We start from the raw sequence: 54,612 nt of genomic DNA on the forward strand, positions 1-54,612 counted from the left end.
CCAGGGGTGCCCACCGGGCGCGCGCTGATCGCCGTCAACCCGTCGGGCGAGAACTCCATCATCGTCAGCCCCGGCGCCAACTCCCGTCTCACCGCGGCCGACTGCCGGAGCGCCGCCGACGTGCTGAGCCGCGCCGAGGTCACCGTCCTCCAGCAGGAAGTCCCCGACGAGGCCAACCATGCCGCCGCCGAGCTGGCCGGGGGCATCGTCGTGTACAACCCCGCCCCCGCCGTCACCGGAGCCCTTCCGCCCCGCCACGTCGACGTGCTGGTCCCCAACCGCACCGAACTGGCGGCCCTCGCCGGCACCCCGGAGCCGAGGACGATCGACGAGGTCGCCGCCGCCGCGGGGAAACTGAGAGGCGCGGGCGCGGTCATCGTCACCCTCGGCGGGGACGGCGTGCTGCTCCTGGAGGGCACCTCGCGACTGCACATCCCGGCCTTCACGGTCGAGCCGGTGGACACCACGGCGGCCGGTGACTGCTTCTGCGGCGCGCTCGCCGTCGGACTGGCCGAGGGCCGCACCCTGGAACAGGCCGCCCGCTGGGCCTGCGCCGCAGCGGCACTCAGCACCACCCGCGCCGGTGCCCAGCCGTCGCTGCCCCGCCACGACGAGGTAGAGGCATTCCTCCAGCGCTGAGGCCCCGCCCCGTCGGCTGCCGCCCTGTCCCGTCGGCTGCCGCCCTGTCCCGTCGGCTGCCGCCCCGCCCCGTCGGCTGCCGCCCCGCCCCGTCGGCTGCCGCCCCGCCTGGCCGGCCGGCGCCGGCCCCGGGTATCGGCGTGAGCCGTTCCGGCACCCGCAGCCAGTGCACCGGATCGCCCGGAAAGTCGTATCGCCGCAGCAGCGGGCCCGGCACCGGGTTCGCACCGGTCGGCCCGGCCGTGCTCGCCACACCCGTCAGGCAGCACGGATGCTGCCTGACGGGCCCGCACGGCGGGGTCGGCGGCGTTTGGGTCCCCTCGGAATGGGGGGATTCGCTCCCGGCGGCGGCACTGTGCCGTTGCCGCACGAGCCGAAGGGCGGCCGGCCCCGCCGGCACGGTCGGGGCGATGGCCTGGGACCGGATGCATCCCCGGCTCACCCAGCGCGGCCCCCGGCCGAAGCACGCGGAGGAGCGATTGCCCATCCCGCACGGGACTTTGGTGCGGCCGAAGGCCGAGCGTCCGCCGGGCGACCGCGATCCGGAACCGGTCCGGCCGTGGTGCTCTTCGCGAGGAGGTGGTTCGTCCGCAGCGGACGGCAAAAGGCAAAGGCAAGGAGGTCACCCACTCCTTGCCACTTTCAACATATAGCGCACCGGGGGCTTGCGGCAAGACCCCGGTCGTGCCGCAGAATCACCGGCCGAAGCCAGAACCTGCGGAAACAAACGGGGGTTGTGATGATCGACGTGATCGTAGTGGGCGGCGGACCGACCGGCTTGATGCTGGCCGGCGAGTTGCGGCTGCACGGCGTGCACGTGGTGGTGCTGGAGAAGCTGACCGAGCCGACCGAGCAGTCCCGCGGGCAGGGCCTGCACGCGCGCAGCGTCGAGATGATGGACCAGCGCGGCCTGCTGGACCGGTTCCTGGCGGTCAGTGAGAAGTTCCAGGTCGGTGGTCTCTTCGGCGGCATCGCCAAGCCGTGGCCGGACCGGTTGGACACGGCTCACCAGTACGGCCTCGCCACCCCGCAGCCGGTCACCGAGCGGCTGCTCAACGAGCGTGCCCTCGAACTCGGTGCCGAGATCCGGCGCGGCTGCGAAGTGGTCGGGCTGAGCCAGGACGAGGACGGGGTGACCGTCGAGTCGGCGGACGGCACGCACCTGCGCTCGCGCTACCTCGTCGGCTGTGACGGCGGCCGCAGCACGGTGCGCAGGCGGCTCGGCGTCGGTTTCCCCGGCGAGCCCGCCAAGGTCGAGACACTGCTGGGTGAGATGGGGGTGACCGAGGATCCGGCGACGGTCGCCGCCGTCGTCGAGGAAGTCCGCAAGACCCAGCTGCGGTTCGGCGCCATCCCCCTCGGGGACGGGGTGTACCGCCTCGTCGTGCCCGCCGAAGGGGTGGCCGAGGACCGCACGGTCCCGCCGACCCTCGAGGAGTTCAAGCAGCAGCTGCGGGCCTTCGCGGGTACCGACTTCGGCGCGCACTCGCCGCGCTGGCTCTCCCGGTTCGGCGACGCCACCCGGCAGGCCGAGCGCTACCGGGTCGGCCGGGTCCTGCTGGCCGGCGACGCGGCGCACATCCACCCGCCGACCGGCGGACAGGGGCTCAACCTCGGTATCCAGGACGCGTTCAACCTCGGCTGGAAACTGGCCGCCGCGGTGGGCGGCTGGGCGCCGGAGGGGCTGCTGGACAGCTACCACGCCGAACGGCACCCGGTGGGCGCCCGTGTGCTGGACAACACCCGCGCGCAGATCACGCTGCTGGGAACCGATCCGGGCGCGACCGCGCTGCGGGAGCTGTTCTCGAAGCTGATGGACTTCGAGGAGGTGAACCGGTACGTGACCGGGATGATCACCGCGGTCGGGGTCCGCTACGACTTCGGCGAGGGCCACGAACTGCTCGGCCGGCGGCTGCGGGACGTGGCGCTGAAGCAGGGGCGCCTCTACGAGCTGATGCACGGCGGCCGCGGGCTGCTGCTCGACCAGACCGGCCGGCTCTCGGTGGCGGGTTGGACGGACCGGGTCGACCACGTCGTCGACGTCAGCGAGGAACTGGACGTGCCCGCGGTGCTGCTGCGACCGGACGGCCACGTGGCCTGGGCCGGTGAAGATCAGCAGGATCTGCTCAGCCGGCTGCCGAAGTGGTTCGGCGCCGCCGCCGGCTGATCATGCGGTCGGGGCGCGAAGGGGGACCGGGCCGGGCTCACCCACCACGCCGGTGGGCCGAACATCGGAGCCGGCCGCGCACGCACTGTGAGAAAGGCCACCTGAGCTGGGATTTCTTTGACATTAGAGACTCTTATGACAGATAAAGGTGATGCTTTGGCCATCTATTCACGCGGCGTGACATCTGCGGCGTGATACCGACGAACGCTGCGTGAATGAGCCCTGACATGTCCCCCTCCGTCTCCGATCAGCCCGCCGCCGCTCCGGCGGGGGAGTGGCAGGCCTGGCGCGCGGAGCGTCATCGGGCCCTCACCTCGCCGACCGGGAACCTCGCCCTCGTCGAGACCCGCTGGTTGCCGGCCGGTGAGCGCCCCGACACCGAAGCCGCCCGCGCCGACCGGCCGCACACGGTGACCGCGACCACGCTCCAGCGCACCGACCTCGTCACCGGCGAGCCCGAGCACGGCCTGCGGTTCTGGGACGCCGACTCGCCCGCAGTCCGCCACTTCGACCGGGTCGACGTCTTCCCCTACGACCCGTCCTGGGTGCTCGAGGCCACCTACACGCCCGTGCCCGGCGCCCGGCGGGTCCCCTTCGAGCACATCCGGGACAACGGCGGCACCCGTGACCTCGTCGTCCCCGGCGACATACGCCTCACCGTCGACGGCCGCGCCTACACCCTCAGCGCCTTCGACGACGACGGCTCCCTGCTGCTCGTCTTCGGCGACCCCACCAACGGTGACACCACCTACGGAGCCGGCCGCTTCCTCTTCGTCCGGCGCACCGGGGACGACCACCGCGTCCTGCTCGACTTCAACCGCGCCTTCGTGCCGCCCTGCGGATTCTCCGACCAGTACAACTGTCCGATGCCGCCGCGGCAGAACCGCTTCCACCTGCCCATCGAGGCCGGCGAGAAGCTCCCCGTCTTCCGCGGCGGCTTCCCCGCACAGCACTGATCACCCCACCGCTTCCCGCACCGCAGCACGAGAGAGCCCCTCACCCATGAGCATCAACAAGACGTTCCTGTACGGCACCGCCACCGCGGCCGCCCTCGCCCTGACCCTCACCGCCTGCGGCGGCTCCGGCTCGGGCGGCAGCGCCTCGGGCGGCGCCTGGGACAAGAACGCCACCGTCAACATCGGCTCCCTCTACGAGCCGCAGAACCTCGACAACACCGCCGGCGGCGGCCAGGGCGTGACCGAGGCCCTCAACGGCAACGTCTACGAAGGGCTGTTCAAGCTCACCGACGACGGCAAGGTCGAGAAGCTGCTCGCCGAGGACTACAAGGTCGGCGACGACGGGCTCACCTACACCTTCACCCTGCGCGACGGCGTGAAGTTCCACAGCGGCAAGGAGCTGACCAGCCAGGACGTCAAGTACAGCCTGGAGAAGGTCATCGCGGACGACTCCCAGTCCGCCCGCAAGAGCAACCTCGAGGTCATCAAGGACATCGCCACTCCCGACGCGCGGACGGTCGAGGTCACGCTGTCGAAGAAGTCGATCTCCTTCGTCTACAACCTCTCCTACGTCTGGATCATCAACTCCCAGGCCAAGAACCTGAAGACGACCGAGGACGGCACCGGCCCCTACACGCTGGGCAAGTGGACCCGCGGCTCCGCCCTCAGCCTGGACCGGTTCCCCGGCTACTGGGGCGACGCCGCCGCCAACAAGCGGGTCGTCTTCCACTACTACAAGGACGCGACCGCGCTGAACAACGCGCTGCTGACCAGCGCCGTCGACGTGGTCACCAGCGAGCAGTCGCCCGACGCCCTCGACCAGTTCAAGAACAACCCCGACTACAAGGTCACCGACGGCAACTCCACCACCAAGCTGCTGCTCGCCTTCAACGACAAGGCCAAGCCCTTCACCGACGTCAAGGTGCGCCAGGCCGTCTCCGCCGCCATCGACGACAAGAAGCTGCTGCAGTCCGTCTGGGGCGAATACGGCAAGCTCATCGGCTCGATGGTGCCGCCCTCCGACCCCTGGTACGAGGACCTCACCAAGGTCAACGCCTACGACCCGGCCCGCGCCAAGAAGCTGCTCGCCGAGGCCGGCTACGACAAGGGCTTCAGCTTCACCCTCGACACCCCGAACTACGACCCGCACCCCACCGCCGCGACCTTCATCAAGTCCCAGCTCGCCAAGGTCGGCGTCAACGTGAAGATCAACACGATCACGCCGGACGAGTGGTACACGAAGGTCTACAAGAACCACGACTTCACGGCCACGCTCCAGGAGCACGTCAACGACCGCGACCTGGTCTGGTACGGCAACCCCGACTTCTACTGGGGCTACGACGACAAGCAGGTCACGCAGTGGGTCCAGCAGGCCGAAGAGGCCTCCACCACCGCCGAGCAGACCGAACTGCTGAAGAAGGTGAACCGCAAGACCGCCGAGGACGCGGCCAGTGACTGGCTCTACCTCTACCCGCAGATCGTCGTCGCGAGCAGCAAGCTGTCCGGCTACCCCGTCAACGGACTCAACTCGCAGTTCCACGCCTACGACATCAAGAAGAAGGGCTGATGGCCCGCTATCTCCTGCGCCGCCTCGCCTTCCTCCTGGTGTCGCTGGCCCTGGCGAGCGTGGTCCTGTTCGTCCTGCTGCGCATGCTGCCCGGCGACCCGGCCAACGCGCTCACCGCGGTGGGCGCGAGCCCGGAACAGATCGCCGCGGCACGGCAGTCCATCGGATCGGACAAGCCGCTGCCCGAGCAGTTCACCCACTGGCTCGGGCAGCTGGCGAGCGGTGACCTGGGCACCTCCTTCATCAGCTCGCTGCCCGTCGGACCCGAGGTCACCTCCCGGCTGAACGTCACCGTGCCGCTGACGCTCGCCGCGTTCGTCCTCGCCGCCCTCATCGCCGTACCCGCCGGGTTCGTTGCCGCACACAAACGGCACACCTGGTACGGCGCGCTGCTCAGCGGCGTGTCCCAACTGGGCATCGCCGTCCCGGTGTTCTGGCTCGGCATGATCCTCATCGCCGTCTTCGCGCTGAACGCCGGCTGGCTCCCGGCCGGCGGCTTCCCTCCGGACGGCTGGTCGGAGCCGGCCGAGGCGATCCGCGCACTCGTCCTGCCGGTCGTCACCATCGCCCTGGTGATGAGCGCGTCCCTGATCCGCTACGTCCGCTCCGCCACCCTCGACGTCCTCGGCAGCGACTACCTGCGCACCGCCCGCGCCCTGGGGGCCTCGTTCGGGCGGGCGATGTGGCGGCACGGCCTGCGCAACGCCTCCGTACCGGTCATCTCCATTCTCGGCATCGAACTGGCCTCGACGCTGCTCGGCGCGGTCGTCGTGGAGTCGGTGTACGCGCTGCCGGGCCTCGGCTCCCTGCTCGCCACCGGCATCGCCCAGCACGACTACCCGGTCGTCCAGGGCGTGCTGTTCGTCTCCACCCTGGCCGTGCTGCTCATCGGCTTCGTCGCCGACCTGGCCCAGCGGATCATCGACCCGCGGCTGCGTGGCCGACTCTCGGGAGGTGCCCGATGAACCGGGCAGACGTGCTCGGGCCCGTCCGGCCGGAGAAGACGCCGGCGAGCGGACGCCGGTCCCGGCGCTCCGCCACCCTCGTCACCGGCTGCGTCCTGGCCGGCCTCATCGCGCTGCTCGCGCTGGTCTCCCTGTTCTGGCTGCCCTACCCCGCCGACGACACCTCCGGCGGACGGCTGGCCGGCCCCGGGGACGGACATCTGCTGGGCACCGACAAACTCGGGCGCGACCTGTTCACCCAGGTGATGACCGGCTCGCGGATCGCCGTCGAGGCGGGCCTGGGGTCGGTGCTCATCGCCGCCGCGATCGGCGTCACCCTCGGCGTGCTCGCCGCGTTCGCCCAGGGCTGGCTCGACGACACGCTCGCGGCGTTCCTCGACATCCTGATCGCCTTCCCGACGCTGCTGCTCGCGATGCTCATCGTCGCCGCCCGCTCGGCGACCCTCGGCTCGGCCGTCCTCGCGATCGGCCTGGCGCAGAGCGCGGTCGTCGCCCGGCTGGTGCGCGTCCTCGTCAAGCGGGTGCTGGCGCAGGACTACATCACCGCCGCCCGCACCTCCGGCACCTCCTGGCCCCGGACCGTGGTCGGCCACGTGCTGCCCAACATCTGGCCCACCCTCGTGGTCAACCTCGCCCTCCAGTTCGGGCTCGCCGTACTGGCCGAGGCCGGACTGTCCTACCTGGGGCTCGGCGCGCCCCCGCCGAACGCCTCGTGGGGCCGGATGCTCCAGGAGGCCCAGGCCACCTTCACCACCGCCCCGGCGGGCGCGCTCGCCCCCGGCATCCTCCTCGTCCTGCTCGTCATCGGTGTCAACCTCATCGCCGACGGCCTGCGCGACACCCTCGACCCGGCCACCCGCGGCAGGCGCGCATGACCCTCCTCGACGTCCGCGGGCTGACCGTCCGCACCAGCGACGGCCGCACCCTGGTCGACGACGTGTCCTTCACCGTGGCCGGCGGCGAACGCCTCGGCCTCATCGGCGAGTCCGGCTCCGGCAAGTCCCTGACCACGCTCGCCGTGCTCGGCCTGCTGCCCGACGGCATGACTGCCACCGGCAGCGTCGAGCTCGCGGGCACCCAGATCATCGGCGCCCCCGAGAAGCGGCTCACCACCGTCCGCGGCCGGGACGCGGCCGTCGTCTTCCAGGAGCCGCTCACCGCGCTCGACCCGCTGATGCGCGTGGGCCGCCAGATCGCCGAACCCCTCGGCAGGCGCACGGGCCTCAAGGGCAAGGACCTGCGGCGCGCCGTGGCCCACGCGCTCGCACAGGTACGGCTGCCCGACTCCGAGCGCATCGCCCGCGCGTTCCCGCACGAGATCTCCGGCGGGCAGCGCCAGCGCGTGGCCCTCGCCATGGCCCTGGCCTGCGAACCGAAACTGCTCATCGCGGACGAGCCGACCACCGCCCTGGACGTGTCCGTGCAGGCCGAGATGCTCGAACTCATCGACACGCTGGTCCGTGAGCGCGAGATGGCCGTGCTGTTCGTCAGCCACGACCTCGCCGTGGTGGCCAAGGTGACCGACCGCGCCCTGGTGCTGAAGGACGGGCGGGCCGTGGAGGAAGGCGCGGTCCACACCATCGTCGGCGCACCCCGCGAGGAGTACACCAAGGCCCTCGTGGCCAGTGCCCGGCGACTTCAGTCCGCCCTGGACCTGAGGAGCGCGCGATGACCCCCGTACTGGAACTGTCCGACGTCGCGCTGCGCTACCGGGGCAGCACGCACAACGTGGTCGAGGACGTCTCCCTCGCGGTCGAGGCCGGACACAGTCTCGCCCTGGTCGGCGAGTCGGGAGCGGGCAAGACCACGCTGCTGCGGCTGCTGCTGGGCCTCGCCCGCCCCACTGCCGGCCGGGTCCGCTTCGACGGCGCGGAGCTGTCCCCGCGGGACCGGGAGCAGATGCGCCGTTTCCGGCGCAGCGTCCAGTGCGTCTTCCAGGACCCCTACTCCTCGCTCGACCCGCGCCGCCGCGTGGGCGCCACCGTGGCGGAACCGCTGCTCTCCCTCGGCATCGACCGCCGCGCCACGGCCGGACCGAAGGTGGCCGCGGCCCTGGAGCGGGTCGGCCTGCCGGCCGATGCGGCGGAACGCTATCCGCACGAGTTCTCCGGCGGACAGCGCCAGCGGATCGCCATCGCCCGCGCCACCGTCTGCTCACCGCGGGTCCTGCTGGCCGACGAACCCGTCAGCGCGCTCGACGTCACCACCCGGGTGAAGGTGGTCGACCTGCTGGCCGAGCTCAAGCAGGAGCAGGGGCTGACGCTCGTGATGGTCTCCCACGACCTGTCGGTCGTGGCATCCCTGTGCGAGCGCACCGCCGTCCTGGAACGCGGCCGTGTGGTCGAACACGGCGACACCGCCCAGGTACTGGGCCGGCCCGCGCATCCGTACACCCGCCGTCTGATCGACAGCGTGCCGCGGCTGCCGGCCTGAACCGCCGGCAGCGCCTACCAGGCCACCGGCAGCTCCAGGGGGAACCGCCTGATCGTCTCCGTGTCCCACCGCAACTCCTCCGGCGGCACCGCGAGCCGCAGCCCGGGAAAGCGCTCCACGAGCCGCCCGACGGCCACTTCGAGCTCCGCCATGGCCAAGGGCATCGCAATGCAGCGGTGCCCGCCCCAGCCGAACGTCATGTGCGGGCGGTTCGGCCGGTCGGGGTCGATGGCGTGCGGGTCCGAGTAGCGCTCCGGGTCACGGTTGGCGGTCAGGTACGACACATGGACGAAGTCGCCCGCCGGGATCCGTACACCGGCCAGTTCCACGTCCTCGAGAGCCACCCGGGGAATTCCCACTCCCTTGCGGAACGGGATGTGGCGGAGCAACTCGTGCAGGACGTCGGTCAGCGTCCCGGGCCGGCTCCTGAGGCGCTCCATCAGCTCGGGGCGGGTCAGGAGCAGGTACACGATGTCGCTGATCTCGCAGGTCGCCGTGTCCTGGCCGCTGAGCGCCAGCGTGAGCGCCATGACCGCCAGTTCCCTGTCGTCGAGCTGTTCCTCACCGTCCCGCGCCGCGGCCATCGCGCTGATGAGGTCCACGCCGGGTGAGTTCCGGCGCTGTTCGACGAGTTTGGCGAAGTAGGCCGTCAGATCGGCCTTGGCGCTCGCGGAGGCATTCTTGTTGTCCGCGCCCACGACGAGCAGTTGGCGCACGGACTCCTGGAGGCGGGGCCATTCCTCCCGTTCGACGCCGAGGAGGTCCAGCACGGTGTGCTGGGGAAGCGGGTCGGACAGGTGCCGGACCAGGTCCGCCGGCGGACCCTCCTGCTCCATCTCGTCCAGCAGCTGGTCCGCGAGCCGGACGATCCGGTGCCGCATGCCCTCGACCTGCTGCTGGGTGAAGGCCTGCGAGGCCAGGTGGCGGACGCGGCTGCTGTGCGGCGGGTCCATCACATTGATCGATTCGGGCGACACGATGGGCTCGGGCGTCATCCGGGGGTAGTCGTGGCCGATGATGCCCGCCCGGCTGAACCGGTGGTCGGTGGTCACCTGCTTGACGGCGTCGAAGCCGGTGACCAGCCAGGCGTCGGCGTCGCCGTAGCGGAGCCGGATCCGTGCGGGGGACTCGCGGCGCATCAGGTCCGCGAGCGCGGGGTCGAACTCCAGGGCTTCGTTGAAGTCGAACGGACATCTGACCGCCTCGTCCTCACCGGCCATCAGTTGGCTCCTCCGAGCATGGGTACGACGTTGGTGGTGTCCACGGCCCGGCGAAGGGCGTGTGCGAGCCTCACGGCATCGCCGACGGCCCAGTAGTGGACGAAGAACAGGCGCGGTTCGTCCGTCAGGTTGTGGTGGTGCAGCTCGACGAGTTCGATGCCACCGCGCCGCAGGGCCGTGAGGGCGGGCTGGACCTCCTTGGCGATCATCACCAGGTCACCACTGATCGCGGCCCTTCCGCCGCCGAGCGGCTGGAAGTTGACGGCGCTGGTGGCGCCCAGCCCCGGAGGCAGGATCACAGAGCCGTCGATCACGGTCTCACGGCGGACATAGGTGCACTTGTAGATATCCTCGTCGGCGAAGCCCTTGACGCCCATCGCGGCGTCGATCGCGGCGGTGTCCAGGTCGACGCGCGGCGAGGACGTGACGGGTACGGGGGGTGGGGTGCCGGTGGAGTCGAGCGCGGCACGCAGACCGCGGGCGACGGCGACGGGGTCGTGGCCGTGGGCGTGCAGATGAACCCACCAGATGTCCGGCTCGTGGGCGAGCAGGTGCTTGTGGAGGGCGGTCTGCATGATCCCACGCGCCTGCAGAATGTCGATGAAGCGCTGCAGTTCGCGCTCTGTGACCACGGCGTCGCCCATCAGGAACGTGCTGTGATCGGCGTACCGGACGAAGGACACGTGCGTGCCCAGGGCGAGTGCGGGGTGGATCCGGATGCCGTGGGAGTGGACCGTGAGGTCTCGGCGCGGAAAGCCCGTGTGGTACATGAACCGCCTCATGTCACCGGGCCGGCCGAGAGCCTTGCCCACGTCCTTCCAGTCCGCCAGTTTGGTCATCACCGGCTCGACGAGAGCGCGGGTTTCCGGCCCGGTGGACAGGGCGCGGGCACCGGCCGGCACCCCGGTGAGCGCGGGCGCCAGGGCCGCCGCGGCCAGTACGCGGCGCCGGGACGCGGTGAATCGAAAACGGGTCTCGTGCTGTCGTTGATCAGCCATACCATGTGCCTCCTGGCGCGATGGAATCACGGAAGATCGCACGGACCCGTGACCCGCTCCGTCGCGCCCAGCCAGGTGGGCTAACGGGTCCTTCCCATCGCCAGGGTCCGAGTGGATCAAGGCGATACGGAGCTCGCGGCATCAAGGGACACGAAGCCGTAGCCCGCCAACTCGATGCGCTCACCGGTTTCGTCGCCACCCCCATCACCGCCCGGCGCGGCCTCCTCGCGCGGCTGCACTACCTCACCCGCAGCGCCCGCGCCCGCCAGGCGGCGCGCGAGGCCGGCCTGACGGTCACCGACCGCACCATCACGGCATGGCTCGAAGGCAGGCGCGGCCCCTCGAAGGCGAACCTGCAGAAGATCGAGACCGCGTACCGGACCGTGCGCCGGCACAACATCGCCCGGTACCTGCTGGCCCGCCTGAACCGTGCGGGGCGTGGCACCCGTGTGGAGTTCCACCCGCTCAACCAGTCCCAAGTCCCGCGACCGCGCCAGCGCGTACTGCAGTACCGGACGCTCAACGTCCGCCACTGGGACCGCATCATCGAGGCCTGGGCCAAGGACGACGACGCGGCCCTGGACGACGCCTGGATCAGCGATGCGGTGGTGGACCTCGGCTCGGAGTGGGGCCAGTACGAGTACGTCACCAGTATCGGTTTCGCCGCCTGAATCACGTCGGCCCGCGGCGGTCATCCGGATGGGCGGGTGGGGGTGGCTGTTCATGGGGTGTTTTCGGTGTGCGGGTTCGGGGTTGGAGCGGTCTGTGTTTCGGCGGTGGGCAGGGGGACGCCGGTGGCGGATGGGCGGAGAGGGCTACTGGTGTCGCTGGGGGTGAGCAGTGGGGTGCTGTCCTGCTGGTGTTGGCTGTGGCAGCGCCCTGTCTGGCCGTGGGTGGGGCCGTAGGTGCGGCCTGCCAGGTGGAACGTTTCGTCGGCGGTTTGTGTGGCTTGGTGGAGGGGGTGGGGCATGTTGTGCGCGGTGAGCTGGACGTCGACGCTGCCGATGTGTCCGGTGGCGGTCTGGGCTTGTCCGGTGCGGTGGATGGGCGCGTTGGGTGGCGCGCCGATGGCGGTGAGCCAGTAGTCCCAGTCGCTGGGGGCGAGGACGTGGATGTGTACGTTGACGCGTTCGTGGTCGCTGGTGATGTGGGTGAGTTCGAGACGGCCGGCGTTGGCGGCTTGGAGTTGGGCTGCCACGGCGGTCACCCGGGCCTGCGCTTCGTCCCGGTGGTCCACGGCCTGGTCCGAGTGGGCTGTGTCCTGGCCCCGGTTGTCGGTGCTCGTGTTGTGGGCGGCGGCTGGTCTGATGGTGGGGATCAGCTCGGTGACGGGTAGGAGGGCCGGCTGGGGCGTGTCAGGGCCGGTGGGAGGCGGGGGGATTGCGCCGTAGAGGGGCGGAGCGGGGGCTTTCGGGCCGGCACTGGCGTCGGTGATGCCGGTGGCCGCTTGGGGTGTCCGGGGCGGGTTGCCCTGGGCCTCGTCCTGTTCCTGCGGCCGTTTGAAGGCTTGGGTGCCGCCGGTTTGGACGAGGTGTCCTTGTGCTTTGAGGTCGGCGATGAACGTTCTGGCCAGTTGGGCGAGGCGTTGGGTGAGTTCGTGTTCGATCTCGGCGTCGGCGTCGGTGTGGATGGGGTCTCGTTCGGTGGGGTGCTGGGGGGTGGTCATGTGTCTACCTCGGTGTAGGCCTTGCGGAGGGGGTCGAGGGCGCGCCGTTGGAGGGTTCTGACGGCGGCGTCGGTGGTGCCCATGGTGGGGGTCCGGGCCGGTGTGTGAGGTGGTGTCAGCTGAGCCCGTGCCGGCGCGGGAGGGGGGCGGTTGGTGGCCGGGGGCGGGTTGGGGCGTGGTGCTGTGGGGTGTGGGGGTCGTCGTAGACGAGGGTGTCGAGGCGGACTCCGTAGGCGTCGTGCAGGGTCCAGAGGGTGGCCAGGCTGGGCTGTTTCGTGCCGGCCGCGAGGCGGTGCAGGGTCGATCTGCTGATGCCGGTGCGCCGGGCCATGTCGGCGACGCTTTCGTCACCGAGTTCTCTGGCCTTGGCCAGGAGCGTGGCCATGTGGAGACGGAGCATGGGCGGAAGACCCCCTCAGCGACGTGCATCGGTGCGGCTGACTCACACGCACGCAGGTATGGAAGTTGCCGGGATGGAGTGGCGCAAGGGCATTTTGATTCGCACACAGGAACGAGATCGGTGCGGTGGCCTGCGTAAATGCTGATCTAGGGCGTTGACCTGCACAGGTGCACGCATGCAACTGGCGTGGGACTACGTGCGTGCGCGCTACTCTCCGGACATGCGGAGTATGGAGGATCCCGGCCAGGGGAGTCGGGCGAGGCGGCAGGCTCAGGCGCGGCGGGTCGCCGCGTATCTGACCGCGATGGCGACCGCGGCCGGGTACGACGTGCGCCGGCGCAAGGGCGGCCGGGCGCAGTTGGCGGCTGTGACCGGTCTGAGCCTGACCACGATCAGCCGGACGCTGGAGGGCAGAACCCTGCCGCTGCCCTCGCAGTTGGCGAGGTGGGCGACGGTCTTCAACCTTGATCATCGGGTGATGCTGGTGGAGAGCGGCCTGATTCCCGAACAGCGCGAACCCCACGGGGCAGGCCGCAGGGCGACGGCGGCAGCGCTCTCCCCGGAGGAGGCGATGAATGCGTGGGGGATCACCGATCCCATCATCCGCAGGACACTGAACGGGAGCATCGTCCACGCGATCAGACTCCAGGAGGAGATCGACGCGGCCGACGACGGTGAGGCCGTGGCCCGGGGGTGACCACAGGGGGAGCACTGGGCTGGGTGAAGCGGCTCGGGGAGCCGCCAGAGCGGATCGGCGAGGTCCACTACGAGCCGCAGCCTGGGCATCGTCCGCCCGCTCACCTCTGGGCCTGGCCGCCGCCGCCCACGGTGAGAAGGCAGGGGCAGGCGGCGCCGGTTCCCGGTTGTGGGATGCCGCCGGGTTCGGTCAGGGTCGGGTTGCCACGGTGCCGGCGCTGCGCGCGAGATGTGAGCCGGTTGCCCATCGGGAGGGGCGCGGCAGAGCTGTGGTCCCTGGCCGAATGCGTCGTACGGGGACCGGGCGGCTGGATGGGCGCGCCGCGCGCCGGCCTGTTTGCGTTCGGTGAGATCTTTTCGGATCCGGGGCCAGTGGTGTCAACGTGTTCACGGCTGTGGGGGAGGGTGAGGGATATCCTCCTGCCGTGCCAGGATCGGCGGATTGGAAATGGCGCGCTGGTGAGAGGAGCAGCAGGTGCTCGTCGTACGAGGAACGTCCGTGACCGCTGTCGTCCGTGGCAGTACCGGTGAGCCGGTGATTCTGCTTCCCGGCCACGAGCGCCAGCCCGTATCCCAGGCAGCGTTGGCCGATCTTTTCAAGGCTGCCGCTGCCGTTCTCAGCGCGGCCGAACTGCAGACGGTCAGCAGGGCCATTTACAGTTTGGGAAAGGACCAGGCGGGTTCCTGTGTTTCGATTGGTGGAACCGTTTTGACGGTCTATAGACTGACCGTCGGCTGAATACCGGCTACGGACGGCGCGATCTCTCCGCGACGTGGGTTTTCGGCTTGTTCTTTCCTCGGGTGAAAGACGTGCCGCCCGCCGTCGGTGGATACGACGGCGGGCGGCATGGGTTTTATGGTGGGGGACTAGCGGCGCCCGTAGGGGTAGCAGTCCCAGCGGTGCGAGTGGTGGCGCCAGTTGCGGTCGCAGTCCCAGTCCCGGTCCCACCGGGCGTGCTGGCCGCAGTACCGGTGCCGGTTGCTGTCATGACGCCAGTAGTCACGGCCGTCGTAGTGGTGTCGTCGCAGGTCACCGTCGTGACGGTAGTCGTAGGGGCTGTGGTGGCGGTCTCGGTCGGACGCGTGGACGGCCGACGTCGCGGAGGCCGGCCTGTGGAGGGGGGCCGCGATGGCCTGTGCTGAGGCAGGCACCACGACGGCTCCGGCGGTCAGCAGGGCGACTGCCACTGACCTGGCAATGGTCTTCACGTACTCTCCTTTCGGACGGCAGGAATTCGATCGGTTTCCTGCCGCTGCATCCGAAGCTACCGCGAATTTCCGTAGCCACCGCGGAAGCCGATGTGCGGCCAAGCGTGACGAGGGCAACCGGGCAGGATTCGAAATCGGCAGCTCAGCGGTCTTGCCGGCCGCGTGCGAAGCGGCGGATTCCCGCTCGTCCGAAACACCCGTCCAGACGAATTTCCGTGGCGTGGCGGGATTGGCCGCCCGGATCGTTCACGGGAGTTGAAATCAATGACTCTCCCAGGTGAATTACCGGCTCCGGAATGCCCCGTGTTCACCGGAGTTGTAAAGGCCGGTCACATGCCCCGCCGCCTGTTGCTGTGCTACTCACGGGGCGTGATGAACCGTCATGTATCCGCCCCGGCTTTTACGGAGTTATTTTCCCAGGGGGGCCGGCGGGAGTGGATGAGGGTGCAGGCGGCTGTTGGCCGAGGTGGGAGCCAGTGGCCGGGGGCGGCCTCATGTCGTCGGTGGTGTTGTTGGCCGTCGCCGAACGACTGCGCTCCGGCTCGTGCCGGAACGCCACCTGTATCGCCTTGCGCGGAGTCGGCCGGGTGTTCCGCGGCGTGCGGCTGCTGCACTGCCTCACGGACGTGCCGCGGACGGTTCGGCCGTGGTCAGGGCGTTCACGGCGAGCCCGGCACGCAGGTGGTCGCCCGGCACCACCAGGCCGGCCGGGCGGCGCGGGGCGAGTTCGATGCGTCGGGGGAGGGAGGGCCGGCGCTGTTGGCCCGGTGGTGATGCGGAAGTGAACGGCAGTGCGTTTGTGAACGCATGTCGCATATAGGTGGTTTGCGTTTCTCCCTCCGCTTCGGCTACCGTCCAGCACCTCCGGACGAAGTGTCCGGAGACTTTGGACGGCGGGATTGGTCCGCGGCTGCTGGTTCCCCCACCGGTGGTTGTGCCGTATCTGGCCTGTCGCAGGCGGGTTTTCCGCATGACCCGGCTGCTGGAGGCAGATTCCCGCCGTCCGGAGTCCCTGTGGCGCGGCCGGCAGAGGAGTCCGCTGACTCTTTGCCGGCCGGCACGCGCCGACAGGGTGCGAAAGGAGGCCGGACGGCGGCTGAACGACACATCTCCAGCCGTGCCTGACCGGCATTCGTTTGGCTCAACAACCCTTCACCAAGGATGAAAGGTGTCCTCAATGAACATGGACCAGCTTGAGGCCGAGACCGCGGAACTGCTGCCCGGGCGGGAGGCCCTGGGGAAGTTCTCGTTCAACTTCACCAAGATGACCAGCATCACGAAGAAGGTCGCGCACGTGGACGCGCACAACGAGTCGGCCGCGCTGAACCAGTGCTCGCCGTACGCGGTCGCCCAGTCCGAGGCCGCTCAGGTCATCAGCGTCCGGCAGTAACACGCGAGACGCTGCGGGGCCAGGTCGGCGGACTTGGCCCTGCACCCGCTCCACCCCCGGGCGTCCCCCACGGGCGTGCCTGCCTTCCTCCCTCTTGTCCGTGACCACGCGTCAGCCCCTGCCGTGGCGCACCGTGCGGTGCTGCCGCGCAAGCGCTCGCCGGCAGCACCAGGACCGGTGACCGGATGCCGTTCGCGGCGGGCACGGCCGCCGGGTCACGCCGGGGTGCTCGGCGCCGCGCTCTGTCCTCCTGGCCACTCGGCCACCGCAAGGCGCCGTTGCCGGGACCGAACGGCACACTCCCTCGGCTTCCGTCCCCGATCCACCCCCTTTGCCACCATGTCAGATGCGTCCTGGAGAAGAGCATGACGGCGTCCGAAGAACGCAGCGGCTTCAGCACGCTGAACGTTCAGGTTCCGCACCCCGGGCCGGGATGCACGCCGCAGGGTCCGCCCGCCGGCGGCGCGCCGGACTCCCTCACCTACCCGGCGCCCACCCTGCCGGCCGGCCCTCCGACGCCGCCCGGCGCGGTGCCCGTGGTCCGCCTGACCAGCGGTCTGCAGACACTGGGGGAGTACCAGGGGTCGGGTTTCACCGAGCGCACCTACCTGGTCCGCCGGGGCGACGGACAGGTCATCCGGCTCTCCCGCCTGCTGTATTTGGTGGTGAGCTCCGTGGACGGGGTACGCGACGCCGAAGCGATCTCCCACCGGGTGAGCGGGCGTCACGGAGCCGAGGTCAGCACGGACAACGTCGTCCACCTGGTGGAGCACAAACTGACTCCCCTCGGGATCACCGCGCCTGTGAACGGTCACCCGGAAGAGCTCTCCCCTCCTCGCACGGACCTGCTCCTGGCCCTCAAGGGCCACAAAGTGATCTTCCCCGAGACGCAGGTGGCCCGGATCGCTGCCGCGCTGGCCTGGCTGCACCGGCCCCTGGTGGTGGTGTCGGCCCTGGTGAGCGCCGCGGTGATGGAGGTCTGGCTCTTCGGCGTCCACGGAGCCATCACGCCCGTGCTGCAGGTGCTCGAGCAGCCTCTGTGGATGCTCATCGTGTTCGCGCTGACCGTCGCCTCCCTGGTCTTCCACGAGTTCGGGCATGCGTCGGCCTGCCGGTACAGCGGGGCCGTACCCGGAAAGATCGGATGCGGCATCTTTTTGATCTGGCCGTCGATGTACACGGACGTCACCGACGTGTACCGGCTCGGCAGGTCCGGTCGCCTGCGGACCGGACTGGGCGGCGTGTATTTCAACGTCCTGTTCATGCTGGTCCTCACCGCGGGCTACCTTCTCACCGGCCAGTCCTTCTTCCTCGCCGCGGTGTACCTGGCGCACTTCGAGGTCCTCGAACAACTGATGCCGGCGGTGCGGCTCGACGGCTACTACATCCTGGGCGACCTGGCCGGTGTCCCGGACCTGTACGGCAAGGTCAAGCCCATCCTGCTCGGCATGCTGCCCGGACGAAAAAGCGCCGCTGCGAGTGCGGCCGGCCTCAAACGCTCGGCCCGCATCATCGTGACGGTATGGGTGGTGACCATGATCCCCCTGCTGCTGGCCGAGGTGGCGTACGTCCTGTGGAACCTGCCCCGCCTGCTGGCCACCGCACTGCGCAGCCTTGCGGCCCAGTGCGTGGGAACCTACGGGGCGTTCACCGACGGGCATCCGGCGGCCGGGCTGGTCGGAGTCATCGGCACCCTCATGCTGCTGTGCCCGATGGCCGGAGGCGCCTATCTGGCCGGCCGGCTCACAGTCCGCCTGCTGCGTGCCGCGAGAAAAGCGACCGAAGGAAGACCGGCGAGGCGCCTGGGCCTGGCCGCCGTCGCCGTCGCCGGCTGCGCCGTCCTGGCCACCGCCTGGGTGCAGGGACGTACGCCCCGGCCGCTTCCCGAAGCCGCTCCCGTCGCCCCCGCCCTCCAACCCGGCGTCCCCACCACCCGGCCCCCGCACCCCACCCCCGCCGACTCCCCACCAACCGGCCCACCGACCGGCCCACCGACCGGCCCACCGACCGGCCCACCGACCGGCCCTCCGGCCGGCACTCCGTCGGCGGGGAAACGATTCACGCACCCCCGCACTCCGTCCCCGGCATCCGGCCGGCCCGCCCCAGCCGTCACGGCGCCCGCCACCCCGGCAGCCGACCCGGCGCCGTCCGCCGGCCGACGCGCCGCCCCCACGCCCCGCACCGGACCCACCCCAACTGCCCCCACCGACCCCGCCCCCACCACACCGGCCCCGCGCCCTTCCCCCAGCCGGACGGCCTCCGCGCCCCCCTCGCCCTCACCGTCCAAGCCCGTCACGGCCACCCCCTCGCCCCCGGCGACAACACCCCCGAGCCCCAGCCCGTCCTGAGGGCCCCGCACGCCCCGACGACCCGAGGAGAAGAACCATGCACCACCGCAAGCCGCGTACCCGCCGTGTCACCAGGGCGGCCGCCGGCCTGGGTGCCGCCGCCGCGGCCGCACTGGCCGTGACGGCCGGCAGCGCCTCGGCAGGCGCCGCTGCCGGCGCCTCCCGCCTGTCCCAGCGGGTCGCCGTCGCCGTCGACCTGGCACACAGCCGCGCCGACCGGATCCACATCAACCAGTCCGACGCGTCCTTCGCCATCCACGAATACGGTCCGTCCGTCGCCGTGACGGCGAACAACCGGGCCACCGCGGAATCGGCGGGCTGCTCGCTGGAGGCCCCCTGCCGTTCGGTCGCCCTGTCCTACCAGATCGTCACCACAGCCGGCGCCAACGCCCGTCTGATCCACGCCACCAACCTCAGCCGGGCGGTCAACGAACACTGCGCCGCATGCCAGACCGTCTCCGCCGCCTATCAGTTCGTCGTCGCCACGCCCCGCGGGTTCAGCCTCAGCCGCGCTGCGCGCAGCGAGCTGGACTCGATCGGCCGGAAGGTCAACGCTCTGAAATCCTCCCGTCTGCCGATCTCGCAGGTCACCCGTGAGGCGGACGAACTCGCCCGGGAGGTGAAGGCCGTCCTCGACCGGGAGGCGGCCCGCGCACCGCGGGCCGGCGGCAGCGACCGGGGGGCCGGCTTCGCACCGACCGTGACCCTGCACCGCCATGTCCGGTGAACCCGGCCGAAAACGCTCAGGGCTGTGGACTCCCACCGCAGCCCTGAGCACTACGGCAGAACATTTCGACTGGAGGGCGAAATCGCCGTATGCCGGAAGGTGATCGACCTCATGGAGGAAGCGATGCTCCCCAAAAGACGATGCGAAATGATCTTTGCGGTGGCCGAAGCGGGCTTTCCGGTGCGAGGGGTCATCGAGCTGCTCGGCGTCTCACAGTCCGGCTACTACGCCTGGCTGACCCGGAAGACTGCCCGACCACGCGCCGCCCCCTGTCGCCAGACCACCACGACGGGCAGCACCCGGAACAATCCGAGGAACACCTGCGGAACATTCTCGAGCGCCCGGCCCGCCGACAGTGAAACGAGAAAACGAAAACCGCCGGCGCCCACAGACAGGACGCCGGCCCCACGGCATCCGCGCCCGACGTCTGTTTCAGGATTTCCCGGCCTGCAGCAATGACTCGACGAGCACAGCCACATGCCGGCGGTCCGTGGGGCTGAGCCTGTGCACGCTGGCGATGAGGATCTCCACCTCGGGGTCGGCACACGCGGGCGCGTTTTCGAAGTAGACATGGACACCCGCGGCCTCGGCCGCGGCCCGCTGCACGGGCGCCACCGGCACCCCCAGGCCCCTGGCCAGCCCTTCCAGCGTGGTCTGCTGGGGCATCTGCGCCAGCCGCGCCGACGTCGCCAGATGGTGGACGGTCGAGCGGGAGATGCCGCCGCGGCGCGCTACATCGCTGTAGGACCATCCTTTTTGATCCAGCTTGTTCTTGATCATTTCCTGCAGTGTGTTGGGCACCGCTGGTTCTTCCTGTGCGAGGGAGGTCGGTCGGCCGCTTGCCACTGAGTCTAACGGCGCAGTCCCCAGGACGTTCTGTACGCCGGCCCGCCCCCGGCAGCCCCCCGGACAGGAAGGGCTCAGCACAAACCATGATCCACGTGCACGTCGGCGCATCCCCCGCCGAAGCCGCCCGCGTCCGCACCGGCCGGCGGACCCCGGCCCGATGCGGGAGGGCCCGCCGATGAAGTGGAACCTGCGGATGGTCGCCGCCCAGCGCGACATCTGGAAGGCCGGCGAACTGCAGCGGATGCTCGCGGACGCCGGACTGACCGTCTCCGCGGGCAAGATGTCCCACCTGTGGTCCCGCCGGCCGCTGACCGTCCGCCTCGACGACCTCGACATCCTCTGCGAGGTCCTGGACTGCACACCCGCCGACCTCCTCGTCCCGGAGAAACGGGCCGACCGCCGGGCCGCCGCGGCGGCCGAGGCGGACCGGCAGGCCTCCGGCGGCCCCCCGGTCGGCCACCCGCGGCGGCCCCACCGCCCGGCACCGCCCCGATGAGCACCACCGGCCCCGGACACCCGGCCCCGGGCCACCCGCACCTGCCGGGACCGCACGGGCACGAGGCACGTCCGACCCGGCAGCCACCCCATGCGCCCTCTCACCTGCACGGATGTAATCCATACCCATGCGCCGAGCCGAGTCTGCGCCCAAGGGGGAAGCTTGGGCACAGGCAGGTGCCGAGCACGCGGGTCAGGCGTCCTACGGCTTCGGCGGCCGTGAGGCCGCGGACCATGCCGTCGAGGCCGGTGAAGCAATCGAGCAGTCGGCCCGGCAGGCGGCGACCGCGAGGCGACGGCGGTGCGGGTCCTGCCGGCTCCGGACGGTCCGAGCAGAGTGGCATGCGCCTGGGCCCCGACGCACGACAAGGTGACGAGGCCCTTGACCATGCAGGGGTCCAGGTCCGGCCGCAAGGAGAAGCCGTGGTCGGCCGGCCGTTCCGTGGCGCGGGAGTTGCGACAGCCGCAGGCCCTGGCGGAAGCACCCCGGGCGGCCGGTGAGCCATCGCCCATCCGGTGGCCCACCGGCCGCCGACCAGTCCGCAGCCGCCGCTCGCATCCCTGACCACACGGCCCCCGCCCGGAGGCGAATCCCCGGGCGAGCGCCGTAATCGGCGGGGCAACAGTTCGCCGGGCGGCCGCTTTGTACACCGCCGGAGGCGGAGGCGTGCGGCGTAGGGTGCCGCCATGCCGGTCGTCGTGGCCGGTGGCGGATCCGGTCCGGCGCAGGACCCGCCCGTTCCTGGCGGCCTTGGACCTGCCTGCCTTCGTCGCATGTCACTGTGCAGCCTTCGAGCCGCCGTCGATGGCAAGGGTTTGTCCGGTGATGGACTTGGCGCTGTCGGAGGCGAGGAAGAGCGCCAGCGCGGCGATGTCCTCGGGGTCGGTGAAGCGTTTGAGGGACTGGATGCTCAGGGCGTCGGCGGTGACGTCCGCCAGGCTGCGTCCGCCGGCGTCGGCCCGGCCCTGCAGGACCCGCTGGATGCGTTCGCCGGCGACGGCGCCGGGGGCGATGGCGTTGACACGGATCCCGTCGTCTCCGAGTTCGATGGCGAGGGTCTCGGTGAAGCCGATCAGCCCGCGCTTGGTGGTCGCGTAAGGGCTGCGGTTCGGGTAGCCGTAGCGTCCTCCGACGGAGGACATGATGAGGACGACGCCGGCGTCGGACTTCTTCAGGAAGGGGATGGAGAGCCTGGTGACGTTGAAGGTGCCGGTGAGGTTGACGGCCAGGACGGCTTCCCACTGGTCGGGGTCCATCTCCTCCACCGGGCTGGTGGGGCCGGCGATGCCCGCGTTGTTGACCAGCACGTCGATACCGCCGAGGGTGTGCGCCGCGGCCTCGACGAAGGCATCGACCGAGGACCGGTCGGACACGTCGCAGACCGTTCCGGCGATCGCCGGATCGGCCTCGGTGACCTGTTCGAGGGCCCGTTCGTCGATGTCGCAGATGTGCACACGATCGCCGTTGGCCGCGAACGCCTTGGCTGTCGCGAGTCCGATGCCGGCGGCCCCCGCCGTCACGACGACTCGACGTCCACTGTTCATGCGGGTCCCTCCTCGCTCTTGTCGGCCGCACTGCCCGGCGCCGATTCCCGCTCGCGTGGGGTCAGTTGGGTTCGGCCCGGCGCCAGGTGAGGGCCGAGTTGACGGTCCTGCCACTCGACGTGATGGGTGACGCGGTGCTCAGGCGCAGCGTGTCACCCTCGAGTTCCACCACACGCGGTTGCGTCTGACCGGTCCAGTTGGGGAACACGGACACGAACATGGAGTGGGTGAGGGTCTGCTTCTCCTCGTCCACGTGGAACGGTCCCGAGTAGGCGATGTAGGAGGTCGCTTCCGCCGTGTACTCCTCGGTCGTGCCGTCGAACCAGTCCCCGGAGGCGAAGCCGGGACGGTCGGGTCCGGACAGTTGCGCGGACATGTATCCGTCGGGGGTGTACATGATGATCCCCTTCGGCTCATGGCCCAGCGGCTCGAACGGTTCGGAACCGTCCACCGGGATCTCCCGGTACGACACCAGCTTCCACGCACCGATCAGCCGTTTGCGCAGACCCTCAGCCATCTCTGCCTCCATCGATCAGTGCGCCGTTCCGCCGCCGTCACGGCATCCGCGATGCAGCGCTCTTCAGTCTCTTCCGGTGTTTCCTCAGCCGTGCTTCGGTGCGCGACGCCTCAACCGCAGCGGAATGCACGCAAACGGTGACGGGACCGGCCATGCCGAGCGGGAACACGGCGGCGCCCGCGATTCCCCCGATTCACGGACTGGCCGAGTAGTAAATCCGCAGGGGACCATGTCCCTTCTCTCCGGCCCGGCAAGCCACGACCCGGCCGCGTCCCCGCCGGCGACGAGGCTTCTCGGCTGTGGCGTGATGGCGGGCATCGGCGCGGCGATCAACACCAGTGCGGTCACCCGCGGCGATTCGGTGGCCGTCATCGGCTGTGGCGGCGCCGGCGACGCGGCGGTGGTGGGCTCCCGGCCGGCGGGCGTCCAGCCGATGACGAAGGCTTCGCGCTGGTGGCCGGCGTTCTCCCGGTACCGGCGGGAGGTGCCCGTCAGCATTGGTGTGACCGGGGTGATGCCGAAGGTGGCCCGGGTACCGACGATGAGTTCGGCGCTCGCGCAGCCGGAGCCGAGGTAGTGCTCGACGGGCAGCAGGTCCCGGCCGGCGAGGCCTGGTGGACGGGCTCGACGAGTTTCACGTCGGGCACGGTCGCATCCGTGGTCGCGACATGCGTGAGCACGTTCGGGATGGGAGGACGTGCCCGCCGGCCGGGCCGCGGAGCCTCGTCGTCAGGCCGGGGCGGCCGGCGGACCTCGCTGATGTGCAGCTTGTACCCGGTCCAGTGGAGATCTTCCTTGGTGCCGTAGCGGGCACTGAGGTCACAGGGCGTGGTCCGCGGTCAGGCGGGTTCTGCCGGGCGGGAGGCCGTCCTTGCCTCAGCGCACTGGAGCCCTGTCGGGAGATCCGACTCTCCTACCACCCGGAGAACACGCTCGCCGCCGCCCTCTACGCGGCGCTCGGCTTCAGGCCTGCCGGAGAGTTCGAGGACGAGGAGGCCGTGGCCGCGCTGAGCGCCGAGGCGGCCGCCGCCTGACCGCCCGCGGCCTGTCCGGGGCCCAGATGGTCGGCCCGTTGGGGCGGGTGGGACGGCGCGACCGCGTCCGCCCCAACCCGGGCGAAGAGACCCTCGTTGCCATGAGAAATCCCTCCTTCCCGGCCCCTTCTGGGGCCGGGAAGGAGGGATTCACTCGGGGACGGGTTTTCCTGACGGTTCCGCACCGCACGTCACCGGGCGGACGCTACGCCGTCCGTCGCGAGGCCCGTCCCGCGGCGGGCAGGTCTGGGGGCCGGATACGGAACCAGGGGGTCACTCGGGCCGCAGCGGACCACGGCCGAACATCGAGAGCACCTCGTAACTCTTGTCCGCGGGGCCGGGCTCGCTCAGCTCCATCGCGAATCCACCAGTGAACAGTTCCTGGTCCACGGGGCGCTCATGGATCCAGTCCCGGATCACCTCGCGGAAGGTGATCTTCCATACGCCGTCGCGTTCCTCGTACCGGTTGAAAGTGCGGCTGGCAGCGATCAATTCGCGTGCTGGATCCCCGAACCGATGGTACGAGAGGCGATGTGTCTCCCCCTCGGCGGACTTTCCATCCACCTTGTACCACTCATTCAGCAAATAGTGGGTGGTGTTCTCGAACCGGGGCTTGAAATCATCGATGATCCAGTCCACCCATTCATCCACTCCACCTTCCTTCATGTTGCCCAGGCGGACGAAGGCGTCCTCGAAGAAGATCGACTTCAGCAACTGGGGGTCACGCCGGTCGATCCCGCGGCAGTAGGCGACTTCGAGATCGTGCAGCCGGTCCTTGACCTTCAGCTCCCGAAGAAGACGAAGATCTTCCTCGGTTACTTCGCTGTCGGCGCGAGCTGTGTCGTCAGTCATTGTTTCTCTCCCTCGGGTGAGGATTCAGGCACGTAGGAGCAGGTACGGCAGGGTGCGGTCCCTGTCACACCTCGAGTTGCCGGCCGGTACGGTCCGGGAGCAGGCGGATCGCGAAGGCGGACACCAGGATCGTGAGGAGCCCGTAGCCGGTGACCAGCAGGGTTCCGTTCCCCGAGATCTGCATCAGCCACGTCGCGAGGAAGGGCGCCGGCGCGGCGAACACCATGTTTCCGCAGGTGAGTCCGAGAGCCGATCCGGTGTACCGGATCGGGGTCGGCAGCGCCTCGGCGTAGAAAGCTCCCTGACACCCGGTCATGAACTGCACACCGCACAGCGCACCCGTGATGACGAGCGCGGCCATCCACCAGTTACCCGTGTCGAGGATCAGGAAGAACGGGACGAGGAAGGCCAGCAGCACAGCGAGGCCTGTGAAAAGGACGCGCTTTCGGCCGATCCGGTCGCTGGACCAGCCGCCGAGCAGGCTTGCCCCGATGGAAATCGAATTCGCGACGACCATCAACCCGAACGTGGAGCTCTTGTCGAATCCGAGCCGGCCCGTGAGGTAGCTGGTGGCGAAGGTGACCATGATGTAGTACAGCGCCCCCGGCGCCGCCCACGCGAGCACCAGCAGCGTCACCGTCTTCCAGTGCTGCCTCAGCAGCCCGCGTGCCGCCTGCTCGCTCTTGCCCTCGCTGGCGAGGAAGGTCGGGGTCTCCTCGACGCGGTGCCGGATGTAGTAGCCGACAGCGATGAGCGCCACACTCATCAAGAAGGGCACCCGCCAGCCCCAGCCGGCGAACTGATCCTCGGTGAGCCATGCGGCGAGCCCGGTCAGCGTGAGTGTGGCGAGTACCTGGCTGATCGGCGATCCCACCGACATCAGGGCACCCGCGATACCGCGCCTCCGGTTCGGCGAGTGCTCCATCACCATGAGCTGCGACCCGGTCAGCTCGCCCCCCAGGGCGAAGCCCTGCAGGAAACGCAGTACCACCAGTGCGGCCGGAGCCGCGATTCCCACGCGAGCGTAGGTCGGAAGCACACCGATCAGCACCGATGCCGCGCCCATGAGCAGCAGCGTAAACATCAGTACGTTCCGGCGGCCGAACCTGTCACCCAGCATGCCGAACACGAGGCCGCCCAGCGGCCGTGCCACCAGCCCGACTCCGAAGGTCGCGAACGACGCCAGCAGCGCGGCACCCGGCGCCAGGTCGGGGAAGAACAGCTGCGGGAACACCGTGGCCGACAACGCGCCGTACACAGAGAAGTCGAACCACTCCAGCGCGGAACCCAACGCGCCACTGATGACTGCTCGCCGGGCGGTGGGTGTCCCGCTCCCGGCCTCCGCGCTCCCCGGCACCGCGACCGGCTGACCTGCTTCGGCCTGCCCAACGGGCCCACTGACTCTCATCGCTTCACTCTCCTTGGGTGTCCTCACTACTGCACGGCACGTCACACGAACTCACAGGCGGTTCACGCCTTCACGGCCACTTACGCCACGGGCACGCAAGGGGTGATCTCGCGCCCAGTAGTCCGCGCCACGCAAGAGACACTCGTTCGAGTGTGCGCTCACCCGCGGACGCCGAGAGCATCCACTATCAGGGACTAGGTAGTCAATCATTCCCTGTATGTGGGATTATGGACTCATGAACACTCTACAAACCGTGGACAGGGCGCTTCGCCTGCTTGAACTGGCCCAGCAGGAGCCCGTCGTCACCCTTGCCCGCGCCGCCGGCGAACTGGGCGTGGGAACCTCCGTCGCCCATCGGCTCCTGGCCACCCTTGAGGCCCACGGCTTCATGCGCCGCTCGCTCGACGGCCCCGGCTACCGCCTCGGCCCGGCCATGACCGGCATCCGCCCCGCCCATGCCGACACGGACTTCACCCACTTGATCCAGGACGACCTGCTCGAGCTTCAGGCGGCAACCGGCGAGACCGTGGAATTCGCCGTCCTCGAAGGGCAAGCGGTCCGCTACATCTACGGCATCGCCTCACAGCACCACATGCGCATCGAAGCCAGGGCGGGAACGATCCTTCCCGCACACATCACAGCCTGCGGACGAGCCCTCCTCGCGACCCTCACGACCGACCAGCTCCGCCGGATCTACCCGAACGAACCCCTCCCGCACGCAGCGAAGACCATCACCCCGACCCGCACGGCCCTCGAAACCGAACTCGAGAACGTCAGGCAGCGCGGCTACGCGCGCAACATCGAGGAAACCGAACCCGGCATCGCGGCACTCGCGCAGACTCTCCCCACCCCGCAGGGGTACCCCCCTATCGCCATCACCATCTCAGGGCCGCAACCACGTCTTTGCTTCACACTCGAAAACCCCTGCACCCCGTCCGAGACGGCACTCACTCAAGCCCTGCGTCAGGCGACACAGAAGATGCAGGCAAAACTCACCTCAAAGCTTCAGCATTAGCCCTCTTCGTACGGGGTCATGAGGGCGGGCGGCATGGCCTTGAGCCGTTCCAAGAAGGGGAGGAAACCGGTGCCGTCGGACTGAGAGGGAGTTTGGTTCAGGGTGATCGCCCCTTATGTCCCAGTAGGTGTCTCGCCAGGTGGATGTGGTCTCGTCCGTCATGCGCTTGGTGAGGTTGTCGACCGAAGCTTTGTGGATCATGGCTTCGGAGTCGGCGGGGAGGGTCTCGTGGCCGCGGACCAGACGCCGGTGCGGTATCAGGATCCCGCAGGCCTGCTCGACCTTCCGCCGCTTCGGTTGCGGGACGGACCCCCGTCTCCTGCGGGGTGCGTCCGACGGTCTCGACGTCGATGCCGAGGCGGGTGCCGAACGCGTCCACGCCCGGATGAACGACATCGCCGGCGGCCGCGTCGCAGCCCCGGCCCAGCTCATCGTTGTCGCCACCCCTCTCCTGGTCGCCCTGATCAACCACGAGTACCAGCACGACCAGTGGATCGGTGAAGTCCGCGCAGGCGACCTCGGCCACGCCCTCCCGCCCGACCCGGACAGCGACCAGGTCTCACGCCTGGACGGACACCTCGTCCTCAACCCTTTCGCGTGAGCCGTACGCCCCGGGAGCGGGGCAGAGCGGGCAGGAGACCGCCCCGTAGGCTTCTCCCGCCAAACGGCGCTGCCGCCGGGAAGGAGCCGGCGGCAGCGACGCCCGGCACGGCAGTGACGGCCGGGCAGTCCGCGAAAGGGGCCGGCGCCATCCGTCCTGCCCCGGAAGACCGGCCAGAGCGTCAGCCCGGACACCTGGCCCTGGCCCAGGGGAGACCATGAACGCTGGTATACAACGCGGCGCGATCGCCGCCGTACAGGTACTCGGCCTCGCCGTCTGGTTCTCCATGTCAGCCGTGGTTCCCACACTTCGCAGCGAGTGGGGACTCGACTCCGCCGACGCCGTATGGCTGACCGCGTCAGTCCAACTCGGCTTCGTCACCGGCGCGCTCACGTCCGCCGCTCTCACTCTCGCCGACCGTCTCCCGCCCCAGCGCCTCCTCGCCGGCGGCGCCGCCGCAGCTGCCGTGTGCACTGTGCTGCTGGCCGTGTCGGTCGATCGGCTTGCCGCGGCCGTTCCGCTCCGCTTCGTGACCGGCGTGTGCCTGGCCGGTGTTTACCCGGTCGGCATGAAACTCATGGCCTCCTGGGCACATGGCGCCGCACGCGGCAAGTCCATGGGGGTTCTCATTGCCGCCCTGACGCTCGGATCGACCCTTCCGCATCTCATCGCCGGCGTCGGGTCACTGCCCTGGCGGGGCGTTCTTCTGGTCGCGGCAGCAGCCGGACTCCTGGCCTCTTTCATCGCGCTGGCCTTCATCCGCGTCGGTCCCCATGCCGCCCCGGCCGCGCCCGCCCGCAACCCCCGCTACGCCCTCACCATGTTCACCCAGCGCGGCCCCCGCTCGGCCAACCTCGGCTACTTCGGGCACATGTGGGAGCTCTACGCCCTGTGGACCTGGATCCCCGCGTTTCTCGCCGCGACGGACAGCGCCCGTCATCTCCCCGGATCGGTCGAGGTCACCGTGTTTCTCACCATGGGGATCGGCGGAGCGGTCGGCTGTCTGCTCGGTGGCTGGGGCGCCGACCGCTTCGGCCGCCCTCCCGCCGCCATGGCGGCCCTGCTCACCAGCGGTCTGTGCTGTCTGCTCTCACCGCTGCTCGTCCACTCCCCGCCGACGCTCATGGTCGCGTTCTGTGCCCTCTGGGGCGCTGCTGTGATCGCCGACTCCGGAGTGTTCTCGACCTCCCTCAGCGAAGTCGCCGACTCCCGCTACATCGGAACAGCCCTCACGGCCCAGACCGCGATCGGATTCGCCCTCACAGTCGTCAGCATCCAGCTGACCCCCCTCCTCGCCGACGCCGTCGGCTGGCGCTACGCGTTCCTCCTCCTGGCTCCCGGCCCCTTGGCCGGCGCCCTCGCCATGCGCGCCCTGAGAACCGGAAACCGCCCCGTTGAGCGCGCAGGACGAGGACGTACCGCTCCCCGGTTCTGACCGCTCCGGCCCGCCCGGCCAGGGGCGCATGGGACTTCCGTTTCCACTCCGGGCTCGCTTTGGCCATCGGGCCTGCCGGCCCTGCTGCTGCCGCGGCGCTCTACGCCAATGTGTTCGCCCGGCCGTACGGCGTCCCGGCTCCGTCCGGAGGGAGCCGCACTCGGCCTCTTCCACGGCCCCGCCCGGGACGGGCCCGTCACGAAAGCCGGTCGGAGGCGATCACCGGGGCGAGAAGGCCGGCTGATCGGGCAGAGCAGCGCCAGCGCCTGCTCGTGGAGGACCGCCGTCGCGCCCGCGCAGGCGTTCCCCGCCACGGTCACCTGGCAGCCGGTGTCCGCAGCGGCGAAGGCCGTGCCGAGGACGCGGCACTCGGCGCGGCGCGTAGCGTCCGGCCGTATGGAACCCATGGCTTACATCCAGTCAGCGCGGGACACCCGGCCCCGGGCCCGTGACCTCGGTATCGTCATCGGAGGTGTCGCTACCGGACCCCTCGACGCGATCACCGATGTGCCGGGCGTCCGCGTCGGGCACACCACCGTCCGCCGGCACCCCGACGTGCACAGCGGAGTGACCGCCGTCGTGCCCGACGCCGTCGGCCCCCACACGCCGCTGTCCGCCGGGGTGTTCACCGGCAACGGCTACGGCAAGCTCATCGGCACGACCCAGCTCACCGAACTCGGCACGCTGGAGACCCCGGTGCTGCTCACCTCGACCCTGTCCGCGTTCCGGGTCGCCGACGCCCTCGTCGGCTGGATGCTGGAGCGGCCCGGATGCGGCGAGGTGCAGAGCCTCAACCCGGTCGTGGGCGAGTGCAACGACGGCTTCCTGTCCGACATCCGCGCACGGCCGGTTCACGAGGAGCACGTCCGGGCCGCACTCGAGAAAGCGTCCGGCGGTCCGGTGGCCGAGGGCTGTGTCGGCGCGGGAACCGGCACAGGCGCCCTGGGGTTCAAGGCAGGCATCGGAACCGCCTCACGTACACCGGAACTGGGAGGCCGGCGGCACACGGCGGGGGTCCTGGTACAGGCGAACTTCGGCGGTACGCTGCGAGTGCTCGGCCGCAGTGTCACCCCGCAGTCCCTGGGCCTGACCGGCGACCCGGCGCCGGTCGGGGAGACCGGTTCCTGCATGATCGTGGTGGCCACGGACGCCCCCCTCGACGCCCGGCAGCTCACCCGCGTCGCGCGGCGTGCCGTGTTCGCCCTGGCCCGCACGGGCGCCGCCTACAGCCACGGCAGCGGCGACTACGCCGTCGCCTTCGGTACGCGACCGGAAGCCGGGGCCCCTGTGGCGGACGCCGAACTGGGACCGCTGTTCGAAGCCGTCCTCGACGCGGTCGAGGAGGCGGTGCTCAACTCCCTGCTCGCCGCGACGACGACCACCGGCTTCGGCGGCCGCACCCTGCCGGCCCTGCCGGCGGACCGGCTGCTCGACGCCCTCACGGGTCCCGTGGCACCACCGGTGCCCCACGGCCGGACGCGACCGCCGCGCTGACACCGGACCAGCGGCGGGGTGCGACCGTGAACGCTCGGGTGAACGACCGAGGTTCGGCCGAAGGGCGCTGCCACCGCCGTCCGATCGGGCAGAGGCATCGGCCACCGGGCACGGCTGCACAAAACGGCCGCAGCCGGGCAGGTCGGTACAGCTGGGGCCTGTCCTCCCGCCGTCTCCTGGCGAACCATCCGCCCGCCGGGGCCACAAGGGCCGGCGCCCCGGCCGTCCGTGCCCAATGCCGCCAGTGCCGGAGCGGATTCCGCCATCGCCGGAGTGGCGCGGGTGCGGCCTCGGCGGGGATCGCGTCGCGGTCGTTGTCGGGCACGGGGACGTTCGGACCGCACACGGTGATGGAGCCCTTGGCGCCGGGAATCCGCTTGTCGATGCGGATAAGGAAACCGACGGTTTCCGAGGACCCGGGCCTTGGGGCACGCCGCTCCGAGAGGTCGCACAGGAAGAAGTGTTGCCATGTGCTCGGTCGAGGCCATCAACGGCCTCGCCTGCAGCGGCAGCAAGGCGAGTCCCGGTACTTCATGGCCGCCCGCAAGCTGCACAACCGGGGCGGGCCGTTGGCATGATCCTCTGGGAAGGCACCCAGGAACCGGCCGGTCAGAACCTCCCCGAACTTGTGCGTGAGGGCGCCCACATCCGCGTCTCCCCGGTGCTGGGCACCGAGTCCCAGGCCAGGACGGCGCTCGGCGACAAGGCCGTGAACGGTGGCGCCGCACCTCACCTGCTCCGCGCTGCGCGGCATGGACCTCTCCGGTGTGGTGGTACGCCCGTCGACGGCAACGTCCCCACGCGCAGGGTCTTCGCCGCGGTGCGCCGCGGCTCCGAGCAGCACCCGCTCCTGACTCCGGTGCCCGCGGCCCTCCGTACGGCCGCCGCGCGGGTGGGGCCCGATCCGGCATCCATTGCCTGACCTGCTGACTTGCTTCATTACCTCAGCGGTAATCGACCCTCCGGGCGGAACCGGGCAAGGTTGGAGTCGCCGTGGACCGGGCGGCGCACTCCGCCCGGTCCACGGCCCCTGACCGGCGTTTTCGACCTCGACGGAGGCTGATCGGCATGTCCGCCACCACTCTGCTCGGCACCCTCTCCCGTACCGACCGCCCGCAGACCATGCTGCGCCGCTTCCTCGCCCTCGACGCCATCGTCACCGGTGCCAACGGGCTGGTCTACCTGATCGACTCGAAGCCGGTCGGCAACCTGCTCGGCATCGGATCCGGTGTGCTGTTCGAACTCGGCATCTTCCTGACGCTGTTCGGTGCGGGAGTCGGCTGCCTCGCCACGCGGAAGCAGCCGCCGGCCCTCGCCGTGAAGGCGGTCATCGACGCCAATGTGCTGTGGGCCGTGCTCAGCATCGTCGCGATGGTCGCCTGGTTCTCGCCGACGACCGCGGGTGCCGTCTGGATCCCCCTGCAGGCCGTGACCGTCGGGGGTTTCGCCGCGCTCCAGTTCCTCTCGCTGCGTGTCACTACGGCCTGAGGGACTGCAGATACTCGACTGTCGCCGAGTCGGCCGGGAGGAACGTCTCGATGGCCAGCTCGGCGACGGTCACGTCCATCGGAGTGTTGAAGGTCGAGATGGACGAGATGAAGGACAGAGTCCGGCCGTTGTGTTCCAGTTGGAGCGGCAGGGCGAAGTACGGAACGGGCTCCTCCGGGTGGCTGCTGCGGTCCCTGGTCTCCGGAAGCGGATAAGCGGCCACCTCGTCGTACAGCGCGCGCAGCGCCTCGGACCTGGCCAGCGCGATCTGACGCTCCATCTGGGCCAGCAGATGTCCGCGCCATTTCCGCAGATTGCGGATGTGCGGCGCCATTCCCTGCGGGTGCAGTGTGAGCCGCATGGCGTTCAGCGGCGGGGCGAGCAGATGCTCCGCCACCCCGTCCAGCATCATCATGATTCCCCGGTTGGCGGCGACGACGTTGTACGTTCCGTCGACGACCAGCGCCGGATACGGTTCGTAGCCCTGCAGCAGCCGCTCGATGCCCTCGCGCAGTGAGCCGAGCGCCGGATCGTGCAGCGGGGTCTCGGCGTAACGCGGGGCGTAACCGGCCGCCAGCAGCAGGACGTTGCGCTCCCGGACCGGAACATCGAGATGTTCGGCCAGCCGCAGGATCATCTCCTCGCTCGGACGGGACCGGCCCGTCTCGATGAAGCTGATGTGCCGGGCGGAGGATTCGGCACGCAGCGCCAGCTCCAGCTGGCTGAGCCTGCGCCGCTCCCGCCAGCCACGGAGGAGCGGACCTATCGGGGTGCCCAGTACGGCAGTTGACATGCTGCGACGGTACTTCAGCTTGTCCTTCGAGGTTCGGCGTCGAACGCAGGTTGAACTTGATCGGCGTTTTCGCTGTTCACGGGCCGTGGTCGTGAGGGCGAACAGCAGCCGCGGGAAGAGCGGGTGGTGTCGCCGCCGTTCCTCCCGCGCCGGCTCGTGGCGGGTCGGCCCGTGTCGCGGCTCCTTGTCTCCACGGCTGCCGGTGAAACGAACGGTTGTGACTGAGCACGCCGGTTGGCAACTCCGGGCGCCGCAGTTGCCGCAGGGCAGCGGTCTCTTCGGGGTACTGGTGGCGGTTCAACGGTCGGGACGGGGTCGCTTCCCCGCGGCGGCGCCCCCGTCCGCGGTCACGCCGTCGGCCGCTCCGTCAGGAGGTAGCGCGTCCAGGGCCGCACGTCGGTGAACCGCGGCTCGGTGAACCCGGCGTCACGGAGCGCGCCCGTGTACTGCCGCACGTCGGCGACGGACATGGGATCGTCCGCCGCTTCCTGGTGCGCGACGCCGCGGGACATCATCCTGGCCATGGCGCGGGTCACCCGGGGGGTCACCGGGCCGCTCGGGAAGGCGTCCGCGATCAGCAGCCGCCCGCCGGGCCGCAGCACGCGGTACATCTGCGCCAGCGCGGTCTCCCGGTGCGCCTCGGGGATGTGGTGCATCGCGAACGTCGAGGTGACCACGTCGAACTCACCGTCGGGCAGGTCCAGGGACTGCGCGGGCGCGAGTACGAAGCGGCAGTTGGCCGCCCGGCCCGTGTGACGGGACGCGTACTCGATCATCGGCGCCGAGGGGTCGATGCCGACCACCTGGCCGCCAGGTCCGACCGCGTCGGCGAGCCGCCCGGCGAAGATGCCGGGGCCGCAGCCGACGTCGAGCACCCGGTCGCCGGGGCGGGCGCCGCTCGCCGCCACCAGAGTGCTGTTCAGCGCGCCCCGGCGGCCGCCGAAGATCACCGTAACGAGCAGGTTGTACCGGCGCACCCACGGGATGAGGATGCCTGGCTGCTCCGGCTCCCGCACCTCGGTGCCGGCCGTGTCCGCTCCTCGCATCTCCATGACCTGTTCTCCTTCCGGTCTCCTTGCCGACCGCCTGTGGTGTCGGCTGCGACGTCCTTCGATGATGGGCGGGGCCGGGGCCGCCGTCGTCGCCCTGGCGGCGGCACTGTGCGCTGCCACGCCGGAACGACCCGGCCCGACGGCTACATCCCCAGGAGTACGCACGAAATGGCCCCACGAGGTGACGTATTGCTGCGCGCACCGGCGCTACCGTGCGGGTATGGGCATGCGGCCGGGCTTGCGCGGCTATACACGGGACGCGGTGACGGCTGGTGTCGTCGCCGCGATCTCACTGGTCGGCTCAGCGGTGGCCGTCCCCGACCGCACCGGCCTCGACCTGCTCGGATACCTCCTGGTGCTGGTAGGGGGCCTCGCGCTCACCGCCAGGCAGCGCGTCCCGGTCGCGGTCGTGGCCGCCACGCTCGTATGCCTGTTCGCCTACCATCTGCGCGGCTACCCGGGTGACGCGGCCGCTCTGCCTGTTCTCGTGGCGATCCACACCGCCGTCCTCGCGGGCCACCGGCTGGTAACCCTCGCCCTGGGCGCAGCCGCGTTCGTCGCGGGCACGGTCGCACTGAGCCTCACATCCTCCGGAGGCCAGTCCGCCAGGGAGATCGTCGAAGGACGGTTCCTGCTGGTCGGCTGGGTGGTGGCCGCGGTCATGGCGGCGGAGACGAGGCGCCAGTGGAACAGCAACCTCAGGCAGGCCGAGCAGCGCGCCGCCGACGCCGAGCAGCGGGCGGCCGACGCCGAGCGGCTCCGCGAGGAGACCGCACGTCGCCGCGCGGGTGAGGAACGGCTGCGGATCGCCCGCGAGCTGCACGACTCGCTCACCCACAGCATCTCCGTGATCAAGGTGCAGGCCGGAGTGGCCGTCCATCTGGCGCGCAAGCGCGGCGAGAACGTGCCGGATGCCCTGCTGGCCATCGAGGAGGCCGCGGGCGACGCGACCCGCGAACTCCGGGCGACCCTCGACGTGCTCCGCGCACCCGGCGAGGCCGTCCCCGGTCGGCCCGGCCCCCCGGTCACCGGGCTCGGCCTCCTGCCCGAGCTGGTGGGACGGACAAGTTCCACGGGCCTGCCCGCCACCGTGATCGTCGGGGGCGAGCCAAGGAAGCTGCCGCCCGAACTCGACCGGGCCGTCTACCGGGTCGTCCAGGAGGCGCTGACGAACACCGCCCGGCACGCCGGGTCCGCCTCGGCCCGGATCCGTCTCGACTTCAAGCGGGACTCGCTGGCCGTACGCATCGACGACGACGGCAGGGCAACCCCCGCAGCACAGCCGGAACCGGGCATCGGCCTGACCGGCATGCGCGAGCGGGTCACCGCACTCGGCGGGCGGCTGCACGCCGGGCCCCGGCCGGAGGGCGGGTTCACCGTCCGCGCCGAATTTCCGCTGAACGGCACCGACCCCGGCGGCACACCATGATCCGGGTCCTGCTCGTCGACGACCAGCCGCTCATCCGCGGCGGCTTCCGCGCGCTGCTCGACGCCGAGGACGACATCGAGGTCGTCGCCGAGGCCGGCGACGGCGCGGCCGGGGCCGCGCTCGCCACCGAGCACGTTCCCGACGTGGCCCTCGTCGACATCTCGATGCCGGTGGTGGACGGGATCGAGGCCACCCGCCGGATCGCCGCGGACCCGGCCCTGTCCGCCGTGCACGTGGTGATCCTGACGAACTACGGTGTCGACGAGTACGTCTACAGCGCGCTGCGTGCGGGCGCGAGCGGGTTCCTCGTCAAGGACATCGAACCCGCCGACCTGCTCCAGGCGGTCCGGGTCGCCGCCCGCGGCGACGCGCTGCTCTCCCCGGCCATCACCCGCAAGCTCATCGCCGAGTACACATCCCGGCCCCTGTACCCGGGCCCCGGCACGCGCTCTCGCCTGGAGGTGCTGACCCGGCGGGAGTGCGAGGTCCTCGCCCTGGTCGGCCGTGGCCTCAGCAACGACGAGATCGCCGCCCACATGGTGATCAGCTCGTCCACGGTCAAGACCCACGTCAGCCGCACCATGACCAAGCTCGCCGCCCGCGACCGCGCCCAACTCGTCGTAGCCGCCTACGAGTCCGGCCTGGTCACCCCCCGCGGCACAGCCGATTGGGCCGTGTCCGACGGAGCCGCCCACCGCCCTCCTCTTTGACTGCACCATGCAGTGGCCGGCACGACTCGTACAGAAGCCGGAGGCGTGTTCAGCGACCTCGCATGCCGGCAGCGCACCGATCCGGAGGGCAAGAAGAGGGGCGGCAAGGGCACGGTCTGCCAAGCCGTATGCCCGGCCACGGGTCGCGTCGGCGGGACGTGGATCCCGCACGGCGCTGTCCCGGCCACGCCCACCATCGCCCCTGAGCCCCTCGCCCGTCGCGCCGTCGACTCCATGAGGCTGGACGGCCCGAACAGTGCCTCGCCACGGGCGTCGGGCCGGTACACCGTCGGTGTGCTGATGTGGCTGTGGGTCCGCCAGAGCCCGCCCACCTACGGGCCGGCGTCGGTGACGGCGAGCGCGGGCGGCGTCACCGTGACTGCCACCGCACGCGTCACCGAGGTTCGTTGGGGAATGGACGACGGCGCCACCGTCACCTGCACCGGCCTCCACCATGCGGGTGCGGGCATGACCGACTCCCCGCGACTGCGGGCACCGCTACACCCGCGCCGGCGCCGGTGAGTCCGGCGATCGCTACCGGCTCACCGCCACCTCGACCTGGACCGTCACCTGGCACATCACCGGCCAGGGCGGTGACGTAGGCGAGTTCACCGAGATCCGCAGGAGCACTGTCGGGGTCCGCGACGGTGAAGTCCAGGTCCTCAACCGAGGGGCGAGCCGCCGTCACTGCGGACACGTCCCTCATCGGCGAGTGGGACCGGTCCACTGCCCGCGCTCAGGCCCTGACTCGTGTCTTCAACCTCCGGGAGGAACTGACCGGACCCAACCGCGCGTCCTGCCTGAACGAGACCTGGAACCGGCCCATGACTGCGGAACCGCCACGCCATGAGCACACCCCCGGCCCCCGCCCCGGCGCCGTCCTGGCCGTACTGCGCACACAGCGCGGACCCTACCGCCGATCCCGTCGGCCGCCGCGGCAGCACCCCGAGCCGCGGCAGGGAAGGGCACCGTCCACGGGCCGGACGACCGCGCCGAGGTCCTGGCTGAGGTCGGCACGTTCCTCACCGGCATCGCGACCGAGCAGCCCTTCTGGCCGGGCGACGGGCTCCGGCCGCCGCTGTGCCAGAGCGCACGAGGACGATGTAGGGGCGGAATACTGATCCAGCGGCCCTGACAGTCCGGACAAACGCCTGCCGTCCCAGGACCGGTGTCCTGGGACGGCAGGCTGATCACCACCCATCGCTCGTGCAGAGGACTCACAAGTCCGTCCATGGGCGAGGCTTCCGCCGGTCAGAGGCGTTCACATGGACTGGGAGGGACCGTGCTGCTCTCCAGCCCGGCTCGGGAGGCGCCGGTGAGCACGAAGAGCACGCGGGGAAAGACCGGATACCAGTGGAGCCGGGCAGTACCTGCGGCGGCCGGCCTGCGACGGCCGACGGGCTGGACCTCGTACTGGAACAGACGGGCGTACGCGGCCAACTTCACGGCCAGCCGCTCGCTGCTCATGGTGCTGCGATCGACCTCCACGAACGCACGCAGTTCTCATCGGTGTTGGCTCTCGATGACGGTGTAGTACATGACAGCGTCGGCCGCAATCCGCTCACCCTCGCCGACCGAGTGAGGCACCTCAGGGGTTCAGTCCCAGGGGCCGTGCTCGTGCCCGAGTCGACGAGCGTCTTCGGCAAGGCCAGATGGGCGCGCACGGCGGCGTGTGTGTGGGGGTCTTCAGCGATGCTGCCGTAGTCGAGGTGATGGGACAGGACGGCCGCCCCCGCAGGACAGGCAGGTTGCGGGTCGGACGGGAACCTTCCTGCGTGAGGTACCAGGCGTCGGTACGTGAGCGGTTCGCATCCGACAGCGCCGTGCAGTCGACGAACCCGTCGGAGCGCGGCCTGTTCAGAATCCTTTCGCACGACGCACGGTTGACGTTGACGGACGCCACAGCCGTCGCACACAGCCGATGTCGGCGACGAGTCCGTCGAGCCGCGGGAAGACGTGGTCGAGGACCAGGTCCTGCGCGGTGTCGTACATCAATGTCCTACGCGCCTTTCTGGGCGCCGCGGATGGTTCATCACATAGGTCCGGGTGGCGAGGAAGAGCAGGATTCCCCACACCAGGAACGACATGTCCCAGACGAACAGGCGCCACAGCAGCGGCTTCCACTCGACGGGGTCGGACGGGGTGAGCACGCCGAGCGCCACCAGGAGCAGGCTGCCGACCTGCAGGGCCCCGTAGGCGGTCAGCAGTGCCGCGCCGCCCCAGCCCGCGGTGAGCATCAGCGGGCGGGGGACGACGCGGCCCCACGGCCGGACGAGCGACAGTGAGAAGAGAGCGCCCGCGATCTTGAGTGCGCCGGTGATCCAGACGACGGCGATGAATCCGGGGTCCCGTCGTGCGGCCATCCGCTGGATCACGCCGCCGAGGGTGTCGAGGGCGAAGGTGCCTCCGGCCGCCCAGTGGAAACTGAACAGGCCGAAGACGAAGGCCAGCACCGCGGCCGCGTGTCCGGCCCAGGCCCTTGGCCGTCCGCCGGTTTCCCGAGCTGTTGGAACATTCTCCAGGTGCTGGTCACGGGCTTCGGACACGGTGGCACTCCTTCAGGTGTTTCCGGTGGGTTCCAAGCGCTGGTCACGATGAACCGCACTCCCGTGCCCAGCGCGCAGAACTCGTCGATGATCGGCTTCTCCGGTCCGTAGTGGTGGAGCACATTGCGCGTCTCGACCGCGGTCGGGTCGTCCGGGTCGTCGTAGTAGGAGCACTCCCCGACCTCGATCAACGGGGCCTTCACCAGCGGCCTGAGCAGCACCACCCGAGGTTGCCCGGGCAGTGGATGGAGGATCGTCGGGTCGGCAGGCACAGGCACGGGGAGCGATTCCTCATCGGTTGTGGATCCGTGTCCGATCCATGGTCGCGGCGCCGCGCCGTCCCAGGACACCGATTTACCGGGACTCTTGCAGAAAGCCCCGGCGTTCACGCCGGGGATGAATGCATCTCAAGACTGCTCTGACGTGCACCTTGGAGCGGGCGTTTTTGCTGCTCGATGTACTGGCGGACGATCGCCAATGGTGCTCCGCCGCACGATGCGGAGAAATACGAGGGCGACCACAGGTGCCCGTGCATGATGGCGCGATTGATCTGGAGCAATGCTCATGACTTGTGGATCGGTCTTCGGGACGGCACGCGAAGGGCGTACCTTCCCGAATGATCCTGTATCGGTCACCAAGTCAGGCCCGCGTTCGCAGCGCGGGTCGGGAAGGCACGCCCGTGCTCAGCGTAGTCAACGAAGACGGCTCCACCGCTACCGGTTCGCTGATCGACGAGATCGTGCGGGAAGGCGCCCGCCGGATGCTCGCCGCCGCGCTGGAGGCAGAAGTCGACCAGTACATAGCCGAGTTGGCTGCCGAGCGGGACGAACGCGGGCGGCGCTTGGTGGTGCGCAACGGCCACCACCGCCCCCGCACCGTGACCACGGCCGCCGGCCCGGTCGAGGTCCGCGCCCCGCGAGTGAACGACCGCCGCGTCGACGAAGCGACCGGCGAACGGCAGCGGTTCTCCTCGAAAATCCTCCCGCCCTGGTGCCGCAAGTCCCCGAAGATCAGCGAGGTCCTGCCGCTGCTCTACCTGCACGGGCTGTCCAGCGGGGACTTCGTGCCCGCCCTTGAGCAGTTCCTCGGCTCCGCGGCCGGCCTGTCGGCGGCCACCGTGAACCGGCTCACGAAGCAGTGGCAGGACGACCACACGGCCTTCCAGAACCGGGACCTGTCCGGCACTGACTACGTCTACGTGTGGGCCGACGGCGTCCACCCCAAGGTCCGCCTCGGCCAGGCCCACTCCTGTGTCCTGGTCCTGATGGGCGTGCGGCTGGACGGCACCAAGGAGCTGATCGCGCTGGCCGAGGGGCTGCGGGAGTCGACGGAGTCGTGGGCCGACCTGCTGCGGGACTGCCGCCGCCGGGGCATGCGCGATCCGGCCCTCGTCGTGGGCGACGGCGCCATGGGCCTGTGGCGGGCCCTGGCGGAGGTGTTCCCGCAGGCCAGGCACCAAAGGTGCTGGGTCCACAAGACCCGTAATGTCATGAACACGCTGCCGAAGTCCGCGCAGCCCGGAGCGAAGAAGGCCCTGCAGGAGATATACAACGCCGAGGACCGCACCCACGCCGAGAAGGCGGCCCGCGCGTTCGAGAAGACCTATGGGGCGAAGTGGCCCAAGGCCGTGAAGAAGGTCACCGACGACCTGGACGAGCTCCTGGCGTTCTACGACTTCCCCGCCGAGCACTGGATCCATCTGCGGACCACGAACCCCATCGAGTCGACGTTCTCCACGATCAGGCTGCGGACGAAGGTCACCCGAGGAGCGGGCAGCCCGGCCGCCGCCCTGGCGATGGTGTTCAAGCTCGCCGAGGCCGCCCAGGCCCGCTGGCGGGCGGTCACCGCACCCCACCTCGTCGCCCTCGTCCGCTCCGGCGCCCGCTTCGAAAACGGCCACCTCGTCGAGAACCTCGAAGCCGCCTGAACCTCAACTCACCCACAAGTCTTGACAATTACTCATTGATCTGGCCGGTGAACTCCTGCCGTATCCGGCGAGCGGAGACACCCTTGAGACTGTTGACCAGCTTCGAGACGGCGACCTTGGGCGGGTAGTGCACCAGGAGGTGGACGTGATCGCGTTCGCCGTTGAACTCCTTCAGTTCCGCCTCGAAGTCCTCGCACACCTTCCGCATGATCTCTTCGCAGCGTGTCAGCATCTCGTCGTTGAACACCCCGCGCCGGTACTTCGTCACGAAGACCAAGTGCACATGCATCGCCGAAACAACGTGTCTGCCACGCCTGTAGTCGTTCTGTCCATCCATGAGACCAATCGTAGTAAAGTCTTGGGTGTGCAGCTCCGCTACAACTACCGGACCTACCCGGACGCCTCCCAGCGCCGTGCGCTGGCCCAGGCGTTCGGATGCGCCCGCGTGGTGTGGAACGACTGCCTGCGCGACCGCAAGGAAGCGCACGCGGCGGGACTGCCGTACGTGAAGTCGGCGGAGTTGTCCCGGCTGCGCATCACCCAGGCCAGGCGCACCGAGGAACGGGCCTGGCTCGCCGATGTGTCAGCGGTCGTCCTGCAGCAGTCCCTGCGGGACCTGGACACCGCCTACAAGAACTTCTTCGACTCGATCAAGGGCAAGCGACAGGGCCGCAAGGTCGGCCCTCCCCGCTACAAATCGAAGAAGGACACCCGGCAGTCGATCCGCCTCAACACCAACGCCTTCTCCCTCCAGGACGACGGCACGGTGTATGTGGCCAAGGTCGGCAACCTCAAGGTCAAGTGGTCCCGCCGGCTGCCGGCCGCGCCCACGTCCCTGACCGTCACCAAAGACAGCGCCGGCCGGTACTTCCTCAGCTTCGTCGTGGACACCGAGCCGGACATCCTCCCCGAGGCGGAGACGGAAGCCGGTATCGACCTCGGCCTGTCCGCCTTCGCCGTCCTGTCCGACGGCCACAAGATCGACAGCCCCCGCTTCCTGCGCCGGGCCGAGAAGAAACTCAAGCGCCTCCAGCGGGGCCTGTCCCGCAAAACCAAGGGATCGAAGAACCGGGCCAGGGCCCGCATCAAGGTCGCACGCCAGCACGCCAAGGTGGCCAACCGGCGCCGGGACTGGCACCACAAGGCTTCCACACAGATCATCCGCGATAACCAAGCGGTGTACGTGGAAGACCTCGCGGTGTCCGGCCTCGGTCGCACCCGGCTCGCCAAGTCCGTGCACGACGCGGGATGGTCCGCGTTCGTCGGCATGCTTCAGTACAAGGCGGTCAAGCACGGCCGCACCTTCGCCAAGGTGGGCCGGACCTTCCCGTCCTCTCAGGTCTGTTCGGCCTGCGGCTTCAGGGACGGTCCCAAGCCTCTGCACGTCAGGGAGTGGACGTGTGGCGAGTGTGGCACCGTGCACGACCGCGACCACAACGCAGCCCGCAACGTCCTGTTCGAAGGACGCCGAATCGTCGCCGCCGGACGGGTGGAGACGCTAAACGCCTGTGGAGTGCCGGTAAGACGGGCACACGTGCCCGCACAGCGCGTTGAAGCAGGAAGCCCCCGGAAGGGTCAGACGACCCGGGCCGGAATCCCTGGACTTTAGGCCAGGGAGCACGTCAACACCCGCACGAACGCGCGCCTGCCGCCCGTCGGCGCTGTCCGGGTCCCGAAGCGGGCGTAACCCTCTGGGAGAATCCGGGAGTTGGAACGAGTAACGCCCGAGCACGTTGATGTGATGCCGCACGAACGGGGAGAGGCGGGCGATGTCCTCGTCGCGGACGTCGAAGCCGTCCACGCGTAGCTGGTTGACCGCGGCGTCCATGTACCGGGTGTTGAAGAACACGAGGGCGTCGAGGACCAGGCCGAGGGCGCCGATCCGGTCCTCCACGCAGTCCTGGTAGCGCTGGTGGAGCTGCCCGTTCTCGCCGTGGGAGATCTCCCGGGCCGGGGAGTGGCGGTCCTCCTGGAGGTTGGCCTGCGCCTTGATCTGCCCGCGGTAGCCGGGCTCGTCGGCGAGGCGCAGGACGCGCAGGGTCCTGGCGATCCGCCCCTGGTGGGCGATCGCGTCGCCCAGCGGCGTCGCGCGGCCGTCCCGGGAGAGCATGCGGATGACGTCGTATACGCGCACGGGCCGGTGTGGATGGAGCCGATGATCCGCAGGATGTCCTCCCGGTGCCGTTCGATCCGGGCACGGGCGACCCGCCGCAGGCGGCATCCCGGAAGGCACCGTAGTCGGCGGTGCGGTCGATGCGCCGCATTTTCTGGTCCGGCAGGTCGGCCGGCTGCGGCGCGTACGCGAACCCGGTCAGGGTGAGCAGGCCGAAGACGATGTATGTTGTTACCTGGACACCTCACGCCCCGTTAGCCCGGAGGGACGGCCAAGTGGCCTCTCGGACGGGGCGGTTGTGGAGGTGGCTGTGCGGGTCCTGCACCAGCGGCGCGAGGACGGCTCGCACCTGGTCGAGCTGCTCGACGACGCGGGCGAGCCGATCGACGTGGTCTCGGGCTTCCTGCGGTTCCTCGCCGCCCGGAACTGCTCGCCCAACACGCTCGTGTCCTACGCCTACGACCTCCGTCACCTGTGGCGGTTCTTCGGCGAGCACGGCCTGACATGGGATGTGTTCGCCCCGCCGCACGCGATCCCGCTGCTGGAGTACCTGCGGTCGGTGCCGTCGCGCCGGCCGCGGCAGCGGATGACGCTCACCGTCGCGACGGTCGATGCGAACGGGCCGGGCACGAGGCTCGCGGCGACCACGGTGAACCGGATTTTGGCGGCGGTGTCCTCGTTCTACGAGTACGCCATCCTCGCTGGGCTGCTGGACCGCGCCAACCCGATCGAGAAGCGGTCGGACCCCGCCCTGCAGCGGGTCTCCGAGCGGCACCGCCCGTTCATGGGCCGGGCCAGCCGTCAGCGGCCCGTCCGGCGCGCGGTGCGGGTCAAGACCGTCCAAGCCCTGCCCCGGCCGCTGGACGACGCGCAGGTCGAGGCACTGCTCGCCGAGCTGCGGTCGGTGCGCGACCGGGCCTTGGTGCTGCTGATGCTCCAAGGCGGCCTGCGACCCGGTGAGGCCCTCGGGCTCCACCTGGAGGACATCGCCTACGGACGTCGCCGGGTGGTGGTCCGCCACCGCGACGATCACCCCAAGGGCGCCCGGTCGAAGTCGCGCTACGAGCGCATGGTGGACCTGCACGAGCCCGAGGCCCTGGCCGCCGTCAGCACCTACGTGATGACCGAGCGGCCCACCGACGCCGAGACGCCTCTGGTGTTCCTCATCGGCGGCCGCGGGGCTCGGCGGCTGGAGGCGCTCGGCTACGACGGTCTGGTGCGGATGTTCGCCCGCGCCTGCACCCGGGCCGGCATCCGCCAGCCATGGGTGACCCCGCACGCACTGCGGCACACTCACGCCACCCGCATGTGGGAGGGCGGAATGCGGGAGCTGACGCTGCAGAAGCGACTCGGTCACGCGACTCCGGAGTCGACTCGGATCTACACGCGGGTGTCGGATCCGGCCGTGGTGGACGAGTACAACCGCGCCCTGGGCGGCCGGGCCGGCGCGGCGGGGGACGCCCGGTGAGGGCCGGACACGTCTCCGCCGCGGCTCTTGCCGCCGCCATCCCAGCGCAACGAGGCCGACCCCGGATCGGGCGGCACTGCCCGCGAGCCGAGTACATCGACTACGTCCGCTCCCAGGACATCCATCCCTCCTACCGCAACGACAAACTGCGCTACTACCACGAGTTCGTCCACCGCTACCCGAAGCTGAGCGACTGGTACGCCGCGCCACTGGTGGAGCGGGTTGGCCGCCTACCCGGAGAACCGCACACCCGGCCCTCCCACCCGGTGTCCTTCCGCGCCCGCCCCTACCTGCTGTTCCTTGCCTTCCGTGGCTATACCGTCTTCGACTACGCCTGGATGCTCGGCGCCGGTCAGCTACGCGTCGTGGACCCGGCCGCTGCGATGGGCATCGACCTGGGCACGGGCGCTCTCATCGAGGAAGCCGCCGCGCTGGGCTTCAACCGCAACTCCGCGCGGCAGGCGATGAACTGGACCGTCAGCAGGATCACCCTGCACACCGGGCTCTTCGACGCGTCCCTGATCGGCGAGGAGCACATCGCGGAGGCACTCGACTCCGTCCGGCGTTTCAGCGAGCGCGAGGATCTTCGGTACTTCTATCCCTCTCCGGGGCGTTACCGCGACGGGGCGTCCAAGCAGTGGATCACCCATCTGCACCAGCTGCAGGTCGTGCTCTTCCACCGCGGCCAGGTGACCACGCAGCCCCGCAAGCTCATGCCGGGCTGGAAGCCGCCGCTGGTGCTGCCGCCGCGAATGCAGGCCGTCGCCGAGAAGTGGCTGGCCGCCCGTCGGCTGACCGACCGGCCGGTGACGGTGGACAAGCTGGAGCTGGCGATCCGCCGCTTCGGCGACTGGCTCGGCGAGCACCACCCCGACGTCGTCTCCTGGGCCGACGTGACCCGGGATCACTGCCTGGCCTGGCTCCAGCACATCGCCGAGGAACCCACCGAGCGGACCGGCAAACCGCTGGGCGCGATCTCCCGCATCCAACGGGCCTCCGGGCTGGGCCAGTTCTTCCGGGACACCGCGGCCTGGCAATGGGACGACGTCCCCGGCCACAGCCTCATCGGCCCCGGCGACTCGCCGAAGTCGCCGCTCAAGGTGCCCCGCTTCATCCCGGACGACGAGCTCGACCGGCTGATGCCGGCCATCGAGCAGATCGGCTGCCCCTTCCAGCGAGCCGCCCTGCTGGTCGCCCGCTGGTCCGGCGCCCGCCGGGACGAGATCCGCCGCCTGCCCCTCGACTGCCTGGACCGCTACCCGGACGGCACCGCCCGCCTGCGACTGCCCGCCCGCAAGACCTACAAGGAACGCGTCGTCCCCCTCCACCAGGACGCGGCGGACGCCCTGCAGAAGGTCATCGACCTGCGGCGACAGGGCAGGGAACGGCCCTTCACCGACGAGCTGACCGGACAGCCGGTGCGCTACCTGTTCGTGCAGCACGGCAAGCTGCTGTCGACGTACTACCTGTTCGAGACCCCGATCCAGGCCGTCTGCAAGGCCGTCGGTCTGGTCCGCCCCGGCGGACGCGGAGGCACCGGTCGCGGCACCGTCACCGCCCACCGCTTCCGGCACACGGTCGGCACCCAGCTCGCCGAGCGCGGCGCCAAACTCCACACGATCATGAAGGTCCTCGGGCACTCCAGCGTCTCCATGGCCCTGGTCTACGCGCAGATCAGCGACCAGGAGGTGCTACGCGACTACAAGGCCGTCCTCGAACCCGGCGCCAACATCGCCGGCCCGGCTGCCGCGGAGCTGAAGTCCGGAGCCCTGGCCGAGGAGGCCGTCGACTGGCTGAAGACGAACTTCTTCAAGACCGAACTCGAACTCGGCCACTGCCTGCGGCTGCCCGCCGAGGGCCCTTGCGAGTGCGACCTCTACCTGACCTGCGCGAAGTTCGTCACCACACCCGCCTACGCGCCGCGGCTGCGAGCACGGCGCAAGGTCGAGCACGCCCTCGCCACCGACGCCGCCAACCACGGCTGGGACCGCGAGGTCGAACGCCACCGATGCACCGCCGACCGCATCGAGAAGCTGCTGACCGACCTCGGCCAGCCCCTCGACGATGCCACCGACGCCCCGGAGGAATCCCGCCTTGGCCCGCCCGAATGAAGCCCGACAGGGCCAGCCGCGTCACGCCGGCCGCCAGCGCTCATGCGGTCGTCGGGTAACCGATCTGGGCGATGTCCTTGGCCAGATCGCCAAGTGTCACTTCCGGGTTCAACACCGAGACGATCTCCTGGGTCAGCGGCTTGAGATCAAAAACCGCCTGGACCGCATCAAGGTCCAGCGTGACCTCGTAGACCTCCTCGGCGAACTCCCGGTAGGCATCGGCACTGCCCGCGATGAGCACATCGAACAGCCACTCAGCACCGTCGGCGTCGTCCATGTCCTCGGCCGGCACAACGACTTCGCCACACCTCCACTGGCTGTCGGAGCTCTCGCGCCAGAAGCAGACGGTCGCTCGGGGCAGTCCGTTGTGGTCGGCGAAGGCGGGCTCATCCACATAGGGACGAAAGACGTCAGGGACCGAGTCGAAGAGCCCAGGCCAGGGGGCCGGAGGCGAAACGCGATACGGAGACATCGGCGACTCGTGGTCGCACGCCTGGGCATACACCCCAGCAGCGGAGAACACGATGGCGTAGTCGTTGCCGGCGCCGTCCCTTATCGAGGCCATCTCCTCGCCCGGCGACCAGCCGGAATCGAAGGAGTAGTACCTCCACTCCCACTCAGGGCTCAGAACGGCATCCAACATCGCCAGGGCCCTGGACCGATCGCGGACCGTCGCGATGGCGGGCAGCTGCTTGATCACTTCATGCACCGACACGGAGCCATCCAAGCGAAGCCCACTGACACCCGCCGCACCGGCCCCACAGTCGCCGCACCCTCACAACACGCCGAAGGATGATCAACTTGAACTGTCCACATAACGCTGTGGCTCGCGGTGTCGGTGACGACCATCTCGGGGCGGCTGCCGCCGTCGTGGTCATGGAGGACGTCCAGCACGTACAGCGAGTCGCGGGGCGTCGCCACCACCTTCCCGCCCGGCCCGGCCGCCTGATCGTTGATCATGTTCAGCCCAGTTGCCCCGCCCCGCCTTCCGAAGAACCGGGGATTGGGCCTGGCGCACACGCCGGGGAGGGGGACGACGAACCGCATACCGTCCACCGAGACCACCTGCCCACCGCCCCACGCCTGCGCGGCACGTTGCCGGCCGCAGATACGTCTGGTCGACGTGGGACAGACGGCCGTACTTCAGCGCGTCGGCGGCCCCGACGACGGGCGTGCAGCCGACATGGCACCCATGTGCCACCAGCAGCGCGGCGACCGCCACGTGCGGGTCCTCGAGCCGGGCCTCGCCACCGGTGACCGAGGTGAACGCCTGGTCGGTGCCGGTCCAGGAGAGCACCTCCAGCAGCGCCTCCACCGCCTCCCGCAGCCGGCGCGGGGAGGCCGGTTCGGGCTCCGGCTCCAGGGCGGCGAAGTGCAGGCGGCCGCCGTCGTCGACCACGATCTGGGAGTTCGCCGGAACCCTGGGTAACTCCCTGCACAGCCTGGACGCGCTGCTGAACCTGGACGGCGGGGTGAAGCCGGAGATGCCCGGGGTGGAGACGGGCACGTACGGGCCGCTGGAGGTCCTGGCCCGCAACCGGGCCAACCTGAAACCCGGCGGTCACGCACTGGCCGGACATGCTGCGGGTGATCGGCTCCCCGGTCACCCACCAGGCCCGCGCCTATGACCTGCTGCGGATGTTCGGCCGCGACGGCCGCCCGACCCCGCCGGGGCAGGCGTTCGCCGAGTACGGGTGGATCGCCAAGACTTTCCACCTGCTGCGCGTGGTCGACCCGGTCGACGGCACCTACCGTCGCCAGACGGGGCGTCGGCTCAGCCTCCGGGAGCCCCGCCACAAGCCGGCCCGGGACATCTGCCACGGCAAGAAGGGCACTGTCCACCAGGCGTACCGGGACGGCGTGGAGGACCGCCCGGTTCGTCCGGCCTGGTGCGGCCTTCCGGGCGGCGGCGGGAGGGGCCGTCTGCCGGGCGCGACGTGCCCGGCAGACGGCGCGGCTGGTGGGTTGTCAATCCTTCAGGGCAGCCGTGACGGAGTCGGCGAGCGGGACCGTGGGCCGGCCGAGCAGGCGTGCGAGGTCCCCGCTGCCGCCGGCGAGCAGTCCCGGGCGGATGGCGTTGACGTCGACGTCGACGAGGATCTCGGCGAAGGGAGCCGGTACCCCGGCGCCGGTGAGCACCTGCAGGAACTGCTCGGCGGGCAGGTCGTGGTAGGTCACGGGACGCCCGGACCGGCGCGCGAGTTCGGCCGCGTACTCGGCGAGCGTGAAGGCGTGGTCGCCGCTGAGTTCGTAGGTCCTGTTGTCGTGGCCCTCGGTGGTCAGGACGACGGCGGCGGCCTCGGCGTAGTCGGCGCGGGGCGCGGCGCCGACGCGGCCGTCGCCGGCCGATCCCGCGACGCCGTGCTCCAGCTGGACCGGCACCTGCTCGGTGTAGTTCTCGGTGTACCAGCCGTTCCTGAGGAAGGTGTGGTTGAGGCCGCTGTCCACGATGAGCTGCTCGGTGGCCTTGTGTTCCTCGGCGAGGCGGAAGTCGGCCTGCGGTCCGCCGAGGATGCCCGTGTAGACGAGGCGAGCGACGCCGGCGGCCCGGGCGGCTTCGATGACCGCGGTGTGCTGGGGCAGGCGCCTGCCGACCTCGTTGGCCGAGATGAGCAGCACCGTGTCGCCGGCCTGGAATGCCGTGGCGAGCGTCTCGGGGCGGTCGTAGTCGGCCACCCGCAGGGCGATGCCCTGAGCGGCCAGGCCGGCGGCCTTGCCCGGGTCGCGGACCACGGCGGTGATGTCGTCGGCGGGGACCCGGTCGAGCAGGGCGGCGATGACGAGGCGGCCGAGGTGTCCGGTGGCGCCGGTGACGACAAGACTCATGACTCTTACTCCGTAAAGGGCGGTTCGATCACTCGCTGATACGCACCTTAAGAACGCACACACCATTCCGGGAGTACACACTAAAAAGTAAGCTAGGGGAATGACCGCCGATCCCCAGGCCGCCGACCTCCCCACGCCACGCGAGTTCAGCGTCTTCTCCGCCCACTGTCCCTCCCGCTCCGTCCTCGACCGGATCACCAGCCGGTGGGGGGTGCTGATCCTGGCGGCGCTGCGCGGGCGCGTTCTGCGGTTCAGCGAACTGCGCCGCACCGTCGAAGGGGTGAGCGAGAAGATGCTCGCGCAGACCCTGCAGACCCTCGAGCGCGAGGGATTCGTGCACCGCACGGCCTATCCCGTGGTACCGCCACGCGTGGAGTACACCCTCACGCCCCTGGGGGAGGAGGCCGCCGACCTCGTGACCGGCTTCGTGCGGTGGGCGGAGAAGAGCGCCCCCGAGATCCTCCGGGCCCGCGCCGACTACGACGCGCGCCGTCGCTGACCGGCCTCGACTGGTGGGCTCGCATGTTCACCGGTCGCGTATTCGCCGATGGCGCCGGTCAATCGTCACTCTGTGTCAGCTCCCTGCGGCGCGGAGGCGGGGTCGGCCGGGACCGGCGGGCGCCGGGCGAGAAGACGATCACCTCTCGGGAAGGACGCACCGTTCATGGTGCCGCACTGCCGAAAGCTGACAGGCCAACCCCGCCATGCCATGTTGATGCATTCAAGTAGTTGTTGCAAGCAATTCGCAATAAGGGCAGGCCGGCTCCCGACGATCACCACCTGGAAAGGGGCTGTGCCTGATGGGCGCCTACGCGCTTCCGGACCTGCCGTACGACTACTCCGCTCTTGTTCAGGCCATCACGCCGGAGATCCTGGAGCTGCACCACGCCAAGCACCATGCCGCCTACGTCAAGGGCGCCAACGACACCCTGGAACAGATCGCCGAGGCCCGCGACAAGGACCAGATCACTCCGACCGGCCTGGTCGGGCTGGAGAAGACCTTCGCCTCCAACCTCTCCGGTCATGTCCTGCACTCGATCTTCTGGCAGAACCTCTCTCCCGACGGCGGCGACCGCCCCGACGGCGCACTGGCCGGCGCCGTCGACGAACACCTCGGCGGCTTCGAAGGGTTCAAGAAGCAGCTCACCGTCGCCACCACCAGCGTCCAGGGTTCCGGCTGGGGCGTGCCGGCCTGGGAGCCGCCCGGGCGCCGCCTGATCGTGGAGCAGGTCTACGACCACCACGGCAACGTCGGCCAGGGCAGCGTCCCGCTACGCTGTCATTGTTGCCCATCAAACGTTCCCAGGTCCCCGGATCGCTCCGGCCATGTGCAGAAGGGACAATGCGATGGATCCTGATATCCGGACCAGGGCCGCACTCGAGGAACACTGGCGGGCATCGGAACGTGGGGATACCGAAGCCGAGCACGCCATCTACGCTGCGGACGCCATCCTCGACTACCCCCAGTCAGGTGAACGCTTCCGGGGCCGCGCGACGATTTCGGCGCAACGTGGCGGGCACCCTGCCAGTCGGCACTTCACCGTCCACCGGATCGTCGGCAGCGGAGATCTGTGGGTGAGCGAGTGCGTCATCACGTACGACGGGGTGCCCACCCACTCGGTGAGCATCATGGAATTCGCCCACGGGCATGTGGTGCACGAGACGCAGTACTTCGCGGACGCCTTCGGCGCGCCTGAATGGCGGACAGCACTCGCGGAGCCGATGCCGGGCAGGGATATCGCCAGGGCCTGACCGCCCGCGTCAGCCTGGAGCGGGGACAAGAACCTCGAGAATCCTCGTTCTTGCCGGTCAGAGGCATCTTCCGCTTACCTGATCACCCACCGGACACCCCGCTTCGTGAAAGCGCGAGGTCAAGGGAGGGCGTAGTGACGTTCTGGCTCTTATCGACGTTTTCCCAGCGATGATCACTTCCAGATTCTGTTGGGGACGAAGGTAGCGCGGGCGATGTTGCCGATCCCGGCGCCGATGTATCCCTTGTCGGCCAGGGCGGGCAGGGCGTGGATGCGGGCGGCGGTGATGTCGGGGGTGGAGCCGGGTTCGGCGTCGGAGACCCACAGCGGGGTGCCGTCCGGGGCGGCCAGGAACTGCACGTTCCCGCCGAACACCTTGTGCTTCTGGCGGAACCACAGGTCGTTGCCGTTGTCGCGGACGCCGGCGAGACGGTCCGTTTCGATGAGCGTGCCGTCGAGGATCACGTGGGTCATGCCCTCGCGTCGGCAGTGGTCCAGGATCTCGTGCAGGTCCGGGGCCTGCTCGGCGAAAACGTCGATGCCCTCGTGCAGGTAGCGGTAGCCGGTGGCCCGGGAGGCGCCGGCGTCGCGGACCAGGCAGTGCACGCAGCCCCGCTCGCGGAACCAGCGCAGGACCAGCACGGCCTGGCGGAACGGGCCGAGCGCCCGGCTGCCGCGCGGGGTGCCGATCTGCCACCGGTGCGAGGCCGGCAGACGCGAGAGGTGGTCCACGACGTGGCGCGGGACGTCGAGCGCGGCAACATGGGTGACCAGCGTGAAGCCTCTGGTGGTTACGGACATGATCTTGTGGTGAGGCCTGTCCTACCAGGCGTTTTACGTCTGTCCGCGGCCGGGTGCAGCCCGTCCGGCCTACTCACGCAGGGGATGGTTCACACCTCTTCGCGTAGATCATTTCGCTGAGAAAACGTCAGTGCGTCGGCTTCCTCGGTCTCGGTGAGCGCTCGGTGGAGGGAGGCGACGGACGGGGACCTGCCTGCGTCCTTGCCGGTCTTGACCGTCAGCTTCTCGCGGAGGCCCACCGTTCGTCGGTCAGGCGGCCTTCTTGCGCATACCTCATGCAGTCGGCATACCGCAGGGATCACGGACCGTCACCTCCGCCGACACCATGCTTTGAAGATCAGTAGGAGCTGCCTCGGACGCGGTCACAGCCCGGCGTGCCAGTCCCGCTCCGGATCGCCTGTGTCGAATACGCTGCGAAGGCGCCCAACCCGGCGTCCTTGACAACGCTTATACGCAAGGGAATGCCGCCCGGTGGCGGCTTTCGCGTCGGCCCGGATGGCGCAGTTGCCGGATGCAGGAAGGGGTGTGGCATGAGGTCCCCAGGCGTGCACCTACGGGAGATCACCGACGACAACCGGGATGCCGTTCGTGCCCTCCGCGTCCGACGTGACCAAAAGCAGTTCGTCGCCTCCGTGTCCAAGTCGCTCAAGGAGGCGGCAAAGACGCCGGAGGCCAATCCCTGGTACCGCGCCGTGTACCGCGGCGACGAGCCAGTCGGCTTCGTGATGCTGTCGTGGAAACCGCCGGCCGGTCCTTTCAAAGGGCGGCACTTCCTCTGGCGCCTCCTCGTCGACAAGCGGTACCAGAGGCGAGGGATCGGCCGAGAGGCGCTCACGCAGATCGCCGCCCTGGTTCGCGCGGACGGCGCCACCGAGCTGCTGACCAGCTACGAGCCCGGCGACGGCGAACCGTGGCCTTTCTACCAAAAGTTCGGGTTCGAGCCCACCGGGGAGATCGACGACGGCGAGATCGTTCTGCGGCTTCCCTTCCCCGCTCGGTGAGCTCGTACGGGAAGCCCGGACGGATTTGCCCTCCAGTGGTCACATGACGAAGAAGCTGGTGGGCACCTGGAAGTAGGCCACAGCGCCGCCTCCAGTGCGTCCAGGGGAAGTTCGGTCCGCATGTGGTTCGCGACCTGTCAACCGACGATCATCCTCGAGTACACGTCCAGGACGAACGCGACGTACACCCAGCCCGTCCAGGTGCGCGCATAGGTCATGTCCGCCACCCACGGCTGATCCGGCCGTGAGGCGGTGAAGTCGCGGTCGACCAGGTCCGCTACATCCTCGAACAGAACCGATGGAGTTTCGGATCAGTGGGACGGTGAGTCGCGCCGGCAGCGGATCTGCGCGACGGGGCTCGTCGGGAATAGCCTGAAGAAGACCGGCACCGGGACGGGGCGGACCCTCCCGAGGCATTTCCTTCGCCGAGGGAACGGTAAACAGGGAGGAAGAGCCATGCCCTGGGATCTGAACGGCACGTACCTGGAGAGCTGCAACTGCGACGTGGTGTGCCCCTGCACCACCTCGGGCTTCGCCGCACCGGCCGACCACGAGCGCTGCCAGGTGACCTTCGCGTTCCACGTGGACAGCGGGAACGTGGACGGCGTGGACGTCTCCGACCGCAGCGTCGCCGTCTTCATCGACGGGCCCCGGATGATGGCCGAGGGCGGCTGGCAGGTGGCGCTGTACGTCGACGCTTCGGCCGACGACAGCCAGGCGGAGGCGCTGGGGAAGGTCTTCTCCGGCCAGGCCGGCGGGCCGATGGCGGCGCTCACTCCGCTCATCGGCGAGGTCCTCGGTGTGGAGCGCGTTCCCATCGACTACCGCGACGACGGCCGTCGCCACACCGCGCGGGTGGGCGACGCCATCGACATCGAGATCGAGGACCAGGTCGCTCCGCAGTTCGGCGAGGACGGTCCGGTGATGGGCCTGACCGGCATGTATCACCCGGTGAACAGCACGCTGACGATCGCCCGGTCCACCCGGGCCACGGGCGACGGCGTGTACGGCCGGTCCTGGGACTTCACCGGCGGCAACGGACACTCAGCGCCCTTCACGTGGTCCGCGTGACCGGTGGGCCGGTCACCGGCCGCCGCAGGGCGCGCCCCGCCGGGCTGCTGCTGGTCGCGGCCGCCGCCTGGGTCTGGGTGGTGACACGCTGGGGCGGCGTGCAGGCGATGCCCGGCACCATGGGCTTGGGCCTGCCCGCTTTCCTGGCCGTGTGGACGCTGATGATGGCCGCGATGATGCTGCCCGCCACGGCGTCCGTCGCCGCGCTGTACGCACGCACCATCACCGTGCACCGGGCGCCGCGCATGGTCGTTTTCACGGTTGCCTACCTGCTCGTCTGGGCCGCGGCCGGGCTGCCGGCGTACGCGCTGGCCGCCGGCCTGGGCCGGGTGGCGAGCCTCCCCGCCGCTACGGGGACCGCAGTGGCCGCGGCCGTGTTCGCGGTCAGCGGCGTCTACCAGCTCACGCCCCTCAAAGACCGCTGCCTGGCGAGATGCCGCTCGCCGATCGGGCTGATGCTGCGCTACGCCTCGTACCCGGGGCCCTCACGCGATCTGCGTGCCGGAGCCCACCACGGGGCCTTCTGCCTGGGCTGCTGCTGGTCTCTCATGGTGCTGCTGGCGGTGTTCGGTCTGATGAACCTGTGGGCCATGGTGGTCCTGGCCGCCGTGATCACCGCCGAGAAGCTCGCTCCGGCCGGCCGCCTGGTGGCCCGTGCCGTGGGTGTCGCCTCGATCGCCCTGGCCGTCGCCGTCTTCTGGGCCCCGGCGCTGGCTCCGGGCCTCACCGGTGGCGGTATGGCCGGGATGTGAGGACGGGCCGTCGTGCTTGCGGCCGCCGGGGTGTCCGGCCGGTGAGGGCGAGGCGGTGGACGGCGGCGGTGTCCGGCCCCTCACGGGAAGGGGTCGCCTCCGCGCGGGGGCGGGTTCGGCGGGGCGCGCCCCCGCACCGGCGCCTAC

At 70.0% G+C, this 54,612-nt stretch carries 52 protein-coding genes and 10 pseudogenes (1 of these 62 only partly in view); 39 read left to right on the top strand and 23 right to left on the bottom strand.

The window, feature by feature from the left end; translation table 11 throughout:
- From rbsK to ACX25U_RS36175, 8 genes are all read left to right on the top strand, one after another.
- On the top strand, positions 1-639 hold the 3' portion of the coding sequence (gene rbsK, locus ACX25U_RS36140) for a ribokinase (protein WP_454386313.1). 255 nt of this gene lie to the left of the window's left edge; only the last 639 of its 894 coding nucleotides appear in the window; its start codon lies beyond the left edge, outside the window; the stop codon is at positions 637-639.
- Between the two features lie 739 nt (positions 640-1,378).
- On the top strand, positions 1,379-2,806 hold the full coding sequence (gene rox, locus ACX25U_RS36145; protein WP_454386315.1) for a rifampin monooxygenase: 1,428 nt from the start codon (positions 1,379-1,381) through the stop codon (positions 2,804-2,806).
- 227 nt (positions 2,807-3,033) lie between these two features.
- Positions 3,034-3,762, top strand: a complete 729-nt coding sequence (locus ACX25U_RS36150; protein ID WP_454386317.1) for a DUF1684 domain-containing protein — start codon at positions 3,034-3,036, stop codon at positions 3,760-3,762.
- Positions 3,763-3,808: 46 nt separating this feature from the next.
- Positions 3,809-5,329, top strand: coding sequence for an ABC transporter substrate-binding protein (locus ACX25U_RS36155; protein ID WP_454386319.1), 1,521 nt, complete (start codon positions 3,809-3,811; stop codon positions 5,327-5,329).
- Positions 5,329-6,294 (top strand): ABC transporter permease, encoded by a 966-nt coding sequence (locus tag ACX25U_RS36160; RefSeq protein ID WP_454386321.1) that lies wholly within the window; start codon positions 5,329-5,331, stop codon positions 6,292-6,294. The genes ACX25U_RS36155 and ACX25U_RS36160 overlap by 1 nt, the downstream gene beginning before the upstream one ends.
- Positions 6,291-7,169 carry an ABC transporter permease gene (locus ACX25U_RS36165; RefSeq protein WP_454386323.1) on the top strand — a complete coding sequence of 293 codons (879 nt, stop codon included), beginning with the start codon at positions 6,291-6,293 and terminating at the stop codon, positions 7,167-7,169. The genes ACX25U_RS36160 and ACX25U_RS36165 overlap by 4 nt, the downstream gene beginning before the upstream one ends.
- Entirely contained in the window at positions 7,166-7,966 is an 801-nt protein-coding gene (locus tag ACX25U_RS36170) for an ATP-binding cassette domain-containing protein (protein ID WP_454386325.1), read from the top strand. The genes ACX25U_RS36165 and ACX25U_RS36170 overlap by 4 nt, the downstream gene beginning before the upstream one ends.
- Complete coding sequence (locus ACX25U_RS36175) at positions 7,963-8,727, top strand: ABC transporter ATP-binding protein (RefSeq protein WP_454386327.1); 765 nt, start codon at positions 7,963-7,965, stop codon at positions 8,725-8,727. Before ACX25U_RS36170 ends, ACX25U_RS36175 begins: the two co-directional genes overlap by 4 nt.
- A gap of 14 nt (positions 8,728-8,741) precedes the next feature.
- On the opposite strand, the gene ACX25U_RS36180 is transcribed toward ACX25U_RS36175, so the two are convergent.
- Entirely contained in the window at positions 8,742-9,947 is a 1,206-nt protein-coding gene (locus tag ACX25U_RS36180) for a cytochrome P450 (protein ID WP_454386329.1), read from the bottom strand.
- Positions 9,947-10,945 carry a DUF1259 domain-containing protein gene (locus tag ACX25U_RS36185; RefSeq protein ID WP_454386331.1) on the bottom strand — a complete coding sequence of 333 codons (999 nt, stop codon included), beginning with the start codon at positions 10,943-10,945 and terminating at the stop codon, positions 9,947-9,949. The genes ACX25U_RS36180 and ACX25U_RS36185 overlap by 1 nt, the downstream gene beginning before the upstream one ends.
- Before the next feature lie 20 nt (positions 10,946-10,965).
- Between ACX25U_RS36185 and ACX25U_RS36190 the strand changes: the two genes are divergently transcribed.
- Positions 10,966-11,616 (top strand): transcriptional regulator, encoded by a 651-nt coding sequence (locus ACX25U_RS36190; protein WP_454386332.1) that lies wholly within the window; start codon positions 10,966-10,968, stop codon positions 11,614-11,616.
- Between the two features lie 50 nt (positions 11,617-11,666).
- Here ACX25U_RS36190 and ACX25U_RS36195 read toward each other — a convergent pair whose 3' ends face one another.
- Positions 11,667-12,611: a BN159_2729 family protein gene (locus ACX25U_RS36195; protein WP_454386333.1), complete on the bottom strand. Its 945-nt coding sequence runs from the start codon at positions 12,609-12,611 to the stop codon at positions 11,667-11,669.
- Between the two features lie 115 nt (positions 12,612-12,726).
- A complete protein-coding gene (locus ACX25U_RS36200) occupies positions 12,727-13,011 on the bottom strand; it encodes a helix-turn-helix domain-containing protein (protein WP_454386335.1) in 285 nt (94 codons plus the stop codon).
- 220 nt (positions 13,012-13,231) lie between these two features.
- Here ACX25U_RS36200 and ACX25U_RS36205 point away from each other — a divergent pair, with 220 nt between their 5' ends.
- Both ACX25U_RS36205 and ACX25U_RS36210 read left to right on the top strand, forming a co-directional pair.
- Positions 13,232-13,708, top strand: a complete 477-nt coding sequence (locus ACX25U_RS36205) for a transcriptional regulator (RefSeq protein WP_454386337.1) — start codon at positions 13,232-13,234, stop codon at positions 13,706-13,708.
- Positions 13,709-14,206: 498 nt separating this feature from the next.
- Positions 14,207-14,446, top strand: coding sequence for a hypothetical protein (locus ACX25U_RS36210; protein WP_454386339.1), 240 nt, complete (start codon positions 14,207-14,209; stop codon positions 14,444-14,446).
- Between the two features lie 128 nt (positions 14,447-14,574).
- Here ACX25U_RS36210 and ACX25U_RS36215 read toward each other — a convergent pair whose 3' ends face one another.
- Positions 14,575-14,916, bottom strand: coding sequence for a hypothetical protein (locus ACX25U_RS36215; RefSeq protein ID WP_454386341.1), 342 nt, complete (start codon positions 14,914-14,916; stop codon positions 14,575-14,577).
- A 1,177-nt stretch (positions 14,917-16,093) separates the two neighbouring features.
- On the opposite strand from ACX25U_RS36215, the gene ACX25U_RS36220 reads away from it, so the two are divergent.
- The 4 genes from ACX25U_RS36220 (at position 16,094) to ACX25U_RS36235 (ending at position 19,840) form a co-directional block, all read left to right on the top strand.
- The gene (locus ACX25U_RS36220) at positions 16,094-16,306 is read left to right on the top strand and encodes a hypothetical protein (RefSeq protein ID WP_454386343.1); all 213 of its coding nucleotides are present in this window, start codon (positions 16,094-16,096) and stop codon (positions 16,304-16,306) included.
- Positions 16,307-16,671: 365 nt separating this feature from the next.
- The gene (locus ACX25U_RS36225; protein ID WP_454386344.1) at positions 16,672-18,654 is read left to right on the top strand and encodes a hypothetical protein; all 1,983 of its coding nucleotides are present in this window, start codon (positions 16,672-16,674) and stop codon (positions 18,652-18,654) included.
- A 37-nt stretch (positions 18,655-18,691) separates the two neighbouring features.
- The gene (locus ACX25U_RS36230) at positions 18,692-19,381 is read left to right on the top strand and encodes a hypothetical protein (RefSeq protein ID WP_454386346.1); all 690 of its coding nucleotides are present in this window, start codon (positions 18,692-18,694) and stop codon (positions 19,379-19,381) included.
- A 24-nt stretch (positions 19,382-19,405) separates the two neighbouring features.
- Positions 19,406-19,840: a hypothetical protein gene (locus ACX25U_RS36235; protein ID WP_454386347.1), complete on the top strand. Its 435-nt coding sequence runs from the start codon at positions 19,406-19,408 to the stop codon at positions 19,838-19,840.
- Here ACX25U_RS36235 and ACX25U_RS36240 read toward each other — a convergent pair.
- The gene (locus ACX25U_RS36240; protein ID WP_454386349.1) at positions 19,814-20,161 is read right to left on the bottom strand and encodes a helix-turn-helix domain-containing protein; all 348 of its coding nucleotides are present in this window, start codon (positions 20,159-20,161) and stop codon (positions 19,814-19,816) included. The two genes, ACX25U_RS36235 and ACX25U_RS36240, sit on opposite strands and share 27 nt — an antisense overlap.
- A gap of 244 nt (positions 20,162-20,405) precedes the next feature.
- On the opposite strand from ACX25U_RS36240, the gene ACX25U_RS36245 reads away from it, so the two are divergent.
- Positions 20,406-20,726: a helix-turn-helix domain-containing protein gene (locus ACX25U_RS36245; RefSeq protein WP_454386351.1), complete on the top strand. Its 321-nt coding sequence runs from the start codon at positions 20,406-20,408 to the stop codon at positions 20,724-20,726.
- 776 nt (positions 20,727-21,502) lie between these two features.
- Here the strand turns inward: ACX25U_RS36245 and ACX25U_RS36250 are convergent.
- Together ACX25U_RS36250 and ACX25U_RS36255 are read right to left on the bottom strand one after the other, a co-directional pair.
- Positions 21,503-22,270, bottom strand: coding sequence for an SDR family oxidoreductase (locus ACX25U_RS36250; RefSeq protein ID WP_454386353.1), 768 nt, complete (start codon positions 22,268-22,270; stop codon positions 21,503-21,505).
- A gap of 61 nt (positions 22,271-22,331) precedes the next feature.
- A complete protein-coding gene (locus tag ACX25U_RS36255) occupies positions 22,332-22,787 on the bottom strand; it encodes a lipocalin-like domain-containing protein (RefSeq protein WP_454386355.1) in 456 nt (151 codons plus the stop codon).
- 259 nt (positions 22,788-23,046) lie between these two features.
- Here ACX25U_RS36255 and ACX25U_RS36260 point away from each other — a divergent pair.
- Both ACX25U_RS36260 and ACX25U_RS36265 read left to right on the top strand, forming a co-directional pair.
- Positions 23,047-23,211: pseudogene (locus tag ACX25U_RS36260) on the top strand (S-(hydroxymethyl)mycothiol dehydrogenase); the annotation flags it as partial.
- 358 nt (positions 23,212-23,569) lie between these two features.
- On the top strand, positions 23,570-23,821 hold the full coding sequence (locus ACX25U_RS36265) for a hypothetical protein (RefSeq protein WP_454386357.1): 252 nt from the start codon (positions 23,570-23,572) through the stop codon (positions 23,819-23,821).
- A gap of 273 nt (positions 23,822-24,094) precedes the next feature.
- Here the strand turns inward: ACX25U_RS36265 and ACX25U_RS36270 are convergent, their stop codons facing one another.
- Positions 24,095-24,673, bottom strand: a complete 579-nt coding sequence (locus tag ACX25U_RS36270; RefSeq protein WP_454386359.1) for a nuclear transport factor 2 family protein — start codon at positions 24,671-24,673, stop codon at positions 24,095-24,097.
- A 64-nt stretch (positions 24,674-24,737) separates the two neighbouring features.
- Positions 24,738-25,964, bottom strand: coding sequence for an MFS transporter (locus tag ACX25U_RS36275; protein WP_454386361.1), 1,227 nt, complete (start codon positions 25,962-25,964; stop codon positions 24,738-24,740).
- Positions 25,965-26,316: 352 nt separating this feature from the next.
- On the opposite strand from ACX25U_RS36275, the gene ACX25U_RS36280 reads away from it, so the two are divergent.
- The 7 genes and pseudogenes from ACX25U_RS36280 (at position 26,317) to ACX25U_RS36310 (ending at position 32,114) form a co-directional block, all read left to right on the top strand.
- Positions 26,317-27,096 (top strand): IclR family transcriptional regulator, encoded by a 780-nt coding sequence (locus tag ACX25U_RS36280; protein WP_454386363.1) that lies wholly within the window; start codon positions 26,317-26,319, stop codon positions 27,094-27,096.
- A gap of 385 nt (positions 27,097-27,481) precedes the next feature.
- Positions 27,482-27,697 (top strand): hypothetical protein, encoded by a 216-nt coding sequence (locus ACX25U_RS36285; protein ID WP_454386365.1) that lies wholly within the window; start codon positions 27,482-27,484, stop codon positions 27,695-27,697.
- A 217-nt stretch (positions 27,698-27,914) separates the two neighbouring features.
- Positions 27,915-29,132, top strand: a complete 1,218-nt coding sequence (locus tag ACX25U_RS36290; RefSeq protein ID WP_454386367.1) for an MFS transporter — start codon at positions 27,915-27,917, stop codon at positions 29,130-29,132.
- Positions 29,133-29,528: 396 nt separating this feature from the next.
- Entirely contained in the window at positions 29,529-30,626 is a 1,098-nt protein-coding gene (locus ACX25U_RS36295) for a P1 family peptidase (protein WP_454386369.1), read from the top strand.
- Positions 30,627-31,144: 518 nt separating this feature from the next.
- Positions 31,145-31,368 (top strand): annotated as a pseudogene (locus ACX25U_RS36300) (ATP-binding protein); the annotation flags it as partial.
- Positions 31,364-31,548: pseudogene (locus ACX25U_RS36305) on the top strand (LysR family transcriptional regulator); the annotation flags it as partial. The pseudogenes ACX25U_RS36300 and ACX25U_RS36305, both read left to right, overlap by 5 nt.
- A gap of 146 nt (positions 31,549-31,694) precedes the next feature.
- A complete protein-coding gene (locus ACX25U_RS36310) occupies positions 31,695-32,114 on the top strand; it encodes a hypothetical protein (RefSeq protein ID WP_454386371.1) in 420 nt (139 codons plus the stop codon).
- Here the strand turns inward: ACX25U_RS36310 and ACX25U_RS36315 are convergent.
- Together ACX25U_RS36315 and ACX25U_RS36320 are read right to left on the bottom strand one after the other, a co-directional pair.
- Positions 32,104-32,907 carry a helix-turn-helix domain-containing protein gene (locus ACX25U_RS36315; protein ID WP_454386373.1) on the bottom strand — a complete coding sequence of 268 codons (804 nt, stop codon included), beginning with the start codon at positions 32,905-32,907 and terminating at the stop codon, positions 32,104-32,106. The genes ACX25U_RS36310 and ACX25U_RS36315 overlap by 11 nt on opposite strands.
- A 347-nt stretch (positions 32,908-33,254) precedes the next feature.
- On the bottom strand, positions 33,255-33,959 hold the full coding sequence (locus ACX25U_RS36320) for a class I SAM-dependent methyltransferase (RefSeq protein WP_454386374.1): 705 nt from the start codon (positions 33,957-33,959) through the stop codon (positions 33,255-33,257).
- Positions 33,960-34,179: 220 nt separating this feature from the next.
- Here ACX25U_RS36320 and ACX25U_RS36325 point away from each other — a divergent pair, with 220 nt between their 5' ends.
- Genes ACX25U_RS36325 through ACX25U_RS36335 form a run of 3 tightly spaced genes read left to right on the top strand, consistent with a single transcriptional unit; the run spans position 34,180 to position 36,620 of the window.
- A complete protein-coding gene (locus tag ACX25U_RS36325) occupies positions 34,180-35,388 on the top strand; it encodes a sensor histidine kinase (RefSeq protein ID WP_454386375.1) in 1,209 nt (402 codons plus the stop codon).
- The gene (locus ACX25U_RS36330; RefSeq protein ID WP_454386376.1) at positions 35,385-36,098 is read left to right on the top strand and encodes a response regulator; all 714 of its coding nucleotides are present in this window, start codon (positions 35,385-35,387) and stop codon (positions 36,096-36,098) included. Before ACX25U_RS36325 ends, ACX25U_RS36330 begins: the two co-directional genes overlap by 4 nt.
- Positions 36,099-36,143: 45 nt before the next feature.
- Positions 36,144-36,620 (top strand): hypothetical protein, encoded by a 477-nt coding sequence (locus ACX25U_RS36335; protein WP_454386377.1) that lies wholly within the window; start codon positions 36,144-36,146, stop codon positions 36,618-36,620.
- Positions 36,621-37,349: 729 nt separating this feature from the next.
- Here ACX25U_RS36335 and ACX25U_RS36340 read toward each other — a convergent pair.
- The 4 genes and pseudogenes from ACX25U_RS36340 to ACX25U_RS36355 form a co-directional block, all read right to left on the bottom strand.
- A complete protein-coding gene (locus ACX25U_RS36340; protein WP_454386378.1) occupies positions 37,350-37,565 on the bottom strand; it encodes a hypothetical protein in 216 nt (71 codons plus the stop codon).
- Positions 37,566-38,089: 524 nt separating this feature from the next.
- Positions 38,090-38,644, bottom strand: coding sequence for a DUF3995 domain-containing protein (locus tag ACX25U_RS36345; protein WP_454386379.1), 555 nt, complete (start codon positions 38,642-38,644; stop codon positions 38,090-38,092).
- Between the two features lie 2 nt (positions 38,645-38,646).
- Positions 38,647-38,922: pseudogene (locus tag ACX25U_RS36350) on the bottom strand (antibiotic acetyltransferase); the annotation flags it as partial.
- 107 nt (positions 38,923-39,029) lie between these two features.
- Positions 39,030-39,197: pseudogene (locus tag ACX25U_RS36355) on the bottom strand (transposase); the annotation flags it as partial.
- A 126-nt stretch (positions 39,198-39,323) separates the two neighbouring features.
- Between ACX25U_RS36355 and ACX25U_RS36360 the strand changes: the two are divergent.
- The gene (locus tag ACX25U_RS36360; protein WP_454382163.1) at positions 39,324-40,571 is read left to right on the top strand and encodes an IS256 family transposase; all 1,248 of its coding nucleotides are present in this window, start codon (positions 39,324-39,326) and stop codon (positions 40,569-40,571) included.
- Positions 40,572-40,623: 52 nt separating this feature from the next.
- Here the strand turns inward: ACX25U_RS36360 and tnpA are convergent.
- Positions 40,624-40,908, bottom strand: a pseudogene (tnpA, locus tag ACX25U_RS36365) (IS200/IS605 family transposase); the annotation flags it as partial.
- A 27-nt stretch (positions 40,909-40,935) separates the two neighbouring features.
- Here tnpA and ACX25U_RS36370 point away from each other — a divergent pair.
- Positions 40,936-42,180, top strand: coding sequence for an RNA-guided endonuclease InsQ/TnpB family protein (locus tag ACX25U_RS36370; RefSeq protein ID WP_454386380.1), 1,245 nt, complete (start codon positions 40,936-40,938; stop codon positions 42,178-42,180).
- A 45-nt stretch (positions 42,181-42,225) separates the two neighbouring features.
- Here the strand turns inward: ACX25U_RS36370 and ACX25U_RS36375 are convergent.
- Positions 42,226-42,907, bottom strand: a pseudogene (locus tag ACX25U_RS36375) (Tn3 family transposase); the annotation flags it as partial.
- A gap of 81 nt (positions 42,908-42,988) precedes the next feature.
- Here ACX25U_RS36375 and ACX25U_RS36380 point away from each other — a divergent pair.
- Both ACX25U_RS36380 and ACX25U_RS36385 read left to right on the top strand, forming a co-directional pair.
- On the top strand, positions 42,989-44,152 hold the full coding sequence (locus tag ACX25U_RS36380; RefSeq protein ID WP_454386381.1) for a tyrosine-type recombinase/integrase: 1,164 nt from the start codon (positions 42,989-42,991) through the stop codon (positions 44,150-44,152).
- A complete protein-coding gene (locus ACX25U_RS36385; protein WP_454386382.1) occupies positions 44,149-46,263 on the top strand; it encodes a tyrosine-type recombinase/integrase in 2,115 nt (704 codons plus the stop codon). The genes ACX25U_RS36380 and ACX25U_RS36385 overlap by 4 nt, the downstream gene beginning before the upstream one ends.
- A 40-nt stretch (positions 46,264-46,303) precedes the next feature.
- Here the strand turns inward: ACX25U_RS36385 and ACX25U_RS36390 are convergent, their stop codons facing one another.
- Together ACX25U_RS36390 and ACX25U_RS36395 are read right to left on the bottom strand one after the other, a co-directional pair.
- Positions 46,304-46,978: a hypothetical protein gene (locus ACX25U_RS36390; protein ID WP_454386383.1), complete on the bottom strand. Its 675-nt coding sequence runs from the start codon at positions 46,976-46,978 to the stop codon at positions 46,304-46,306.
- Between the two features lie 104 nt (positions 46,979-47,082).
- A pseudogene (locus tag ACX25U_RS36395) lies at positions 47,083-47,764 on the bottom strand (Tn3 family transposase); the annotation flags it as partial.
- Between ACX25U_RS36395 and ACX25U_RS36400 the strand changes: the two are divergent.
- A pseudogene (locus tag ACX25U_RS36400) lies at positions 47,679-48,135 on the top strand (Tn3 family transposase); the annotation flags it as partial. The pseudogenes ACX25U_RS36395 and ACX25U_RS36400 sit on opposite strands and share 86 nt — an antisense overlap.
- A gap of 96 nt (positions 48,136-48,231) precedes the next feature.
- On the opposite strand, the gene ACX25U_RS36405 reads toward ACX25U_RS36400, so the two are convergent.
- Positions 48,232-49,089: an SDR family oxidoreductase gene (locus ACX25U_RS36405; protein WP_454386384.1), complete on the bottom strand. Its 858-nt coding sequence runs from the start codon at positions 49,087-49,089 to the stop codon at positions 48,232-48,234.
- A gap of 100 nt (positions 49,090-49,189) precedes the next feature.
- On the opposite strand from ACX25U_RS36405, the gene ACX25U_RS36410 reads away from it, so the two are divergent.
- The 3 genes from ACX25U_RS36410 (at position 49,190) to ACX25U_RS36420 (ending at position 50,841) form a co-directional block, all read left to right on the top strand.
- On the top strand, positions 49,190-49,588 hold the full coding sequence (locus ACX25U_RS36410; RefSeq protein ID WP_454386385.1) for a winged helix-turn-helix transcriptional regulator: 399 nt from the start codon (positions 49,190-49,192) through the stop codon (positions 49,586-49,588).
- A 301-nt stretch (positions 49,589-49,889) separates the two neighbouring features.
- Positions 49,890-50,447: a superoxide dismutase gene (locus tag ACX25U_RS36415; RefSeq protein WP_454386386.1), complete on the top strand. Its 558-nt coding sequence runs from the start codon at positions 49,890-49,892 to the stop codon at positions 50,445-50,447.
- Positions 50,437-50,841 carry a nuclear transport factor 2 family protein gene (locus tag ACX25U_RS36420; RefSeq protein ID WP_454386387.1) on the top strand — a complete coding sequence of 135 codons (405 nt, stop codon included), beginning with the start codon at positions 50,437-50,439 and terminating at the stop codon, positions 50,839-50,841. The genes ACX25U_RS36415 and ACX25U_RS36420 overlap by 11 nt, the downstream gene beginning before the upstream one ends.
- Positions 50,842-51,014: 173 nt before the next feature.
- Here ACX25U_RS36420 and ACX25U_RS36425 read toward each other — a convergent pair whose 3' ends face one another.
- Positions 51,015-51,641 carry a transposase family protein gene (locus ACX25U_RS36425; protein ID WP_454386388.1) on the bottom strand — a complete coding sequence of 209 codons (627 nt, stop codon included), beginning with the start codon at positions 51,639-51,641 and terminating at the stop codon, positions 51,015-51,017.
- 632 nt (positions 51,642-52,273) lie between these two features.
- On the opposite strand from ACX25U_RS36425, the gene ACX25U_RS36430 reads away from it, so the two are divergent.
- A complete protein-coding gene (locus tag ACX25U_RS36430; RefSeq protein ID WP_454386389.1) occupies positions 52,274-52,642 on the top strand; it encodes a GNAT family N-acetyltransferase in 369 nt (122 codons plus the stop codon).
- A gap of 77 nt (positions 52,643-52,719) precedes the next feature.
- Here the strand turns inward: ACX25U_RS36430 and ACX25U_RS36435 are convergent.
- A pseudogene (locus ACX25U_RS36435) lies at positions 52,720-52,917 on the bottom strand (DDE-type integrase/transposase/recombinase); the annotation flags it as partial.
- 181 nt (positions 52,918-53,098) lie between these two features.
- Between ACX25U_RS36435 and ACX25U_RS36440 the strand changes: the two are divergent.
- Entirely contained in the window at positions 53,099-53,713 is a 615-nt protein-coding gene (locus tag ACX25U_RS36440; RefSeq protein ID WP_454386390.1) for a DUF1326 domain-containing protein, read from the top strand.
- Positions 53,710-54,465, top strand: coding sequence for a DUF2182 domain-containing protein (locus tag ACX25U_RS36445; protein ID WP_454386391.1), 756 nt, complete (start codon positions 53,710-53,712; stop codon positions 54,463-54,465). Before ACX25U_RS36440 ends, ACX25U_RS36445 begins: the two co-directional genes overlap by 4 nt.
- The last annotated feature ends 147 nt before the right edge of the window (positions 54,466-54,612 follow it).

This window comes from Streptomyces sp. JNUCC 63, assembly GCF_054366325.1.

Bases quoted from the DNA above. Each gene is read 5' to 3' on its own strand.
- rox (WP_454386315.1), top strand. From the start codon at position 1,379: ATGATCGACGTGATCGTAGTGGGCGGCGGACCGACCGGCTTGATGCTG.
- ACX25U_RS36150 (WP_454386317.1), top strand. From the start codon at position 3,034: ATGTCCCCCTCCGTCTCCGATCAGCCCGCCGCCGCTCCGGCGGGGGAG.
- ACX25U_RS36155 (WP_454386319.1), top strand. From the start codon at position 3,809: ATGAGCATCAACAAGACGTTCCTGTACGGCACCGCCACCGCGGCCGCC.
- ACX25U_RS36160 (WP_454386321.1), top strand. From the start codon at position 5,329: ATGGCCCGCTATCTCCTGCGCCGCCTCGCCTTCCTCCTGGTGTCGCTG.
- ACX25U_RS36165 (WP_454386323.1), top strand. From the start codon at position 6,291: ATGAACCGGGCAGACGTGCTCGGGCCCGTCCGGCCGGAGAAGACGCCG.
- ACX25U_RS36170 (WP_454386325.1), top strand. From the start codon at position 7,166: ATGACCCTCCTCGACGTCCGCGGGCTGACCGTCCGCACCAGCGACGGC.
- ACX25U_RS36175 (WP_454386327.1), top strand. From the start codon at position 7,963: ATGACCCCCGTACTGGAACTGTCCGACGTCGCGCTGCGCTACCGGGGC.
- ACX25U_RS36180 (WP_454386329.1), bottom strand. From the start codon at position 9,947: ATGGCCGGTGAGGACGAGGCGGTCAGATGTCCGTTCGACTTCAACGAA.
- ACX25U_RS36185 (WP_454386331.1), bottom strand. From the start codon at position 10,945: ATGGCTGATCAACGACAGCACGAGACCCGTTTTCGATTCACCGCGTCC.
- ACX25U_RS36190 (WP_454386332.1), top strand. From the start codon at position 10,966: ATGGAATCACGGAAGATCGCACGGACCCGTGACCCGCTCCGTCGCGCC.
- ACX25U_RS36195 (WP_454386333.1), bottom strand. From the start codon at position 12,611: ATGACCACCCCCCAGCACCCCACCGAACGAGACCCCATCCACACCGAC.
- ACX25U_RS36200 (WP_454386335.1), bottom strand. From the start codon at position 13,011: ATGCTCCGTCTCCACATGGCCACGCTCCTGGCCAAGGCCAGAGAACTC.
- ACX25U_RS36205 (WP_454386337.1), top strand. From the start codon at position 13,232: ATGCGGAGTATGGAGGATCCCGGCCAGGGGAGTCGGGCGAGGCGGCAG.
- ACX25U_RS36220 (WP_454386343.1), top strand. From the start codon at position 16,094: ATGAACATGGACCAGCTTGAGGCCGAGACCGCGGAACTGCTGCCCGGG.
- ACX25U_RS36225 (WP_454386344.1), top strand. From the start codon at position 16,672: ATGACGGCGTCCGAAGAACGCAGCGGCTTCAGCACGCTGAACGTTCAG.
- ACX25U_RS36230 (WP_454386346.1), top strand. From the start codon at position 18,692: ATGCACCACCGCAAGCCGCGTACCCGCCGTGTCACCAGGGCGGCCGCC.
- ACX25U_RS36240 (WP_454386349.1), bottom strand. From the start codon at position 20,161: ATGATCAAGAACAAGCTGGATCAAAAAGGATGGTCCTACAGCGATGTA.
- ACX25U_RS36245 (WP_454386351.1), top strand. From the start codon at position 20,406: ATGAAGTGGAACCTGCGGATGGTCGCCGCCCAGCGCGACATCTGGAAG.
- ACX25U_RS36250 (WP_454386353.1), bottom strand. From the start codon at position 22,270: ATGAACAGTGGACGTCGAGTCGTCGTGACGGCGGGGGCCGCCGGCATC.
- ACX25U_RS36255 (WP_454386355.1), bottom strand. From the start codon at position 22,787: ATGGCTGAGGGTCTGCGCAAACGGCTGATCGGTGCGTGGAAGCTGGTG.
- ACX25U_RS36270 (WP_454386359.1), bottom strand. From the start codon at position 24,673: ATGACTGACGACACAGCTCGCGCCGACAGCGAAGTAACCGAGGAAGAT.
- ACX25U_RS36280 (WP_454386363.1), top strand. From the start codon at position 26,317: ATGAACACTCTACAAACCGTGGACAGGGCGCTTCGCCTGCTTGAACTG.
- ACX25U_RS36285 (WP_454386365.1), top strand. From the start codon at position 27,482: ATGAACGACATCGCCGGCGGCCGCGTCGCAGCCCCGGCCCAGCTCATC.
- ACX25U_RS36290 (WP_454386367.1), top strand. From the start codon at position 27,915: ATGAACGCTGGTATACAACGCGGCGCGATCGCCGCCGTACAGGTACTC.
- ACX25U_RS36295 (WP_454386369.1), top strand. From the start codon at position 29,529: ATGGAACCCATGGCTTACATCCAGTCAGCGCGGGACACCCGGCCCCGG.
- ACX25U_RS36310 (WP_454386371.1), top strand. From the start codon at position 31,695: ATGTCCGCCACCACTCTGCTCGGCACCCTCTCCCGTACCGACCGCCCG.
- ACX25U_RS36315 (WP_454386373.1), bottom strand. From the start codon at position 32,907: ATGTCAACTGCCGTACTGGGCACCCCGATAGGTCCGCTCCTCCGTGGC.
- ACX25U_RS36320 (WP_454386374.1), bottom strand. From the start codon at position 33,959: ATGGAGATGCGAGGAGCGGACACGGCCGGCACCGAGGTGCGGGAGCCG.
- ACX25U_RS36325 (WP_454386375.1), top strand. From the start codon at position 34,180: ATGGGCATGCGGCCGGGCTTGCGCGGCTATACACGGGACGCGGTGACG.
- ACX25U_RS36330 (WP_454386376.1), top strand. From the start codon at position 35,385: ATGATCCGGGTCCTGCTCGTCGACGACCAGCCGCTCATCCGCGGCGGC.
- ACX25U_RS36340 (WP_454386378.1), bottom strand. From the start codon at position 37,565: ATGAGCAGCGAGCGGCTGGCCGTGAAGTTGGCCGCGTACGCCCGTCTG.
- ACX25U_RS36405 (WP_454386384.1), bottom strand. From the start codon at position 49,089: ATGAGTCTTGTCGTCACCGGCGCCACCGGACACCTCGGCCGCCTCGTC.
- ACX25U_RS36410 (WP_454386385.1), top strand. From the start codon at position 49,190: ATGACCGCCGATCCCCAGGCCGCCGACCTCCCCACGCCACGCGAGTTC.
- ACX25U_RS36415 (WP_454386386.1), top strand. From the start codon at position 49,890: ATGGGCGCCTACGCGCTTCCGGACCTGCCGTACGACTACTCCGCTCTT.
- ACX25U_RS36420 (WP_454386387.1), top strand. From the start codon at position 50,437: ATGGATCCTGATATCCGGACCAGGGCCGCACTCGAGGAACACTGGCGG.
- ACX25U_RS36425 (WP_454386388.1), bottom strand. From the start codon at position 51,641: ATGTCCGTAACCACCAGAGGCTTCACGCTGGTCACCCATGTTGCCGCG.
- ACX25U_RS36440 (WP_454386390.1), top strand. From the start codon at position 53,099: ATGCCCTGGGATCTGAACGGCACGTACCTGGAGAGCTGCAACTGCGAC.